Source organism: Microcoleus sp. PH2017_09_SFU_O_A (genome assembly GCF_020738625.1).
Taxonomy (GTDB): domain Bacteria; phylum Cyanobacteriota; class Cyanobacteriia; order Cyanobacteriales; family Microcoleaceae; genus Microcoleus.
Genome location: NZ_JAEQCF010000030.1, coordinates 1 through 45,469, shown reverse-complemented (window position 1 = coordinate 45,469; position 45,469 = coordinate 1). Strand labels below are relative to the sequence as shown.

Sequence of the window (45,469 nt, the reverse complement as noted above, 5' to 3'; positions counted from 1 at the left end):
GTCGCTATAAGGTTTTTCTATTACTGTATCATCAATACTCAGTATTCCTCCTTCTAAGGTGATAATATTCTGAGCTGTCTCGAATAAATCTTTCGGTTCCTTTCTCTTAATAAAAATCGATTGATAGAATCATGCGAAACATCTCCCAATATTTCTGCTAACCTATTATACCCCCCAAACTTTGGTTCTAAGAGCAAAAATAAAATATACTTTTCGGCGTTGCATTGTGCTGCCGAGGGTTTGGTAGTTTTTCTCATTGTCAAATACCTGGAAAGTAGACTACTCATATTGATCGATGCACTATTTTGTGATTTTGTCAATGCGTAAGTCCTAGATATTGATTAACAAAGGCACATAGAGATAGGGTATCGATCGATTGCCCCGGCAAACGTTCCGGATTCAATCCCTGTAAAAGCCCATCCGTCAATACGCTATAGGAACCACTTGCCAACTCGTAGGCCGGTTCGATCGCCTGGGATGCGGCCACAAAACAGCGACTAAGTAGGTCGGCACAAAAAAACATAACTATGTTAAGATAAGTAAAGAAAAAGAATATATCTACTGAGGTAATTCAATATATGGGTGCTAGATTAAGGGTATTCCTGACTCAACAGCAAGACAAAACTCTCTTAAAACTGAGAACTGCGGATGTACCACAAAAAGTCAAAGACAGAGCAGAAGTAATTAGATTAAATGCACATGGCTGGTACGTTGAAAAAATAGCTGCTCATTTTAACTGGACTCCACAAACAGTGAGAAAGGTTTTACATAAATGGTCGCATCTAGGCATGGAAGGGCTTTGGGAGTCACCTGGTCGAGGAGCCCTTCAAGTGTGGAAAGAGGAAGATATAGAGTTTTTAAAAGAATGCCTCAAAAACGAACCACGTACATATAACAGTCTTTAATTAGCCCAGAAATTAGAAAAAGAACGTTCTGTTAAACTAAGTGCTGCTCGATTAAGACGCATACTAAAAAAAAGGTTTATTTGGAAAAGAGCGAGAAAAAGTCACAAAGGAAAACAAGACCCCATAGTACAAGAAACGAAGCAATCCGACTTAGATATGTTGCAATTAGAGGCAGCGGCGGGAGGAATTGACTTAAAGTATTTAGATGAATCAGGGTTTTGTATGTGGAGTGAACCAGGTTATACTTATTACCCAATAGGTGAGCAAAAACGGTTAGAACAAACGAAACGGCGTGGTCGTAGACTAAGTATTGTCGGACTTCTTCAACCTGACATCAGTTTTGTCTACGGTTTGGTAATTGGAGGTGTCGATCGAAAAGCTTATATCAAAATTATGGAACTCCAAGCCCAGGAAGCTGCTGAGATTGGACGACCGAGAGTAATTGTACAAGACAACGGCCCAATACACCGATGCAAAGAAGTCCAAGAGTTATGGCCACATTGGGAAAAGCAAGGTTTATATATCTTCTTTTTACCCAAGTATTGTTCGGAAATGAACCCCATTGAATTGGAGTGGCAACACATTAAGAAAGATGAGTTGGCTGCGACATTTGTTTGATGATGAATTAGAACTCGCCTACGCCGTAATTCATGGAGTAGAAGCTAGAGGACAAAGGGGAAATTACACTACGCAACGTCTTAAGTTTAACTCCAATTAGGTAACTTAATGTTTTGTTACATAGAGTGGTTTTTTCCCGCCTACCTACTTAATGCTTTTGTTAAAACTCAGGAACTCGCCATGTCGAAAGGCTTCGATGACTTTGTTGCCAAACCGTTCCGAGAGGCAGTAATTTTCGAGAAGATGGCGCGACCTTTGGGAGTTCGCTATATCTATCAAGAGGAGTCGCCGAGGAAGTCCGAACAGGATGAGCCTGTTGTGCAACTGACTTCTGAGTCGCTGTCTGTGTTGCCGAGGGAGTCGATTGAGAAGCTTTATAAAGCAGCCGCTTGTGGAGACGAGCAAGCGGTAAGGCTGTTGATTGAGCGAGTTGCGCTGTCGCAGAAGCAAATTGCTGCGGCTCTAACTAAATTAGTTGACAATCAATACTTCGGACAGTTTTTTAACGGCTCTGTAAGCGTTACAGCGTAAGCCATGGCATTTTTAATGATTTTTTGAAACGAGCGGGCTAGAATTAAAGATTGAAAAAATAGTCATCTCTATAGCCATCAAGGGTTTGAGAGCCTCGATTAGATCTAAAACTGTCCGAAGTATTGGACAATATGAGCTTAGATATTATCAGCGATTTGACTCAGAAGTGCTTTTCGGCCGATTGTACGATCGCCCAATCCCAAGACAGTTCTCAAAGTTAACTCCCTGTTTAGAACCCGTACCTCATACCATTTTTCTAAAGATCCGATAGAGATCGAACACGACAAGACATTGTAATTTATACACTTTCCCTGTTTGCTAAAGTCTGTCATAACTTTAAAAAAATGGTATTAGCGCTCTTTCGTCACTTTCATGAGAGTAAATTCTCGAAGACACGACAGCAAAGGATCTCTTGCCAAATGCTCCCAACGCCAGCAAGGTGTTAGAAAATCGCTCCACAAAACCATACCAGATTAGCATTATCAAATTATGGTCAGATTTTTCCTTTCTTAGAGTGATGAAAGAGCGTTAGTCGGGTCAAGCAGCGATCGCGAGTGGGACTTGGGCGGTCAGCGCTTCATATTCGGGGAAAGAGTTTGTCTTTGGCGATCGGGAAGCTGCACCAACATCAGCATCAACACGATCGCTAGTACCGCCAACGCCCGAAGCTGTATTGCCAGCACCAACACCACCATCACCCGAAACACCCGCAGCAGAACCCCTCCCCGTTCAATTCACGGAAAGCAGCCTGACTCACTGACTTCAAGTACCCGATAAAGAAGCGACGGTCGGGTTTACCGTTGATATGTCCGTCAAAGAGCTTTCGCGGGACGCGAACTTTCCGCGATCGACGATCGCAGTCTGCTACTTACCCGAGCCAACAAGTATAAATTAATACCCTAAAATTTTTTAAAAAAGGATATGTGTAACAGGAAATAAAAATTAATAAATTTTTAAAGATCGAAAGTTTTTTTTTAGCGCAAATTCAAGTAATCTGTATCTTGAGGTTCAAAACCAGCCAGACCTAGCTATTTTTAGCTTAAATGGCCGATTTAACTCAAATTCCAGGAATTCAAAGCCTCTGGGAAAAAACGTCTGGTGATTCTCAAATTTGTGTAGCGGTACTTGACGGCTTAGTAGATCGGACTCATCCTTGTTTTGCCGGAGCTGACCTGAAACGGCTGCCGACATTAGTGCAGGAAGAAGTCTGCGTTACCGGTGCGATGTCTTTGCACGGTACTCACGTTGCCAGCATAATCTTCGGGCAGCACGGCTCGGAGATACCGGGAATTGCTCCTAGGTGTCGGGGATTGATAGTTCCGATCTTTTCCGATAACCGCTCTCGGGTGTCTCAGCTAGACATGGCTCGCGCGATCGAAACTGCTGTGAATGCCGGCGCTCACATCATCAACATCAGCGGCGGTCAACTTACCGAAATAGGTGAAGCCGAAGGCTGGCTGGAGAGTGTTGTGGAACTGTGCAGCGACAACAACGTATTAATTGTGGCTGCTGCTGGGAACGACGGCTGCAATTGCTTGCACGTCCCCGCAGCCCTTCCGGCAGTCTTGGCAGTGGGAGCAATGGACGATCTCGGTCGGCCTCTAAACTTCAGCAACTGGGGAGAAACCTACAGCAATCAGGGTATTCTCGCCCCAGGAGGAACTTAGATGTATTTTACGATCGCTCTCTAATTTTTGCGCTAAAAAAATTTATTTGACTATTAATAAAATTAATAGTTGATTTTTTCGCGAGCTATCTATACTATATATAAGTTAATATTTTCATTCACACTTTTAGAATAGCTAAAATTCGATGATGAAACAGCCCCGCCCTCTGAAATATGATTTTTATAAATTTTACTTGACAGATTTCAAATGTTACTGTACTGTTGTAAAGGTATAGAAATACCAGTCAAACGGTAAGGTACATCTCAAAAACTTGATAGTCAACTAGATGATCGGATCAAATAAACTTGTGACTAAGATTCTAAGAGTCCGTATATTTGATCGTAAAATCAGTTGTACCGGGTACAAATAAATCTAAAATCCTTATCCTGCTTAGGCTTATCTATTTTAGACTTATCTGTTATTTAGGGAGATGTCTATTAAGTTTGACTCTTGGTAATCCTGAAATATCAGGGCTTTGATAACGATGGATTAACCGTTTTACTTCGTAATTATCCTTGCCATGCAGAACTACTTGATTCTTTTAAAACGATATTCCGGGCTATTTTTAGATAGCCAAATGGCTTATTTTTTATAACTTTGAGCCACTACGAATAATTAAATCAATTTAATTTTCGTCCCTGACTTGTATTTGATTCAAGAGTTTTATACTTCTAGCCTTGTAAAACTTGTATTATGGTTCCCCTAACTGTTCCGAGTCTTGTTAAATGTTAGATACATTAAGCACCATATCCCAGGGAAATAATAGTATTTGTATTGCCGTTTTGGATGGCCCTGTCGATCGGAATCATCCTTGTTTCCAAGGTGCAGATTTAACTTATTTGCCCACCTTAGTTAGAGGGGAAGCTCAAACTAATGGCAATATGTCCATTCACGGAACTCACGTTGCCAGCATTATTTTTGGGCAACCGGGTAGTTCGGTGCAGGGAATAGCTCCCCGATGTAAGGGAATAATAGTGCCGATCTTTGCCGACGATCGCCGCAAGACATCCCAGCTAGATTTAGCTCGGGGAATCGAGCAAGCGGTCAATGCAGGAGCACACGTTATTAACCTCAGTGGGGGTCAACTGACCGACTTTGGCGAAGCTGATGGGTGGCTGGAAAATGCGGTTCGTCTGTGTCGAGAAAACAACGTCTTGCTCGTTGCAGCGGCTGGAAATAATGGTTGCGATTGCCTGCACGTACCCGCAGCGTTGCCCGCAGTGCTAGCAGTCGGGGCGATGGATGCAAATGGCAAACCCTTGGGATTTAGCAACTGGGGTGAAACCTATCAAAACCAAGGTATTCTTGCCCCCGGCGAGGATATTTTGGGGGCTAAACCCGGTGGTGGCACCGACCGTCTCAGCGGTACGAGCTTTGCCACTCCGATTGTCTCAGGTGTAGCAGCAGTGCTGCTGAGTCTTCAGCGGGAGCGGGGAGAAACCCCCGACCCCCAAAAAGTTCGTCAAATACTGTTGCAGAGTGCTTTACCCTGCGACCCTGACTTGCCAGAAGAAACCAGGCGGTGTCTGACAGGCAAACTGAACATCCCTGGAGCAATAACGTTACTAAAAGGAGGAAATATGGCAGAGAATTTCGCATCAGTGGGTGCATCAGAAGTAGAAGCTACAGGCTGTGGTTGTGATGGCAGCCTGAGCAATACGGGTGAAGCGATCGCCACCGCGCAAGGGCAATCGCCTCAAACCTCGGTTGCAACAGCAGCCACTGCGACTGCTGGGGCTGTCCCCAGCAACACCCCAAACTTGCAAGATTTGATTCAATCGTTTCCCACTGCTACAACCCAACAACCAATGATGCCAAATTTAACTGCTAATTCCGTCACCGCCAGCCAAGCCCCCAGCGAAATCGCTGACATGGGTCAGATTGTCTATGCCCTAGGAACCCTCGGTTACGACTTCGGAACCGAAGCTCGTCGGGACTCGTTCAAACAACTGATGCCCCCTTTTAACTTTGGGACAACGATGGTTCCGGCGAACCCCTACGATGCCCGTCAGATGGTGGACTACCTGGACGCCAATATTTCTGAGGCGCGATCGCTCATTTGGACGCTTAACATTGAACTGACTCCGGTCTATGCGATCGACCCCACTGGTCCCTTCGCAGCCGAATCCTACCGTGCTCTCCACGAACTCCTCGCGGGTCAAATTCAACCAGAAAACGATTCAGAATACGTCGAGCGCGTCAGCATACCAGGCATCTTGACCGGGCGCAAAGTCAAGCTATTTTCCGGTCAAGTTATTCCGGTAATTGAACCCCAAAGCACCCGTGGCATCTACGGCTGGAAAGTCAACAACTTGGTCACTGCCGCGATGGACGCGGTACAAGCTGAAGACGGCACTGCTGACGAAGACCGCATCCGCAAAACCTTAGATGGCTTCCTCAATCGCATCTACTACGACCTCCGCAACTTAGGAACCACATCCCAAGACCGCGCCCTCAATTTCTCTGTCACTAACGCTTTCCAAGCGGCCCAAACCTTCAGCGAAGCGGTTGCGGTCGGCATGGAACTCGACAGCGTTACTGTTGAAAAAAGTCCCTTCTGTCGCATGGATAGCGACTGCTGGGATGTGAAATTGAAATTCTTCGACCCTGAAAACAGCCGTCGTGCCAAGAAGATTTTCCGCTTCACCATTGATGTGAGCGATCTGATTCCTGTTACTTTGGGCGAAGTTCGTTCTTGGTCTTCACCGTACTAAAAGGCGACACAATTTGAGTGAGAGTGCAATCACAAAAAGCACTCTCGCCAAGATAGCTAAATTTGTTCACCCTATCAATACGGATAATCCTCAACCATGCGACTTCCTCTATTGTCTCCCCCAGTCAAACGCCCCCATTTCATCCAGCCTGCGCTGTGCGTAGATGTGGAAAATGGTAATCCCGATGATTTGGTGCATATTCGGATGGATCTGCTTCATGGTGCTAACTATAACGATCCTTCAGCCTATGCCAACCGCAGTTTCAACCAAGTGATGCACTCTAGTGCCAGCCAAAGTGCAGCCAGCCAGGGCTGGGGTGGCTTTGGGGGCATGGGACGATTCTATTAACGAGCCACTAGCCACTAATCACCATGCCTCAGCAAACTGAAATCCTATGGCAAATTGGTCAACCTGGTAAAGGAAGTCAGGAGTTTTCGCAGGTAGGTGGGTGGCACGCTGAATTTACCTATGTTGTTGGGTCAGATAAAGACCCCATTAACCAGCCACAGATGCCATCGCTGCTAGTGGTTCCAGCTTGCAAAACCAAACCGCAGAGGAAGGGAAAGCACCTTTTTTCCACCGACAAACTGAATATCCAATTCACCCTTGGCAAAAACTACAGCACAGGCGAACTTACACTCTTTTACAACTTTTTTGGTTCTCAAGTTGACACCCTTTTGGTTGATGGTGAGCCAGTGACCGAACTCGTCGGGGTCGGGTCAGGCAAGCCAACCAAAACCCAGATTCCTTTGCCAGCCCTCAGCGCCGGGAAACATATCTTGACCCTGACCACCGCTGTTGGTTTGGGAGATGGGGCACACCGGATCGACTACCTCAAGCTAGAGGGGATTGTGGCTTCCCAGCCACCGCAAACCCTCCAAACACCCAAAGAAACTAAGGAAACTAAGGAAACTATGGCTAATGAGAAAAAGGAAACGGCTAAGGAGAAAACAGAAGTAACACCCTCTGAAGTCTCCTCCACCCCAGAACCGAAAAAGTCTTACGTGCCCACTTCCCAGACCGGGCTGCAAGATTATTCCTACTGGTGCGACTACGCCAAGAAGCAAGCCAAGAAGTCAGAAAAACACCCTAAACCCTTCCGCCGGGGCCGCATCTGGGCCTAATCCCTAGCCTGTCTTGTTATCATCGTCCACTTAATGACTGACTGTTCGCTCTATGCAATCCACCACACTGCTCCAAATTAAGCCCCACTTTCATGTCGAGGCGATCGAGCCAAACCAAGTCTACCTCCTTGGCGAACAGAGCAACTACGCCCTCACCGGGCAACTCTACTGCCAAATCGTGCCTCTTTTGAATGGGCAACACACCCGGGAGCAGATTGTCGAAAAATTTGATGGGGCAGTCCCAGCGGAACACATTGACTATGTGCTCGATCGGCTCGCAGAGAAAGGCTACCTCACCGAGGTAGCCCCGGAACTATCCTCGGAAGTGGCAGCATTTTGGAGCGAGTTAGGGATTGCACCCCCCGTAGCAGCCGAGGGGCTACAGCAGCCGGTGACGCTGACAACGGTGGGCGATAACATCAGTGAAGTCACGGTTGCTGCCCTGGCAACTGCCCTGCGGGACATGGGCATTCCGGTGCAAAATTCCGCAGATGCAGATTCTTCAGTGGCGTTGAACATCGTCTTGACCGATGACTATTTGCAGCAGGAACTAGCCGCCATCAACAAGCAGGCTCTGGAGCGCCAGCAAACTTGGCTGCTCGTCAAGCCAGTAGGCAGTGTCCTGTGGTTGGGACCGGTGTTTGTTCCGGGAAAGACGGGGTGTTGGGGCTGTCTTGCCCATCGGCTGCGGGGCAACCGCGAAGTTGAGTCGTCGGTCTTGGTGCAAAAACAAGCCCAGCAGGAGCGCAATGGTCAGCATGGGTCTGTGGCGAGCTGCTTGCCTACGGCACGGGCGACGCTGCCTTCGACCTTGCAAACGGGGTTACAGTTCGCCGCCACCGAGATAGCCAAGTGGATTGTCAAGCAACACGTCAATGCCACTGCGCCGGGAACGGCACGCTTCCCAACCCTCGACGGCAAGGTGATCACCTTCAACCAGACAATTCTGGACTTGAAAAGCCATATCTTGATTAAGCGGCCGCAATGTCCGACCTGTGGTGACCCGGAAATTATGCAGCGACGAGCGTTTGAACCGCTGAAGCTAGAATCGCGCCGCAAGCAGTTCACCCATGATGGTGGTTACCGTACCACCAGCCCAGAACAGACCTTGCAGAAATACGAGCACTTGATCAGCCCTGTTACGGGAGTGGTAACGGAACTGGTGCGGCTCTCTGACCCGACTAATCCCTTGGTACATACCTACCGGGCGGGGCATAGCTTCGGCAGTGCCACCACCCTACGGGGGCTGCGTAATACCCTAAAATACAAGAGTTCTGGCAAAGGTAAGACCGATAGCCAATCCCGAGCTAGTGGTTTGGGCGAGGCGGTGGAACGCTATTCGGGCATCTTTCAGGGAGACGAACCCCGCAAACAGGCAACCCTGGCGCAACTAGGGGACTTGGCAATTCATCCAGAGCAGTGTTTGTACTTTAGCGATGAGCAGTATGCCAATCGGGAGAGCTTGAACGCTGAGGGTTCAGCGGCAGCCTATCGCTGGATTCCCCATTGGTTTGACGCCAGTAAAGCGATCGACTGGACACCAGTGTGGTCGTTGACTGAGCAAAAGCACAAATATGTACCTACTGGCTTTTGCTACTACAACTACCCCATGCCAGACGCTGAGCGCTTCTGTAAGGCGGATTCCAACGGTAATGCAGCAGGCAACACCCTGGAAGAAGCAATCTTGCAAGGGTTTATGGAACTGGTGGAGCGCGATTGTGTAGCTCTGTGGTGGTACAACCGCCTCAGCCGTCCGGGGGTGGACTTGACGAGCTTTGACGAGCCATACTTTGTCCAGTTACAGCAGTTCTACCGGGAACAGAACCGGGAATTATGGGTGCTGGATTTGACTGCTGACTTGGGAATTCCAGCCTTTGCAGGTCTATCTAATCGCACGGTGGGTTCAGAGCGAATAGCTATTGGTTTTGGGGCACATCTCGACCCGAAGATTGCCATTGTTCGTGCCCTCACTGAAGTGAGCCAAGTTGGGCTGGAGCTTGACAAAATTCCTGACGAGCGGATTAAGGGTGAGTCGAGAGACTGGTGGCTAGAAGTGACTCGAGCAAGTCATCCTTGTTTAGTCCCAGATGCATCGCAGCCGCTTAAGACTGCCAATGATTACCCGAACTCTTGGAGTGATGACATCTACACAGATGTGATGAATTGTGTGGAGAGGGCCCAAGCAGTAGGGCTAGAAACACTGGTGTTAGACCAGACGCGACCGGACATTGGCTTGAGCGTGGTCAAAGTGATTGTACCGGGAATGCGAACCTTTTGGTCGCGGTTGGGTCCAGGGCGGCTCTATGATGTGCCGGTGAAGTTGGGATGGCGAACCGTGCCCCTGCCTGAAGCAGAGATGAACCCTACAAATATACCGTTTTAAGTCTTTTTAAAGTTTGCAGGCGACGGCTTCGCTACGTGCCAAATGTCGTCCTAATAGGCTTCTTTCCAAAGAAGAAGAGGATTGACCCACCTCAACGGGTCAACAAACCAAACAACAAAATGAGGAAATTACTCATGGAAAAGAAGAACATTCTGCCCCAACAAGGCAAACCAGTGATGCGGAGCACCACTGGTAAACTCCCCACCTACTTGGCTGAACTCTCTGAGGAATCTCTCGGTGATGCTGGTGTGGGAGCATCTGCCACTACTTGTATGACTGCCTTCGATGGTGCGGAAGCATCTATCACTCATTGTATGACTGCCTTCGATGGTGCGGAAGCATCTATCACTCATTGTATGACTGCCTTCGATGGTGCGGAAGCGTCTGCCAGTACTTGTATTACTGCCTTCGATGGTGAGTAAGGATATGTAGCCTAGCTTACTTCAGTGGCACTACAGTTAACCTCCAGTTGCCATAGAAGTGATTTACTAGGCTGTGAGTTGTTGACGAGGTTAAAGATGTCGAGTTGCGAGCAAAACTTTACTTTATCCTGAGTTTTGTACACTTTCTTCATCTACCTCGTCTTCATCTTACACCTCCCAAAAGACAGGCGCTACAACGCTTCGGCGTTTAGCGGTGTGAAAAATGGGAAATTAATCGCCATCAGGTCAATCTCAGTGGCGATTAATTTCCACTAAATATTTTTTGCTAAAAAAGCAATCCGTACTTTGTTGTTAAACTTAGGCAATCCATTAAAATTAGCAACAAAAATTACTAAGATGATTACCCTAACTTCTATGCTTCAAAATAATCGTCTCAAAGACCGCCGTATTCAGTTTATCCGAGCCCATCAAGAGGCTTTTGATGTTGAGCCAACCTTCCCTCTCCCTCTTTTTGAAGAGGTAATTCTTGAGATTGAAGGTTCTTGTTTTGTTGAATCCTCTTGCCAAATTGAAGGTGGCCGAGTGCTAGCAGGGCGTCATGAGGTTTGTAAATATCCTGGAAAGTCTTGGCCGGAATCGCTAACTCATGCGTTTAAGTTATTAGATAAAATTGAGAATCAGTTGGGTATACGCATTAATCGTAACTCGTTTGAGCAGTTTGCAGCAGCACATATTGGCTCTCGTAAAATCACGAACAACAGTATTGGCATTCACTTGGGTTCAAAGCTGGAAGATTCCAGTGCAGTCTTCTATGTTTATATCGATGACGAGGAAGATCCTGAAGAATTAGCAAGGACAGCAATCGCTCTTGATGGCGGTCACTATTCAGATGAATTAACACAGGTTTTGATTAGAGATACTTGGGCAATTAGCTTTAAACTTTTCTTGGATGGTCGTAGTCGCGTCGAGCTATGTCCTTATGCTCCAGCACAGCCAGGATCATTAGGAATTAGAGGAAAGTATCTTACACCCTACATACAAAAACACTTTTCACCGAAGGTAAATTCTATTTTCAGGGGTTCTTATCTCCTTATGACACGCTTCTCTAAAGACTATGCAATGCCAGTCTTATGGTTTTACTTCACAAACATCAAAGACATACCAAAATATTTTCTATTTAATAGTTTAGGTGATAAGATATACGATTATTGTCAAAGTCAAAGTTGCATCACGGGTACTGGTGTGGCTGTTGCAGAGCCAGAGTTAGAGAAGACTCGATTAGAAAATTTTTGCTTTTACTACGATCAACGTGACGGATGTCAGCCACGTCCTGGTTTTGAATTTTCTTAAAAATGACCTAATATTTCGCAATTTCCCTTTACTAACATCCTCCAATAATCCCGTTCTGAAACTCTATGCTTCAAAATATTCAAAATAATCGTTTCAAAGACCGCCGTATTCAGTTTATCCGAGCTCATCAAGAAGCTTTTGATGTTGAGCCAACCTTTCCTCTCCCTCTTTTTGAAGAGATAATTATTGAAATAGAAGGTATATGTAGTGTTAAACCGTCTTGCAAAGTTGAAGGTAGTCAACTGCTAGCAGGACGTTATGAGACTGTTGTTCTCCCTATGAGAAAAACTTGGCCAAAATTGCTAACTCATACGTTTAAGTTCTTGGATAAAATCGAGAATCGGTTAGGTGTACGTCTCAATCGTAAATCGTTTGAGCAGTTTGTCGCAGCACATATTGGCTCCCGCAAAATTATGGATAACACGATTGGCATTCACTTAAGTTCAAAGCTGGAAGATTCCAGTGTGATGCTGTATATCCATCTCGACACGGAGGAAGATTGTGAAGAATTAGCAAGGACAGCGATCGCTCTTGATGGTGGTCACTACTCAGATGAATTAACACAGGTTCTGATTAGAGATATGGGCGTCATCGGTTTTGAACTTTTCTTCGATGGTCGTACTCACCTGACTCTATGTCCTGTTACTCCAGCACAGCCTGGATCATTAGGAAACAGAGGAAAGTATTTGACACCATACATACAAAAATACTTTTCAGAAAAAGTGAATTCCATTTTCAGGGAATCATCTATCTTCAAAATATGCTTCTCTAAAGCTTATGCAAGGCCAGTTTTAGGGTTTTACTTCAAAAACCTCAAAGACATACCAAAATATTTTAGGTTTAATAGCTTAGGTGATAGGATTTATGGCTTTTGTCAAAGTCAAACTTCTATCATTTTTTCTGGTGTGTATGTTACAGAGCAAGAGTTAGAAAACAGTCGATTAGAAAATTTTAATTTTTACTACATTCGATATGAAGAATATTAACTACATCCGTAATTTTGATTGTTTTTGAAAAAGATTCTGATGAGGAAATCAAAACTGAAGACTACTAGAGCAATTTCCACTCTGATGCGGTACACCACAAGGAACGCAAGTATTCTGCCCCTAAAGTTGGATTGACTTTACAGGTTTGGAAACCGCTATACATCCTGCACTCAGCACAATAAAATCCGAACAATAGGCAACGCCGCCAATCAGAACATCATGAATCTATCTTTCAAACAGCGCGTCAAACAGTCGTTCAACAGTCTGAAAAAAATGATAACCTTCTAACATTACACTGCTCCAATTGTTAACATCAAATAAGATTCCATTTATAATAATTTCATCGATCGCTATTGCCATTGACTCACTTTCCCAATCATCGTTTCCCATTATCTACGCCATGAGCAATCACCCTTTCGCGGTTTCCCTCAACCCTTTTGTCCAAGTCAAAAGCGCCGAAGACTACTACACCCTGCACTCGGCAGAATCCGATCCGACCGCTTTGCTAACCCTTGCCACAACGCCCGGAATCGGTATGGCTCTGGATCGTCTCAAGGAAGGCAACACCACCACCGCATCTCTCGTGCAAGGGTTAGCCGAACTCGATGGTCGGGCAGCCGGGGAACAGTTTGCAGTGACGCTACAACAATTGGATGAGCGGAGTTGGCTCAGTTACGCTGTGTTGCCGCTGGCAGTGGCGGTTCCGATGGTGGATTCTGCTGAGTTGAATTTGACCGAACTCTACTGGACACAAACCCGTCTGGGCCTGTCCCGCTTTGCCTACCAACATCCCTATGAAGGCACAATGGTGCTGGAGTCCCCGCTCTCGAAGTTTCGGGTCAAGCTCCTCGACTGGCGAGCAAGTGCGCTCCTGGCTCAACTCGCCCAGCCCCAAACCTTAGCAACACTGACGCCACCGCCCTACCTCGGACCAGAAACTGCCTATCAGTTCCTCAATTTGCTTTGGGCTGCGGGGTTTCTGACGGCTGACCCTGAACCCCCCTCGCTCCAGCTTTGGGAGTTTCACAACCTGCTGTTCCATAGCCGCAGCCGCTTGGGTCGTCATGACAATCCAACAGTAGATGAAAAGTTTGACCAGTGGTCGAATTTCCCGGTGGTGAAGCCGCCCATGAGCGACCGGATTGTACCGCTACAGCGTCCGCATTTGGGGACGTTGATGTGTAACGATGCCACGCTCACGCAAGCGATCGAAGCACGAAAATCCGTTCGAGATTATGATGAGAACCATCCAATGTCGGTCGAGCAACTGGGCGAACTACTGTATCGCACTGCCCGTGTTAAGGAATTAATTAACCAAGACCAGCTAATTAGTAAAGATTTGCAAAAAAAGTTAGGTACTGTTGCAGATTTTGACTATGGCGAGTTGAGCCGACGGGCTTATGCTGGTGGCGGGGGAATGTATGAATTAGAAATTTATCCGGTGGTACGGCATTGTCAAGGCTTGAATTCAGGGGTGTATCACTACGACCCTCTCAATCACCAGCTAGAGCAGCTACTAGAATGGGGGGATGATATTTTAGTTGCGTTAGGTTATGGCTTGGTCGAGAAATTCTGGGATCCACGTCCACAAGTGACGTTAGTAATTACAGCACGGTTCGGTCGCATATTTCGTCGCTATTACGCTATCGCTTATTCGACTGTGCTTAAGAATCTTGGACTGCTCTATCAAAACTTTTACTTGGCGGCAACCAATATGGGTCTGGCTCCCTGTGCAGTGGGGGCTGGGGATAGCGATGCTTTTGGTCGAGCGATAGGCCTAAACTATTTGGAAGAGTCGGCTGTCGGAGAATTTTTGCTCGGGTCGTTGCCCAACCGCAATGTTGAAGCAAGTGGACTGGAGTCGATTGAGGTTGATAGCTCAGAATATCAGACTGAGACTATGGTCTCGGCTAGGGAGACTGAATTGGGTGGAGTTGAGGCTAAGCCTGAGTCTGGTGAGACAGGAGTATTGAGAAATCAGCTTGAGCCAGTTGGGCTAGTGGCAGAAATTCCGCCGCCTGGGGTGTGGGACAGTTCTGACAATACCTCGGTAAAAGTTGAGGACATTGGGGCTGAGGCTGTTGACTTGGCTCCTTCAGATTTACTCTCCCAGACTCCAGATTCATCCAGTGTCGCTGAGGGTGAAAGATCGTCAGCGGCGGTTTCAGCTAGTAAAGTTGATAGCTCTGCAACCAAACTATCGCTGGCACTCCACCCCCATGACCTCGACGATCGCATTCCTGGACTGGCCCAACTCCACAACCAAACTCTCGGCGACCCCCGCATCACGATTGTAATTCTAGACGGCGACCCAGATTACACATTGTCCTGCTTTGCTGGAGCTGAAGTCTCCAAGGTGTTTCCCTACTGGCACGAACCAGCAGAACCAATCAGCCCACAAGATTACGCCACCTACCAAGCAATCCGCGACCAGGGGCTAAAGGGTAAAAAGAAGGAAGATGCATTCTACGCTGCCCTCCCAAAAAACAAGGAGCGGGTTGAACTCAATGACCATGCCTGCCACGTCACCAGTATCATTGTGGGGCAAGAACACAGTCCTGTTTTCGGTGTGGCTCCCAAGTGTCGGGTAATTAATATGCCCCATGATGCACTAGGAAACTATGCCGATATGCTGTCACCCCTCAACATAGCCCGTGCCTTCGACTTAGCCTTAGAGTTGGGAGCAAATATTATCCACTGCGCTTTTTGTCGCCCCACCCAAACGGGAGAAGGAGAAGAGATCCTTGTCCAAGCGATTAAGAAATGTCAAGACAACAATATTTTGATCGTCGCGCCGGTGGGGAACAATGTACACCAATACTCGTGTCTGCCCGCCATGCTGCCGGGAACTTTGGCAGTGGGAGCCGCAAAAGTCGATGGTACACCGTGTAAATTTAGCAACTGGGGCGGCAACAACACAGAAGAAGGCATCCTTGCTCCGGGTGAAGATATTCTAGGGGCGCAACCCTGCACCGAAAAACCTGTGCGTCAGACAGGAAGCAGCATGGCTGCTCCTGTCATCACGGGCATTTCTGCGCTGCTGATGAGTTTGCAACTGCGAGAAGGAAAACCCATCGATGCCGAAGCCATCCGAGCCGCCCTACTCAACACCGCGATTCCCTGCGACCCAAAGGTTGTAGAAGAACCGGAACAATGTCTGCGCGGCTTTGTCAATATCCCCGGCGCAATGAGAGTGCTGTTTGGGCAACCCTCCCTCACCATTTCCTTCGCGGGCGACAAAGTGACCCGCACCGAACGTGCTGGATATGCCATGCCTAGTGCTACGGTTGCCCCGGCTGGCATCACCGCCGCTATAACGGCTACTGATACCAGCCCAGCCGTGCAACCCGCCACTCTTGCTACACCCACAGAAGCATCCGTTACTGTTGCTGACTCCGCCACAGTGGAAGCCAGCACCGCCTATTCTGGCAACGTTTACGCCCTAGGGACTCTTGGCTACGACTTCGGGGATGAAAGCCGCCGCGACACTTTCAAGCAACTGATGGCCCCCTCCGAAATCAACGGTATCATGGTGCCCGCAGACCCCTACGATGCCCGCCAGATGATCGAATACCTCGATCGCAACCCCGATGAAAGCCGTTCGTTAATCTGGATATTGAACTTGGATGGAGACACGATCTATGCCCTAGATCCAACAGGGCCGTTTTCAACAGATATCTACGAGATATTTCTGCTCATGTTGGCGGGGCAACTAGAGCCAGAAACCAGCGATGAGTTTGTAGAGCGGATCAGCGTACCCGCCCGACGCACCAACCGCACGGTGGAACTCTTCTCCGGTGAAGTTGTGCCTGTGGTGAAGGTACATGACGTGCGGGGGATGTACGGCTGGAAAGTGAATGCTCTGGTGAACGCGGCAATGGTGCGAATCTCTCGTCAAGTAGACGAAGCCCAAGAACCGATCGTCCGACAAGCTCTGACCTCCTTCCTCAACCGAGTCTACAACGATCTCCGGAATTTGGGGCAGACTTCGCGCGATCGAGCGCTCAACTTCGCTGCCACTAACATATTCCAAGCCGCTGTGACCTTTGCTCGGGCGATCGCCCAGCGTCGTCAACTGGACACCATTACAGTGGAAAAAAGCCCTTTCTGTCGCCTCAACAGTGACTGTTGGGATGTCAAGCTAGAGTTCTTCGACCCGGAAAGCAGTAGTCGATCGCGCAAGGTTTTCCGCTTTACCCTTGATGTGGTGCAGCCGATGCCAGTCACTTTGGGTGAGGTGAGGAGCTGGTCAATCCCTGGTAAAGTGAGTTGAACGCACTGGTGACGGACTCACGTCACAAGAGTCGGTATGACATGAGCTTCTAGGCCATTCCAGAATTTCCTTGAACTGAGATCTTGCACCATTTTCAATTAGCCTTTCATGGGCGGGCGGGACGCCCACCCCACAAGAAAACTCACTCTTTGTGGAACAGGCCGGAAAGCCTGTTAAGCGAGAATGGTGCAAGATCTCAGTTCAAGGTACTCGTAATTTTAGGAATAATCCTAATACCTTTGCGCGACTTAAGTTAAAGAGTTTTTATGAACAGGCATCTTGTCTGTTCCACAATTTGTATTGCTAAGGCTCAAGAAGTAAAAACATGGGAATAGAATTTAACCATTTATATATTACTCTCGACACAGAAACACTAGAGTCAATAGCCAAATCAGAGTTCATTAGCCAAGAATTCTGCACAATATCCAGAGATACCGTAGAAACTGATACAGAGAGTTGGGCGGGTACTTATCTCAGAGGGAAACATAGCTATCTTGAGCTTTTTGCACCAGGGGGTGCTGAAGGGTTTAGGGAAGGTTTTTCGGGTATTGGTTTCAATAGTAAACAAGCAGGACAGATTGATATTGTAGATGAAAAACTAAAATCCTTAGTCGCCCAAGAAACGTTTTCTGATTTGCAAATTCGTCAAACCGAAGATGGAAAAGTACCCTGGTTTCATTATTGGGCGCTCAAATCAGAGAGAGAAGCCTTCAGTGCGTGGTTGATGGAATTTCATCAGGATTATTTAGACTATAAAAACATCAAGCTTACCAGTGCTGGTTGCTTTGACCGTGCTGCTTATCTAAAAAACCTTGCTACCTCCGAAACTTCTTTATTTGAAGACATTTCAGAAGTTCATCTTGAATTGACTTTAGCGGAACACGAGGAACTAGCATTACTACTTCGAGTCTTTGGCTATCACTCATCTTGCTCAGGAGATATTACTACCTATCGTTCTCATGGTTTTACTTTACAAGTATCTCAGAAAGTTGCTCCAAGTTATCGAATTCGCAAGGTTGTTTGCACGATGAAGGATCAAGTTCATCAGCAAAGAAAGTTCACTTTCGGTGATAATGCACAGTTAAATGTGGGTGGAGAGTTGGCAATTTGGCAGTTTGGATGACTGAAGCAATAAGTTTAAAAATAGCGGTATCCCTTTGTTTGGTAGTGCAACTGATAAATTTGGCAACCGCTTGCTACCCTATTTATCAGTTGCGTCATGTCCAATAATGTCAGCCCTCAAGCTTTATATTATATAGCAATCCTAAATCATTCATGCAGATATGTAGGGGCGGTGCCCCCGTGCCCGCCCTCCGGGCGATTTGGGCAACCACGGGGGGATTGCCCCTACAAGAATTATGCAAATGATTTAGGATCGCTATAGGACTTACGCAAAAACTCCGGGTTCTGACAAAAATCGTCGCTTTTTAGATGAATATTGACGCAGAACCCTGGTTTTGTGCCTCCCGTGCGTAAGTCCTGTATTACTCAAATATTGATGCTGAGAGGGATTTTTGAAGGCTGCAAAAATCGATAAGACACCAGCCTTTGGGCATCTGCTTCGAGAATTTTTGCTTCGATGTCATTCAGGTTTACCTTGAATTTCTCGAAAGCTCTTTTCAACTGCGGCTCGACAAAAGATGAACCGGGGTAATCGAGGAGGTTCGTATAGTAAACTGAACCCAACAAATAAAGCACTTCTATTTGGAGTAATGCTCGCTCTAGTGGCGGTAGCGAACCCATGAAATTTTGCTGCTGTGCGGAGTTGGTAGGTGCTGGAGAATAGCAACCCAAAGGAAATGCTGGTGCGTAGGTCATCAAGCCACTTTGCGGAAAGTTAACAGCAGCGTGTTGGGCGCTAGCTGCAAAGATAACCGTAGAGATGGCCTCTACTAAATAATCTAAGCTTGCAATCCGACCGTCAGCATTTTCGCCAATATAGCAGTGTCCTTTGGCAAACAATTCACCAGCCCAATTTTGCAGTTGTCGATCTGCCACTACGGACTTATCGCTAGAATAGTGCAGGCGCAGGTATTCGCCCACCCACTGATGGATCGCATCCCAAATTAGTTGTCCGTCATCTCGATAAGGATAAATCGGTAATTGCTGGGAATTATTGACACCCCGTTTTTCTAAAGTTCGGGGGAAGGCAACTTCATTAAAGTTAGCTAAGTGGCTCATCGCTTCTTTAATAGCGAGTTGGCCGTTACTGCCTATAGTGGCACTCAATAAGAAGTCTATAGGCCCTTCTGGTGCTAATAAATTCTTATGTGCGCCGTAATTAATCAAGATAGTACCTTGCAAGTGAGGTTTCAACAAAACCATTACAGGATGACTTTTATCGGTAAAGCAGCGATTAGTTGCCAGAACAAAAGGCTCAATAAATAAGTGAGTCTGAGCTAGGTGAGATATCAGCTCGTGGTAATTGCTATCTGCCATTTGCACGACGGTTTTAGCTGTCATCCAGTTGTCGCCATCTAGGGGCGTAAATACAGGATTGTTATCCCCCGGAACTTGTTGGCAGCGAATTGCTATTGGCCGTAAATTTCGATCTTGACACTGTTCGGGCGGTACTGCAAATAATGCGATTGGAGCATACATATACTTTGGCAACCCACCAATATCGCTATTGACTAAACTATCGAGCTTGGAATAATCTGCTAGATAAAGTCGCCCGGATTGCAGTGCTGCTTCTAGATTATCTTCATGCAGAATCTCTCCGTACTGTTCGCTGGTAATTAACAGGCGCTCGTCTAGTTCTTGGATTTGATTGAGCATTACAGGGTTTGGCCCTGCTACTTGCATATAAGCAAAAACTGCATCTTGTTGGAAATTTCCTACAGTTGCGGGTCTGATTGTTAACGGGTTGAGTAAGTTTTCGTAATCTTCGAGAGTCGGATTGACAGTACCGCGTACAAGTATTTCCGTAGAATCAGCTTCCTGGTTAATCAATTCTTCTCCCAAACATCTAGCAATTCCTTGAAGGTGCTTGTATAATTCTTTGTCAACTTCCTCAACTTCCTCAACTTCCTCGAATTGAGCGACTTCCTCAATTTCATCAACTCGGTCAACTTCATCGAGTTGCTCGCTTTTGAGATTTCGTGCAGATTTCACTTCTAAGTTTCCGCTGAGTTCAGCTTGTATTTCTCGATCTATTCGATCGAATACATTTTCAACTTCACTAAAATCCCCTGTCAAGGGAATGCTACTTTTAACCTTGGGGGATACTTTTCGCTCCAAGACTGATTCTAGTTTTAAAACAGCATTAGTTAATTCTGCTTGTCCCTGGGCTGCCCTTATTTCACGCTCGATAGACTCTAACGAATCAATTTCACGCTCGTTTGACAGCGAGCTTTTGAGAAGATTAGCCGACTTCTCAGCCTCGTTCAAAATACTCAGCGTACTCAACACTAAACTCACCCATTTCAGGCTGGGAAGTTCATCGGCTTTAGGCAGTCTAGGCAGGTTGGCGATCGGACTAGGCGATACCTCAGTCATAGCTAAAGGAGCTAAAACTGTATAGTCATATTCGTATTTACCAGATACAATCAACCTGCGAGCCAAAGGAACCGTAGCTAAAAAAGTGACTAAACGGTATACGGTTTCAATGATTTGTTGCCTGGAAAAAGACATATTTTGCTCCAAAGACAAATATTACTAGATTGGGTGAATCGAGAAGTTACTAGATTGGGTGAATCGAGATTAGATTCTTCAGTATTGGTTGGTAACAGTTTGACTCTTAATTTTGTATTAGTTGCATCAGTTGATATAGCAATCCTAAATCATTTGTGAATTTCTTACTCCCTCCTTTTGCTAAGGAGAGGGTTGGGGTGCCGGAAAAAATTTACGACTCCTGCAAGGATTGCTACAGATTTTTAGCTGCTTGCGACTGCTACCAATGAAGAACTGGCAAGTTGTCGGATCGGGATTAAAGTTGAAAGCCCAACCCAAAAATCCACTGTTTAACGAACTCAGCTAATATAGCATACCTGCTGAGCGACATCAGAATTCTCCTCACAGACCACCATCAGGAAGCTCGCAGGTGAAAGAAAGTCGATCGCGAGCGTTGTGGATTGATGCTTGCTTGCAAGAGGGCTTGCGCCAGAGAGCAATAGCGCCAGCAAAGGCTGGAAGCTAGTTCTCATCCTAGTTCTGTGCTTGAAGCCGTATAAATTAATACACCAAATAAATAAGAAAAAAGATGACTGCAAGCCGGAAACAAAAGTTAACAAAACTTTTTAGCTAAAAAGTTTTTTTAGGCGCAAATTCAAGTAATCTATCTTTTGAGGCGAACAACCAGTCAAATCTAACTATTTTTCCAGAAAACGGCTGATTTAATCCAAATCCTGGGTAATTAAAGCGAATCGGAAAAAACCGATGGCGATTTTCTTCCTTGTGTAGGGCCACCCACTCGACAAGCGGGTGGACTCAAAGCTTGAGACGGCCAAATATTTCTGATATTTTCCCTCTACAACTTATAACTGGCTTCAGTTCTTGCCGCTCCTGCACGGCTCCCCCAAACCTATTTACTTCATACCCAAAAATGGCAATTGAGGATCTTTTCGCCAAGTACAAAAAGCCCAACATCGTTATTATCATTACCGACCAACAGCGCGCCTTGCAGCACTATCCGCGGGACTTCATCTACAGGCTCCCCGCGCTGAAGCAGTTGATGAGCAACGGTTTGAGTTTCGAGCGGGCATTCACCGCCGCTTCCGCCTGCGCCCCCAGCCGCGCGACTTTCTTGACCAGCCAGTATCCGGCAAAGCACAAGACAACGGATACAGGTCAGCTACAACCGAAAGAGCCTCTGAACACGAAGCTGCCCAACCTCGCCCATGTCCTAGAGAAAGCCGGCTACAAAACGCGCGCGTGGCTGGGCAAATGGCACCTTGGAGAAATTGATACTAGCCCCATCGAGGCTGGATTCACGGAATGGGATGACCCGGACGCAGGCATCACAATCAGCGATTACAACACCCTAGGTGGTGGCGAGGCAGATAACGACAGTCGTTACCTCGCAGATATGCTGAAGTTCGTGGAACGGCAGGACGAGAAGGCTGAAGATCCGTTTTGCCTGGTTGCGTCCTTTGTCAATCCTCACGACGGGTTCGTAGCGTTCAGAGGGCTGGGTGGCTCTGGATACGAAAGTACAACTCTCACTAAAGTTGCTGTAGATTTGCCGCTTAACTACAAGCAGGATCTGGATAAAGAGAACAAACCCCGCGCCCAAGCCTCAGCGAGTTGGTGGACTTTCGCTAAACCTGGCTCTAAGATGCCTCCCAAGCACAGACCGCAGGATTATGTCAACTTCTACGCCTATCTCCAGATTTTGGTCGATCGACAAATCGAGCAACTCCTGGACGGTCTGGCGAAGCAGAATCTGATCGACAATACCCTGATTATCCGCTTCGCCGACCACGGTGAAATGGCTATGAGCCACGGTTTAGTTGAGAAATTCTTTAACGCTTACGAAGAAAGCATTCGCATACCCTTCGTGTTCTCCAATCCTGTAGCCTGGCCTACAGCGCAGACTACCCAATCCCTTGCCAGCAGCGTCGATTTGACTCCGACCATCGCCTCGTTGCTTGGTGTCGAGTGGCACAAACCGGAGGAAGCGATTCCAGCAACAGCCAACCCGACGATTTTTTACGGGCAAGATTTGTCGCCAATTCTCAACAATCCGACTTCCACTGTCCAGGAATCCATCCACTTTACATACGACGATAATCCAGCGGTTATACCTCCTCCAGAAGATAAACCGAAGCAGAGGATTTTGCACCCCAGTATCGTCCGAACGATTCGGACTTCCAAGTGGAAATATTCGGTCTACTTCAACGAACAAGACGAGGCGAAGGCTGAGGGTGCCGAAGGGGATTGGGAACTCTACGACCTAGAAGTAGATCCTTACGAGGACAAGAACCTAGCTGGTAATGGCGATCCCGAGATTAACAAGCAGCAGTGGGAATTGGAGCGGCAATTGCAAGATGCCATGAATCGCCTGGGAACTATGCCGACTGCCTTCAAATGGCCTCCCCAGAAGACCTTGTTAAGCCGAGGCGCACCCGCCACCAAACCCACCGATATCTAGAGCGCGAGCGCCGAAGTAAGGAGTCCCGCCAAACTAGGGAGAGGATGGTGTTTTCCCTCCTTTCTCTGATTTGGGCAATATTCGATCGATCAATTAGAAAAACTCAATTACCAGTTGGTTAACCTATGGAAGCAGTTTGGGATACGTTAAAGAATATCAATTACTCTGGCATACCGATTGCTAGAATCGCTATTGTGCTCGTTGTTCTAACCTTGACACAGACGTTAAGGCGATTTTTCGTAGCAGTCATTGTTAAAACTATTGAGAGTTTTACTAGCAAAACTAAAACAACACTTGATGATGAGTTGATTACAATTATCAAGCCTGCTTTAAGTTGGCTGATTCTGATAGGTGGATTTTGGCTGAGTAAAGAAATTCTGGCAGATAACTTAGGTTCTCAACTAAATCAAACAATCGGTAGCCTGCTCAACTATACAGTTATTTTCATAGTTGCCTATGTTATTTACCGATGCTCTTCTATTTTCGGTCAGATTATAGCCAACTTAGTGCTGCACACCGAAACAGAGCTCGATGAATTGCTCAGACCTTTAATGCCCAAGATTTTTCAATCAGCAGCAATTATTGTCTTTATCATCAAGATCAGCGAGGCATTTTTAGGACAATCTGCTGCTGCATTGGTGGGGCTATTGGGCGGTGCCGGTATCACTTTTGGTTTGCTGCTGAAGGATATTGTTTATGACTGGTTTTGTACGCTGATTATTTACTCCGACAATCTCTACCGAGAAGGTGACTGGGTGGGGATATCCGGGGTCGATGGTTTCGTGCAGATACTCAATATTGGATTCAGAACTACAACTCTACATATAACTAAGTGGGGTTCTATCATCAAAATGCCCAATTCCAAAATGATTTCTGGAATTGTCGAAAACTGGTCGCAAAATCCGGGTAAAGAATTAAAATGGGGCTTAGTCTTAACTCTCAAAATAGACGGCATTTCGGCGGGGCAAACGGCGCGGATTTGTGAAAAGCTTGAAGAATTGCCGAAGTACATTCAAGGCTTGTCTCCGTCGTGTACGGTGCGGTTCAAACAAATTGACAAAAATGCCCGGGTTATTGAAATTATGGCAGTTGTCAATGACGATAATTTCTACTTTGATGCTGAGAAAAACTTAAATCTAGCTATACTAGAATTACTCGAAAAAGAAGGAATAGATTTCCTACACGTGGAACTAAGAACGGAACCTGAAAAATACAAAAAGAGCCTGCAAGCAACCAACAATTGAGCATTCATGTTGGCTCGAAGTCAATTTAGAGTAACTGCTTGCTCGCATCGTGCGATAGCGGTTGAAAATCGGGTGAAGTACAGTTACAGTCCTAGCAGACATCTGTACTTGACTCCACTCATTAATGCTAAATTGCCTGCTTTTCTCTCGATAATTCAACCTCAAATATATCGGTCATCCAAGCATTTGAGGGAAAAATATCCCGCTCCGTTTAATAACAACGGGGATTCCTGCTAAATTTACCGCACTCGCACTCTCGGAAAGCCAAATGTCAACCGCCTCTTTAACAACTCTAATAACTATTCTGGATTGCCATTCTACTCTAAAAAATGATGGCGAAGATGTCATTCAAGGATTGACCAAAAGCCCAAAAACTTTACCCGCTAAATATTTTTACGACAGTCGCGGTTCTCAACTTTTTGAACAAATTTGCGAATTGCCCGAATATTATCCAACTCGCACAGAAGCCTCGATTTTGCGCCAATATGCTGGTGAAATCGCACGGATAACAGGTGATTGCGAACTCGTAGAATTAGGCAGTGGCAGTTCCACAAAAACTCGCCTTTTGCTAAATGCTTATCAATCTCGAAATTACTCCTGTAAGTACGTGCCTGTTGATGTAAGCGCCAGCATTCTCAAAGAGAGCGCCCTTCAATTGCAAGTAGAATATCCGGCTTTGCACGTTCAAGGGTTGATAGGAACTTACGAACAAGCCCTCGCTCAATTAACGCCTGCATCTTTGCCTGCGCGGATGATTTTCTTCTTGGGCAGTTCTCTGGGTAATTTCACGCCGCAGGAATGCGATGTTTTATTGAACCAAATTAAAGATGTACTCGCTCCGGGAGATTACTTTTTACTCGGCATTGACTTGCAAAAATCCCAGCAAATTTTAGAAGCAGCTTATAACGATTCTCAAGGTATAACTGCCGCTTTTAATTTAAATATGCTCGACCATTTAAACTGGCGTTTTCAGGGTGATTTTGATACTAATTTATTCACCCATCAAGCTATTTACAATCAACAAGAGAACCAAATTGAAATGTACTTGCATTGCCAAACAAGTCATGTAGTGAATTTAGAAAAGCTTGGATTGAATGTTACCTGGAAAACTGGCGAAAGTATCCTTACGGAAATTTCTCGTAAATTTGATTTAGACACTGTGGAAAAAGAACTAGACTCCAAAGGACTGAAAACCATAAAAAGCTTTACAGATCCCCAAAAGTGGTTTGGTTTAATTCTGTGTCAAGCCACTAAATGAATCACCCCGAGCCTTCGGTATTGTTTGGTTCCCAACTCTCCAAACAATACAAATTAATCTAGAAAATACGCAACCGCAGACGGCAGCACGTACTAGAACTATATTTAAAAATGTGCGTTCTCAATCGCGAGGTAGATGATGTGCTTTTCTTGTTTCAAGACTTGCTGTCAAAGTATTTGGATCGAGAAAGCGATCGGTACAAATTTCCCCAAAACGGTTGATTTGTAGTAAGCTTTAACACACCGACTTCTCAGAGCTTGAATAACCGCATTTTTTAGTAGGTTTCGGGTATAGTACGAGCCGCACTTTCGCTTGTCAAGAGTGCGTAACTCTGGTCTGATTCAAGTTAATTATTTCCTCGCCTCTATTGCTATAAAAGTAATATTTGGTGTATACTTATTTAAGCGGTTACAGCAGTGGGAGAACCAACAAAACTCTGTAACAGCCAATACCTTCTATGGAGCTATCTGAATCATGTGTACGAGAATTCTATACGTTGATGGAAAATCATTAAAATCGGCAACTGCAGCTGGTAACGTTGTGACCGGTCGCAACATGGACTGGGCAGCCCCGCTTGAAAGCGAGATTTGGGCATTTCCAGCAAATATGGAGCGCCAGGGGGGAACATACAATAATAATGGTGATAGTTCCTTTACGTGGACATCTAAGTACGGCAGCGTAATTACCTCCGCCTTAGACGCTTGCACTACCGACGGTATCAACACTCAGGGTTTGGTTGCCAATTTGCTGTTCCTGGTAGAATCGGACTACGAACGAGGGGACGGGGAAGAACAATTGCCAAAAATGTCAACTGCGGCATGGGCGCAGTACTTCCTCGATAGTTTTGCCACGGTCAAAGAGGCGGTTGTAGCGATGGAACCAGACAATTTGTTCGAGGTGGACGCGCCCGTCATACCGGACGGCAGCAATAAGAAAAGTACAGTTCACCTGTCAATTTCCGACGCAACTGGCGATTCCGCAATTTTCGAGTACGTAGGCGGCAAGCTACAAATCCACCACGGTAAAGATTATATCGTGATGACCAATTCTCCGACCTACGACAAACAACTGGCAATCAACGAATACTGGAAAAATAAGAATGGCATGATCGTGCTGCCCGGTACTAACAACGCCTCCGATCGATTTGCCCGTTGCTCGTTTTACCTATCGGCAGTCCCGCGCGATCATATCAACGATGTACGCACAGCTATTGCAACCACCTTTAGCATAATTCGCAATGCCGCCGTGCCGATCGGGATCGCAGACCCCGAAAAGCCCAATCTTGCCTCCACACTTTGGAGCACCGTTTCCGACCACAAGAATCTGGTTTATTACTACGCAAACAGCCGCAGTGCGAGTGTCTGTTGGATCGATCTCAAGGAATTAAATCTTGCCGATGGTTCGGGAGTGCGGAAGATCGATATGCTCGAAGAGGTCAACGGTTCCTCAGGACCGGAACTAATCGAAAAGTGGGAGCTCGGTGGCGACCTCACCGACCACTTTGTACCGACCGCTCCGTTTGAATTCTTGCCTCACGCTTAAGTGCCAACGCTTCCGGGTCAGGTATAGCCTTTCTGGGATAGATGAGGTATGCCAGATTCTAGGTACATCAAGGTTTTCAACCTTTGATACCTCATCTTCGAGAGCGATCGCCGAGCCAAAGCTTCTGGATCGGCTTTGGCTTGGCGATCGCCGTACCAGCAAGGGTCGAGGTTCAATTCCCGCCATCAATGCCCTTATAGGACGGCTTGAGGAGGCTCTTTTCCAGAGCAGCCGCAGGGAACATAATTCCAGGCTTCTTAGTAGGATGGTTCAGCGTATTGAATATCCGATCCCAAAATCCTTGAATGCCGTAGTTTCCCTTAAAGCGAGAGTGGTGGAGATCGTGAAAATCTGAGTCAATGAAAAATATTGACAGAGAGCTGTGACCTTCTAAATTGTAAGCATTGCCGATCGCAGTCCAGGCGCACAATTGAGTAATATCGTATCCGAATACAAAAACAGGCAAAACGTCCGCAATGGTGACAATGGCATATTCAAGCAGGCTTTTATGACCGGCTACAAAACTGGATGAATCCAAGAATTCGTGATGTTTGAGATGTATTTCCTGCAAGAACTTTTTGTGAAAGAGCCTATGGGTAACATAAAAGCAGAAATCCGCCGCCATTATTCTCGCGAAGAATCATCCAAAATTTAAGAGCCAGCTATTTCCCCGATGAACTTCGGGAGCTAGGTACAGAATAATCGCTGCTGCTACTAAACTTTTAATTTCTCCGACCAGAATTCCTTGAGCAGTAAATTCAGGGAACGGTTGTTCTTTCACTTTCTTGACTCGGACATTGAATCTTTGCCGCCAAGTCTCGTTGTTCTCAATAACTTTTTCAATAACAATACCGAGGCTGTAGAATGAAAGTGACCCTACCAGCCAGTACAGCAAAACCTCGGCGGTAAAGCCGAGATGGAATTTATTTGAGAGCCAATAAATTAACTGCTGGACTAGGGTACAAGCAACAGCTACTTTGATAAAAAACTCTATTTAAAAAAATAAATTAAATAGTTTGACTGTTAGTTTATCCTGAGAAATTACAGTTTTTTCAGGGCAATTATTGAGTAGGTTCGGGGGCTGAGAACCTGGACTGAGCATTGTTTTGTTTTTTCACGTTCCGTTATCGGGGTACGAGGAAATACAGCGGTTATCGGTTTGGTGAAGTACGCCGCGATCTCAAGAAATTCAGCAAAGAGAAGCAATCACTCCTTGATAAAGTTATATCGAGCGAGCGATTGCTTATGTAATCTCTTAGATTAGCTAATAATGATGAACTAATTGTATTTTAAAACATCCTAACTACCTTATGCTCATTAAGATCCTGATTAACAAGCTTGCCTTGCCCTTCTAACTTTGCGTCAAGCACTTTGTTCTCTGCACGACCATTATCAAATTCACGCGCTGTTTCTAACAATTCAGTCTTGATAAATACACTTCGGGCTGATACCCCTTTATAAATACCTGTTACAGGATAGGAAAATATCGCTCCATTCTGCATTATGACCTCTAATCTGCCCTCGTATCGCGTGTCTATTTTATCTTGGTATGTTGTAGCAGTGTGTTTCACTTTCTGTCCCGGCGGGACTCTAAGTATGATATCTACTGACCTTGTTACTTCTTCGGTAGTACTTCTGTTATAAGTGTACACATTTCCGACTGTGACTGTAGTGCCAACCTCTACGTCTGCTACCATTGGAATACCAGCTTGAACAGTCGATGAGATCGCTACTTCAATGGCTGTTGAATTGCTCCACTCTGTGTGTGCCGTCAATTTTTGTGATCCACTGAGCGTAATCTGAACTACCTCTGCACCCTGTAGGTTATCTGTTAATACTTGGTCAAGCATGAAAGGTGTAGTTGCTACTAAGTCGGCATCTAGGTCTGGATATTTTACTTCCTTCAGGACGCTGCCTTTATATGGCAATAGAAATGCAAATCCAAGTGCATCAATGTCAAGGCTTGCTCTTCCGAAAATACCGGATAGGAGACCGGAACCAACATCCATAACATACTCTGTTTTTAAACCCCAACTATACATTTTGGGAAAAAAAGTTTGACCTTTGCTCGTTACCATTTTAAAAGCCCCGCAACGAGTACCAGCACCATTACCCCAAATTGATAGATTATTAATGCGTTCTCCCGGAGCAAACTCTATACTCCCGGCATTTCTATCTTCTAGTTTTCCAAATATCTGCGACTGGCCATTGGTGAGCGTTACCTTAATTCCTCTTATTTGCGATGGACCAACCCATACTTCAAGTTTTTTAATCAGATTGCCATTTGTACCATGTATCCAACTAAATGCTGTACCACCTGGGCCTCCAATTGTATGAAATGGGACAAAATAATTGGGATTGTAGGAGATTGCCATGTTTGTACCTCTTGTAATTGAGTTAGTTAATGTCACAAATTTTTTGCCACAGGAGAACGATTATGTTTAGTTCACATTCATCGTCTTACCTACAAATTAGGTAAGTTATTTTTTATTCCCCACCTTTTTAACGTTTTTCCACACGCATTTCGGAATTTTTCGAGTTACGGGCAAATTTTCTCCCAAAAAAACCACCCTCAACCCCCAGAACCCTTTCTTCCCTTACCTTTCAACCGCCGCAAAATCTTCTCAACTTCCCCACGAGCCGGATACAGCAACTGCTGCCTCAAAGCACTTTCATAAGCCTGTATCGCCCCCAACCTATCCCCCAACCCCACCAAGGCTCTCCCCAGCCAGTAATCAGCCATAGTCGGATTAAACTCCCTCAATTCCTGACATCCCTCACAAGCCGCTTCCCACGATCGCAAACTCGCCCCAACATCCCCCAGCACTCGGTAACTCTCCCCCAGCCAAACCGCAGCAGGTACTGATTGCAGATAACTTCCTGCTGGTAAAAACTCCCATCCTTTCTCCAACGCCTCCACCGCTTCCTGATGTTTAAGAGCCAAAGCCAACACCCTTCCATGACAAAACCAAGCATCAGCTAACTGAGGCTGTAGTTGCGTCCCCTTTTCCGAAACCTGACACCCCCTTTCAACCTCTTTAAAGCATTCCACCAACACCCGCCCCGCGATCGCCCAAACACTCCAGCGTTGAGGAAAACGCTCAAGCATTTCTTCCACTATGGAAGCAAGGGTTATGTTATTCCCCTCTTTTGTTTGGAGAGTACCCTCTACCCCCTTTTTTAAGGGGAAAGTTAGAGGAAGAGAGGTCATTTTCGCAACAGGCAAAATCTCACACAAAGCCCGATAAATTTCACACTCATCGGGATACAGATGATAAGCTTTTAGCATCATGGACGCCGCCCTCTGATATTCCCCCGTCTCAAACAAGCAGCGCCCATAGTAATACCAACCATGAGGATGATTCGGGTGTTGTGCGGTAAACTCTGCTAACACCTCCAAACCTTCCTTCCAATCTCCTCGAAAGATGTGATAATATGCCAGAGATTTGTGAGCCTCAGCCCCATGAGGATACTGTCGCAGAGCAGAGGTAATTATCTTTTTCGTCTCCTTCCCCTCCTTCCCAGATATCAATCTCATCGCGCAACGCTCATTCAACTGTCGTTGAAGTACCCGGAAATCATCAGCAGCTAAGACGATTAATTTATGCAACCGTCGCTGTGCTTCCTGAAGATTCCCCACCGCCATTAGCGCATCATAGCTATGAATTAAGGCGACAATATCATCGGGGTTGAGTGACAAAATCATCTCAAAGGCTGATAAAGCCCCAACAGGATTCTCTCTCCCCATCTGCAATTGTCCCAAAACCAGCCAGTTAGCTGCGTTATCTGGTTGTAGGTTAGCCGCAGTTTCCAACGCAGTGATGGCTTTTTTACTGTCACCTCGACAAATTGCGATCGCGCCGTTGATATATTGTCCTATCCCTTCATTGTCGCATAATGGTAAGGCACTCTGATAAACTGCGATCGCCTCAGCTTCCCTTCCCATTAGCTGCAAGAGTTTCCCCAATTTTAACAACACATCTATTAATTGAGGTTGCCGCTCAATGACTTGGCGATACTCCTCAACCGCCCGCTCCCAGTTACCCATTACTGACAAGAGATTAGCTAATTCCAAGCGTTTCTTCCAGCCATAGGGATACTGCTCCACATACTGACTTAATGTGTTCAGCTTCTGCTCTTGTCTCGTTAGCTTTTTTTCTAAGACTAGATGAACATTCAACTCCACCCCAGAGCAGTGGGTGACTGGTACCAAGCAGGAAAAATTGTTTCCAGACATATTGCGCTTACTTGATAATTAAGAGAACAATCAAAGCGCCCCTTTTGTTGGGGGAATGGAGCTATTTTTTGGTAAATCGTGATTATTTCATCTGAGTGAAAGCTTTCCACCCCGGGAGAGCCCTTTTTGTCCGGTGACTCGGAGGAATTTAACAGAGAATTGTCCAACCCTGACAAATACTTTGTCAAACGCTTTTGCAGAATTTTTCGCGCTTGTGAAATACGTTTGCGAAGGTTTTCGTAGGATACACCTAGCTTTTGTACTATTTCCAGATAGGATTTTTCCGCAATGAAGTGTAGGATAAAAGGTTCGCGCAGTTTGGGCGGCAAATCCTCAATAGCGCGTTGGATTATCATTGCTAATTCGCAGTGTAAAGCGACAGTTTCAGGACTATGGGAGAGAGAAACCAGTCCCTCTTCCCCTTTTTCAATTATTACTTCCAAACTCTCAACCCGATCGCCCAACCTCTTATTTTCTCGATGTATATCCATACAAAGGTTATAAGTCAGTCGGGTCAACCAAGCTTTAAAATTAGTGATGACACCAGTAGAATCTTGACTCTTCTCAAAGGCTTTGAGCATCGCTCGACTGAGTACCTCTTCGGCATTAGTCGCGTTTCCGTCCATCCACTTCAAACAGCAACGGTAAAGATAATCTCGGTGCTGGTTCCATTGTTGCCAAAAATTTGTGCTTGTATCTGACGAGCGATCCGACTGCTTTGAAATGCTAGATAATTGAGAACCTAATTTCATTTCTAATGCCTAAACTCTGGCTGTAAGTTTCAAGTAATCTTGGAGGTTGTGGTTGACAGTCACACCGCGATCGTTCTATCAAAGCTGCTGAACACCAGGGTCTAGGAAAATACCCTACCTAAATATTAGTAATACTTACCCAAATTTTACACTCAAATTGACTGGTAAATAGGCGTGAGTCAACCGTATTGTGCAACCAAATGTAAAATCATACAAACTCTTGCTGTTGCTTTTTTTAATGAATTTTGCCTGCAAGCCATACCTGTAGAACCCATCCAATATGTAGTTTGCTAGTAACTCAAGTACGAATGCCGATGCGAATTGCATCTCCATCTTGGCATTTCGTACTTGATTTACCTGCTGCCAGCTACGGCTCTCTGCCCTGATTCAACAATCCGTACTCTGGATTGGTGAGAAATCAAGAAAAAGAACAAACCGCCCAGGCTTTTAATCCTAATGCGCGCGCATCTGTGAAGCGCTGGACTGCATTACATTTTCGACTCGGAAATCACCGGCATTATATTTTCGACTTGGAAATCACCGGGATTTTCGTTGATAACCTGGTTAACTGTATCGCGCAATATTTTTTCTAGCACGTCAATAAATGAACCAGTTGCAGTTTCTGTGACCCAGGGGTCCATCACTACAGAACGCAAAACGGTGATGGGCATGTCTGATGAGCCATCTACTTCCAACAAACGTTTTTTGTAGGTTTCGATGAATTCTATCCCGTAGGACTTTTCGTAGAAATCCGTCGTGCTCACAATCAGATCGTAATCAGAGATATCAGTCTCCGGTTTGATGCTCAGCTTCTCGTAAATTTTTTGGTTGAGTTTGTTTGCCTTCTCTAAATTGTTGTTGACTTTGCCCGATGGAGTCTTGAAGTTGAAAGCATAGACCAAGATATTTTGGTCGGGTCCAATTTCTTTCAGGAGGGCCATTGCGTCTGGGTTATTTTGGATCTCCTCATTAGTTTTGCCATCAATCAAATCCCCAACTTGTTGTTCGGTAACATCGTCTGGGAGAGCGGATAGAGGAACTACGATAAAACGATCTTCGGGCTTGTTCATGCACATTAGCCGCGCGTAAAGCTTGTCACAACTGTACAAAGCCTGACCCAAGAGTTTGCCGTAGCCGCTTTTTGTGGGTCGAATTACTCGATGGCTCAAGTATACTGAAGCACAAGCAGCCCCCGGTTTAGAACCCTCTATACCGTAAATACCTGTTGTTGGTTCAGCATCGCCGTGAAATATATAAGGCGCAGCAAAGGTAACTAGAGAGCGCATGGCTGAATTGCGGTAGCAAAGTGCTCCTGCCGGATACGGGATGTAACCTGCTTTATGAGGATCGACGGTGATAGAATCAGTCTCGCCGAGCGCTTCAAATTGGGTGGTTACGTAGGCACTTAACGGTGAAATTGGTGGGGGAGCGGAGCGAAAGAGTAGGGGTTCGATTTCAAAGTCATCGCGCAATATAGATGCAAAATAGCCTCCCCAAGCTGCATCAGCATGAACTGTAAATTCTAAACCTTGTTTGCGATATTCGTCCCGCAGATTGAGAATCTCCCGCAGCGGGTCAACTGCACCTTCTTCAGTGCTTCCCATCACCGCAACTACTGTGTACACCGGTCTTTTTTCTACCAAGCATTTATCGAGGTGAGCGCGCAGAACATCTATCTTCATTCGACCGTTCGCATCCACATCAACGTCTTGCATGTGGGACGCTCCCATGCCTAGCAGTGCTGCTGCTTTGGGGAAAGAGTAGTGCTTGCTGCCCGGTACAAAAAACAAAGGTTCTGGCACATCGCTCAGGAAATTTTTGGCAAACTTTTGTATTCCCAAATCTTGCAGCGAATATTTTGACACAGCATCTGAGAGGACAGTCGAATCGATACCATACTCCGATTTGAGACGGGCGGGCAATCCTAGAATGTCATCGGCTTTGAGGTTGAGCAGTTGCCAAACGGTTAGTTCAATTAAAGGCTTCACCACCGAAATACCGCCGTCGTAAAAAGAAACCTCGATATTTTTTGCTTTTTCCAAGTCGTTGTCGTTGATTACAGCTTGTTGCAAAGCAATGGGATAGAACTTGAGATTTCTAGCTGACCATAGAGCCTCTATATTGGCAACTGTACCCCCACAAGTTATGTGTCCCCAGGGAGCAATCTCTTCCTCATTTTCCGGGATTTTGTATCCCAGCATGAGGCACAAATCGTTACCGACGATAATTTCCAGGTATGTCGTTGCTGTTGATGCTTCAAATGCTACGTTATTGGGGTTGTAGAGCATCGCCGCGAAGTAACCAACCACGCTCGGCAGTGTCAAATCCCAGTCCATGTGCCCTTGATAGCGCATGCTGAAGAAAGGAACTGAATTTTTAAGAAACTCCAGCAATGAGTGATAGCCCTCATTGAAATTCTCCATTGCCTGTAAATATTCTGGAGACTGCTTAATTTCGTCTGTAATGTGCTTGGGATCTTCTGGATGATAATTGTTTCTCCACTCAGCCTGGTCGCGAATTGCTTCTACAATTAAAGTCTCCAGCACGTCAGCATTTTCTCCCTTTGGCCCCATAAACCAGGCTTCAAGGGAGCGCGTTCCTGACGTGCTGTCCAGTTTGGGAAGGTTGGAAGAACGGGAAAGTTCTTGCAGGTTGCGGCGGGCTTTTTCAAAGCCTTGACTTTGAGTGTCTCTTGGAGTATTCATCAAACAATAATTCCTGTGTTGTTAGGTTCGCGCCATAAATCATGCTGTTGTTTCTCTATTGGTACAGTACCGATAGAGAGTTTTGAACGAGAGCGGCTGTTAACACCAATAGTTGCGCTCATTCAAGCCTGTCACTGAGGCAAAATCTTTGCTAGTTGCATTTCATTTGGTTTTAATCGCATTTAGTCCCGACGGAAGTTTAACTTCAGTCGATACATTTTCCTGCGTGTCAATAGAGCCGCAAAAACCAAAGGTTCGGTAGTTTGCTCGGTCTGACTTGTTTTATCCGCTTGTACGGTATTAAAATACCTGTATAGCAGTATAAGTAATAAATTTTACGTTTGTCAAGTTAAAATTTCGCTGCGGATATCATATGTAGCCAATACAAATGATTTATGCAAGTTTTGCAGCAACTCTCATTTGCAGGAACCTTGGAATCGATTAGGTAAAGGCTCTTAACACTTCTGCGCTACCAACAGGCTTCAATTTTTATGTGCAACTGATATATTGCCTTTCGCGCGCCTGCATCATCTCGAATGCAGTTGAGGGGAGTAGCGCTTCGGGGCGGGTTTTGAGGTCTTAAATGTTACACGCGTACAAAAATCTCGAAATTTTGACAGTGTATGTTTCCCAATTTTGTGGGCTTTCTGGTTTTTATAGCTCTCCATTGCCCTCACTTTCCTTCCACTTCCACCTGCAACTGATACACACTCAAACTGGGATGTTCGCCAAGTAGCCGCCAGCAATATCCCTCAGCAGTTGGGGTGGGTCGCGTTCCTTGGCTATAGAGGAATATTGGCTCGTTTCTCATCAATGCGGTGAATATCTGCCGCTCCCTGTCTTTGCCATCATCCCAAATCAGGTGAGCTTTGCCGAAGTACCCAACACCCATCAAACTGGCGAACAGCCATTCCATGAGAGCTAGCTGCTGTTCCTGAGTTAACGCGGGTTGACCGCAAGTATCGATTTCGGGTGGCTGGGATTTGGGTTTGAGGGAGGCGATGAGGGCGGTGGCGAGGTTGAGGTACTTTTTCATTTCTTAGTTGGCGTAGGTTTTCACCTGAATCGGTACGACAAGGGGTGTTTTGTTAGCGCCATCAATTCGATACGTTATTCCAGCCATTTCACTTCCCGAACGGCTGTCCCCACCACTGCCAACACTCTTTATTGAAGGGCGACTTCCACTTATAAATCAGCTCTGACTCCAATTGCAACCGCTGTTTGCGATTACCGGGCGCTCCGTACCAAAATGCAATACCCACAGCCGCATCCAAAGAATAACTCCGGTGCAATCCGATGTAATTTTCAATGTATTTATGACAATCGTGGCTCATCCACCGCTGTTTTGGAGTGCGCTGCGTTTCTCCGACGTACAGCAGCAGCGGGAGCGCGTTATCGATAACGAAGTAGAGGCAAGTGCGATCGCCCGAATCGGGTCGATCGCAAAATGAAAGGTTTTGATACTCCCCAGGGCTAAAGCCACGGGGATTCTTGAATGAATCGGAAAACTCTCAAAGGCGTTATCAAATCACCTCTATTCGCTCAAAACAACTACCCGTACAAAAGGTATTGCAATTGCGCTTACTTTAAATTGTGTTTGCTTGTCAGTATCCATCACATTTGCCAGATAGGTACGCAACACACATTCTGCCATTACTTGTCAGTTATACAGGCTTATTACATGAATGGTAGTGGTGGCTCACTGCGCCGGGATTTCTCCGATACTAGACAAGTTTCAACACGTAGATGGGTTTTTTATTAGAGAGTCGATGGCAGGGTGTCCCCCACCACCTCTCCTACAAAACCGTGCTTGCGACTTTCACCGCACACGGCTCCTGAGTGATGTAATCCTGGGTATGGATATAGTACGAACGCATCAGAAATGATTCATACCACTTGATAGTTTTCCTTTTACCCCTACATCCCACCATCAGATTTTTCTGTGGTATTAGGCTTTTAAAGGGTTACTCAGTCTCCATCTTTTACACCACCCGGCGCTGTCAGCATATCTCTACTATTACGGTAGAGCTTTGGCTTCTGCAACCATCTCTCACACTCACAGCTTACGGCTAGCAACCTACTTAATTATTTAAGGGCTGTGAGTGCTTTACTTCGTTCCAAATACACATTGTTTGAGTTTTTAGTGCGATGCTATCCACCGGGTTTATGGGCGGTGCTTATAGGTCGAGTAAACAATCGCCTATGCCCTATCCTTGCCTTTTGGCTTGGTCTTAATCAGTCTTTACCGTGTTTTGCGACGGGTTTATTCTGATTGAGCCGTTAGACCATCTTAGATAACGATGGTTCAGACACATCTTTGCTTTCGCTGCACATGAACTCTTGCTTGACAGTTACCAGTTTCGGCTACCAGTAGTCTGTCTTTTATCCCCGCTTTACCCTGTTAGTTGCTACCTGACAAGATAGGGGATATGCTTTAACCGCTGCACTTGCGGACTGGGATTAAGAATGACCCGCACCCAGATGTGTATCCAGTTATTATGACTTTATAGTCATCCTAGTCATCCCCCAAGTATTGTTACTCAGTTTCGGCTAAACGAATCGCACACTTACAATCTAATTATAACAAATCTTTAGATCCATTATGTAAATAAATATTAAAGGCGGTTGAAACCGCTGCCGACTTCCTCCTCATGTCTAAAGCCAGAGGCACGCCGGGCTCGTTTTTCGGTGAAGTTGCAGGGTAAAAGGGTCGAGGGTATTGGAGTAGCAAGGATTGGGAGTTAACTCGAATAAAGTTCCCTGCTGCGGTTGCTCGGTACTAGCAAATTGCTGACACTCGAAAATTCGGTTTTTCCAAGAATGTAGGGCATCAGCGCTCATCGCCAATTTAGATGCCCGACTCGGATAGTTGGAGTTGAATTTGGGGAAAAGTTCGAGTTGTTTCACAAGTTTGGAAAGATTCGGATTACATTAACTTTTCCATTTCAACAGCAGCCAAACGAGCTTGAAGTACCAACAAGTTTATCGGATCTATGGCGATACGAAAAGTCATTACTTTCAAGTTTTGGGGGACGTATTTACTCAACCGACTCTCTACTTGACTCGAACACACTATCAAATCAAATTGATCCAGGTCGCATTTATTATTTTGAACGGTTTCGAGGGTAACTGCTTCTGACTCTACGTGATGCACGTTGTACTCGATTATCTCCTTCATCGCTTCGCTGCTAATTTGTTCTTTACATACGAATAACAGCTTGGCATTGCGGGGCAGCGGTGAAATACAGCTTAGCAATTGCATATCCGGTTGCACGTCAATTCCGATTACTTCTTTGTTGGGATCTGCCAGCTTCGCTACATCCCACAAGTTTTTAATAGTTGTTACCACCAAATCTGCCGCCAACAACTGTTGAACTGATTCTGCTTCCTTATTTTTTAACGTGTTCCAATCAATTGATACTAAAGCTAACCCGGTTGCAGATTGAATGCTGCTGCCAATATCGATACTATCTGGGAAAAAATTCACAAATGCTACGTTGATTTGATGGCGATCGACAAGGACTGCTTGAGCGTAAGCTGCTGCTGAAAACTCCGACACGCTCAGCCCACTTTGAGATGCAGAGCGAAAAGCTTGACCGAGCAAGTCGTAGAAACTTTTCCGGGCTATTATTTGTTTCACAGACTGGGAATCGGCGATAAAAGTTCCTTTGCCCCGCAGACCTATCAAATATCCTGAATTAATCAGTTCGTTGTACACCAAGGCTACAGTATTGTGGTTGACTCCTAAATGCTTTGCTAAATGAACGCCCGGTGGTAGTGGCTGGTTCGGCTTGAGACTGCCCCGCACGATCAATAGCTTAATCTGCTCGGTAATTTGAGCGGCAATTGTTAGAGGCGCTCCAGTATCCACAACAATAGGGAGTAAAACCGGGTCTTTCATGTAAGCTGGCATATTTGTGACTATTTTAGTAATTAATCTTTTTGACATTCAAGCAATTTCTAAAATTCAGTACGAAAAGCGCCCTCTCTCTTAAAATGTATGTTTGCACTCCGCTTTTTGTGGGTACTTTTCTATCCATTAATTAAGTTTACATATCCACAGACGCCCGGCGTATTCCCCATCAGCCCACAACGGTTTAGAATAGCGTTCGATTGTGCGGCCGTCCCTCAGTTGAACTTTTTCGTGACATTCTAGCTGAGTCTGCTTGTAAATTTCTGTTATGTTCTTGAGAAAAACTTGGGGATTGTCGAATTGTTCGGCAACAAACTGCAACGCTAGGCGATCGGATAGCGACCTGATAATAAATTCGGGTAGGTTCCAGATTTTTAAGAAACTGGGAGTCAGCCCTGAAATTTGTCTCTGGCTGTTTACTAACAAAATTCCAGAGTTTGCATCTTGATTTTTTAACTGGTCTGAAATTGGCAACATTAAAAAGTGATTGGGGTTCGGGGTTACTTTTTATTAAGAAAAATAAATATTTAGTTTGTTTCTCCAATATTTAATTTTCTTATCACACTTTTAAAACTGTAGAAGGACAGTTTTACCTACTTACAATACATCCTACCACAACTGAAACACGAAAGTTCCCAGATAACACTGGTTGACTGGTACTACGGGTCGCTCCTGGCTATCCGGTGATTGATATAGCTTATGTGTCTCAGGGTAAGGATTTCAGCGATTTCATCGCCAAATCTTTGTGCTTTTCGATACAGTAGACCTCTCCCATAATTCCAATCCCTTCCCCCGCTTGGTTTTGGGAACCCGGCCCCCTAAAGGGCCCAGGGCTGTTTCATTCTCTTGTAGGGGCGGTGCCAAGAGTGCCCGCCCGATGTCTGAAACACCTACAAAATCGTGGAGGGGGAGGGTAGGCACGGGGGCACTACCCCTACAAAACGATGATTCGTCTGAGAATGAAACAGCCCTGCTCAAGGGCCTGGCTGCCAAAACCAACGCTTCAATAAGGGTTTCAACGGTCGAGCGATAAAAACTGCCCGGTTTCATGATCTAAATTTTACTGTTTTTTTTCAGCTTGTAGGGACTTTTATTGACACATAACGATCGCACCTATTCGCCATCTTACTAATCCACATACCACCAAAATTTTTCGATTTTCAGCGAAATCTTTCCGATGCTACTCTCCAGATTTTTAGTAATCTAATTAGATGTTCGACAAAGATTCTTTTTTGAGCCTTTGATTTATTGGCTCTTTTTGACGAGCATACAGATTTTCGGCATTTGTAATTAGTTGTATTAATTGGTCGTAGTCTATGCCCAACATTCTTTGAGTCTCGGATGGATGCTTTTCAAGATATTCTCGAAGCTGGCTCATGTTGAGAGGGGGTAAAATTTAATTATACTTTAAGAGCGATCGATCAACTATTTCTTTTTGGGAGAGGTCTTTTGAAGACCCAGTTTTTTCAAGACAATTATTGAGTGGGTTCGGGGGCTGAAAATTTGGTTCAAGCATTAGAATAACTTAGTATTTTTTGAGGTAAGCGAGCTAGATAATTTTTGTATTCAGTATTTCATCCTCCTATTCGCGTCATTCTATTTTATTTGCTGTACGACTAGCACTCATCAAACTGGCGAACAACCATTCCATCAAAGCTTGCTCCTCGGGGGCGGCGAGTGCGGGTTGGCAGTAGCTGTCGATTTCGGGTAATTGGGATTTGTGTTTGAGAGAAGCGATGAAGGCGGTGGCGAGGTTGAGGTACTTTTTCACGGTGGCGGAGATGCGTCTGTTTGTGAACGTGCGATCGCACAGCGACTCAGAAATGCAGCATAATTGCAGTTGCCCTCAATCACCTTTTTTGGGGTCAGTATTGCAGGAACAAAGCAATTGATTGCGGGCTGGTATCGCAGCTTTGCTGCTTCTGTTCCAAAAAGCGATCGCCCCTAACAACGGCAAATTGCAGGAAGCGACCGCTCTCTGAAATTTAGTAGAGGTGCGGCCGTTGACTTTAGAAGCATTTTCCCAGAAACTGCGGTATCGGACTCGCTTAAGAAAATACCGCTTAGCACGCGCTTGCAGATTGAGTCAATGAAAAGTCAGACCAGCACGCACACAACTCAACTTCTCAGCTTACGTTATTTAAACCAGGCATAGGTCATTTTCAGTAACGTACTCAGAACGCTCTTGAGATTTCATCACGTGCGTTAAGTATTCATACTGGGATGGCAAAGTAGCACTCAGGTGACGTGCTTTTTGCTCGATCGCGTTGAACCGGGCTAATGCTTTCTCGTCATCAATATGATCTAAAAGCGGCAAACTGCCTTCAGGTTTATGATTGAGTCCGAGCAGCATTACGGAGTAAGAGTAAGTTTCAAACCCGTGAAAATTTGGATTGATATTCTTTTTATTGGGCAGCCTTTTTTTCCACAAGTTAAACCTCTCACGCAGTTCCTCTGATACCTTAATTTCGTGCTTTGTTGCTTGCCAAAACGGCGTGTCTGCTCGATCGCTAGCGTAATAATGAAGTGTCAAAAAGTCGCGAACGCCATCAATACAATTAGCAATAGCTCTATTGTAGTTTCGGATCAGCTCGTCGCTAAATGACTTGCCTGGAAAGTGGTTGACTAGCTCTTCAATTCCATGCTGGATAAAAAATATCCCGGTAGACTCTAACGGTTCGACAAACCCACTGGACAAACCGATGGCTACACAGTTCTTCACCCATGAATTCCTGTTGCGCCCGATTCTCATTTTGATGTGCGATGCTTTGCAGTTATTAGAAGCTTCTCCCAAATGCTGGCGGAACTCTTGCTCTGCTTCCTCTTTGGAGATAAACGCACTCGAATAAACGTACCCCGTACCTGTTCTTCCGTAAAGAGGTATGTTCCAAATCCAGCCAGAACTCTGTGCGGTTGCGGTTGTATAAGGAGCGATCCCATTTTTCTTGATATCAGTCGGTACTTGCATGGCAATTGCGCTGTCGCAAAGCAGCGATTCTGAAAAAGAAATAAACGGTTCATCAAGAGCTTTATTGATTAGCAAGCCGCGAAAACCCGTACAATCTACGAACAAGTCTCCGCTGAGACTGCCATGTTTTTCGGTATGGATGCAATCTATGCTTCCGTCCTCTGTTAACTTTACATCTACCACATCATCAACAATCTGCCGGACACCCCTTTGTGTAGAATAATCTTTCAAAAACCTAGCAATTAAATTCGCATCAAAATGATAAGCGTAGGGATACTGTCCTTCTGCATCGGCAAGCGTTACAAGTCTCTTTTGAGATAAATGATCGTCTGAAAATAAATGTTGCACTCTTTCGTCAAAGACTTTGCCATCTAAGTATCTGGGAGACTTTTGGGCATCGCACAGCGTAGGTGTCATGAAACAAGAATAGTCAAATGGTACGCTGGAACTTTTTAGTTTAAGCCACCATTCAGAGATACTGAACCCATCTATGAAATCAAATTTTTCAAAAGTGTGGTAGAAATGCCTTCTGTCTGAATTCCAATCAACAAATTTAATTGCCATTTTATAAGTGGCATTACACTTTGGCATCCATTCATACTCTTGCAAGCCCAGAAAATCGAAAAATGATTTGATGCTGCTAAAAGTTGCCTCACCTACTCCTACTGTTGTGATGTTAGAAGATTCTACTAGGGTAATCCGAACATTTTTATCCAGAGCTTTGCTCAAATAAGCGGCTGTCATCCAACCTGCTGATCCACCACCAACAATTACAACATTTACTGTATTTGATGACATTAGATAGTACCTCCTAAAGAATATGGTCAATATGAATTGCCGTCATTAAACTGAACTAAAAAGGCACACATTTTTTTGCCTGCCTTTTGCGATTAGATAGCTCGCAAGAAAACAGTAATGCTTTTACCAAAGGTACAAGAAAGTGGCATTGTTTTAATAGAGCTATTAAACGTGAGTTCGGGTTAAGCAGAACAAAGCAAGTTCTTATCCATGGCGATTCCTGGCTTTTTGGGTTGATGGCAATAAGCAATCAACCCACAGAGAATATTGATAAAATGGATGCTTTTCAAGATATTCTCGAAGTTAGCTCATGTTGAGAGGGGGTAAAATTTCATTATAATTTAAGAGCGATCGGTCAACCATTTATTTTTGGAATATGTCTAAAAAAGGGCAAATATAAACTATTGATTTTGGCTCATCAAATATGAATTTGTCAGGTTCGCGACTTTTCCAGACTCTCCCTACATATTGTTCTTCAAACCATTGCGACTGAGAAGATATCTCTAACAGCCGACCGCATTTAAATTTAATAATTGCATAAATATTCAATTCCGGCTTTTGGTATACTTCTGTTATTTGTTTAACAAATTTTTGAGGTTCTTCTAAATAGTGAGAAACTAACTCTAAACCTTGGGACTCGTTCTGTGAGTCTATAACGTATTTTGGGACACTCCACAACTCTACAAAATTTTGATTTATACTCACTATTCTTCTGTTATTATCGACTACAAGAATTCCCGTATTAGATTGACTTTTCCCTTGATATAATTTGCTCATAATTGTGATGTTTGGGTATTTTTGATGAAGCATACCTAAAGCAAGTCTAACAGAGTTGGGAAGCAACTTGCTCTGGTTGCACGATCAGCCCATAAAATAGGTAGGTCGGTACGAATAAACTTCGCTGTGTCAGGACAGACGCAGAACTGACACTTTCACAAAGGCCTGGGATCGGTTTTCCGATCGGTACGTCTCTAATCGCCAATTAATTGGACAAACGTGGACTCAGCATACAAAATAAAACCAAGACGCCTCAAAAGCGGTCATTCTTTTTGGCATACCTGCTGGCATTACAGGACAGAGGCTATTGATACTGTTCGATGAAGACCCGCCTCAATGGGGCGTTTCTTAGGGATAAATCCCCCTCGGATTTCTCCGGTAATGTTTTCCTCGTCAATGTTAGTGGGGCTTGTCGTGCCGGAGACACTTCCTTAGCTAAATAGAGATGTTTAATCTCCGGCGACATAGCTATGGGCTGGAAAGCACCCATAGGTGTCGTGACCTTACTAACGTAGCCTGGTTAGAGACTTAGACTGGCTATCTTGTCCACTTTTGTCCAGTGTTTAGCGGATAGCAACGCTTACGTGTCTGGCAATGAGAGAAAAAAGAATAGAACACGGTAGGGCCACTCAAGGGGCATTAGTCTACTTGACTGGTTTTAGTATACTGCTTTATTATTATAATATACTGGCGCTTAACAAATTTCGCCCCCTAAAGGCACCAAATCTAGTCAAAGTAAAATTATACGGCAGGAGTGGATCTATGCAGTGGCTGTTAAGTTTGGCAGAAGAATATCGGAATCTCCTCCGAAATGGACATTTTTACGAAACCTTGGCAGTGACTTCAACGCCAGAGGAGATTAGAGGTTGGATTCGCCAGTTATATCACCTATCCCGCGATTTTACCTCGGCGCTATCTCTGCGCCATGCCATGTGCCACGACCCTTATTACCAAGGGTGCTTTGCCCGACATGCGATGGAGGAAGTCGATCACTGCGAACGGCTAATTGAGTGGATGCACACATATGATTTTCTGGAACCCGATGAGAGTCCAACTAACGTGCCGGCAACCCTTGAAACCATATCAGTAAACGCATATTGCTTTCGTTCAGTCCTGCGCGAATCAAACGCACACCAAATCATTACACTGAATTTAATCTCAGAAGGGGCGTCCTATGACTTCTTCTGTGCAGCGAGTCCGAAGCTTGCAAAGCTGGGGCTGCAAGCGGGTCGCTACTGGCAAATCCATAATCAGATTGACCAACAGCACCTAGCAATGGGACTTGACCTGATTCCTCAATGCGAGAAAGACTCATCTTTGGGTAAGGTCTACGCTCGGATTGCTTGGGAAATGACTTGTTTGTACGGTCAGATGCTGGACTCTTGGAGCCTTCTCGGTAACAAAACTACCGGGGACAGACACGAGCTTTCAAAAGTTGCAGCTTTGACAAGGTAATTGCGATCGCCCGCATTGATAGCAGCAAAAATAGTGGTGGCGCCCAGTGGTGGTGGTGTTTTCGATTAGCTTTTTGCTGCTATTCCACGCCTTGAGGTGAATGTTGCCATACCCGAGCCTTTCAGCCTTCAACCAACTTTGCGCTGCGATTCTCTCAAATGGCGTGCTACCAACAGCATTACTTGATTTTCCTCAGTCTCGTCCTTGAGCTCAGATAAGGCTCGTTCGATCCTCAAGAGCGGATGTTCTTCTCTCATCCTTCTTGTTTCAAAGTCATTCTCTTGGGAAACGATGCGAACTACGCTAGCGCACTCGCTACGCGGACGCAACCGGGCAATCACTTCCATGCACCGCCATTGATTGGGTAGAAGCTTTGCGGGAAGCAGCTTCGAGGGTGGGAGCAGCGCTGCCCGAACGCGAACACAGCCCTAGGGAAATAGAAATAGCAGCGAAGTGGGAGATGCGCCGGGGGATACTGGCTGCGGTGTACGCCCAGTGCCGGGATTGGCTGTGGGGCGAAGTAGGAAGTGGCGCCCTCAACCACTTGATTGCCGAGAGGAGCATGAGTCGAGAGGCGATCGCCGAGTTGGGATTGGCTACTACCACAGCAAGGATGAAGTTGCAGCAGCGCTCAAAGAGCAGAACCACAACTTAGAGATTGCCGAAGCAGTGGGAGTGTTGACCCGCAAGTGGGAAGGGTTAGGAACTGTAACTTAATTTATGGACAAAGCTACCCATCCTTGACTATTTGGGTAGCTTTTTGAGCAAATTGTGGCCGCACGAGACTATTTGCCC

Annotated in this window: 36 protein-coding genes and 3 pseudogenes; 18 read left to right on the top strand and 21 right to left on the bottom strand. The window is 45.5% G+C overall.

Annotation, left to right across the window (positions count from 1 at the left end; genetic code table 11):
• Both JGK16_RS13170 and JGK16_RS13165 read right to left on the bottom strand, forming a co-directional pair.
• Window positions 1-197, bottom strand: a pseudogene (locus JGK16_RS13170) (IS701 family transposase); the annotation flags it as partial.
• 119 nt (window positions 198-316) lie between these two features.
• Window positions 317-523: a hypothetical protein gene (locus JGK16_RS13165; RefSeq protein ID WP_293203151.1), complete on the bottom strand. Its 207-nt coding sequence runs from the start codon at window positions 521-523 to the stop codon at window positions 317-319.
• Window positions 524-578: 55 nt separating this feature from the next.
• Here JGK16_RS13165 and JGK16_RS13160 point away from each other — a divergent pair.
• Together JGK16_RS13160 and JGK16_RS13155 are read left to right on the top strand one after the other, a co-directional pair.
• Window positions 579-1,523 (top strand): annotated as a pseudogene (locus JGK16_RS13160) (IS630 family transposase).
• 180 nt (window positions 1,524-1,703) lie between these two features.
• A complete protein-coding gene (locus JGK16_RS13155) occupies window positions 1,704-2,054 on the top strand; it encodes a hypothetical protein (RefSeq protein ID WP_293203149.1) in 351 nt (116 codons plus the stop codon).
• A gap of 569 nt (window positions 2,055-2,623) precedes the next feature.
• Here the strand turns inward: JGK16_RS13155 and JGK16_RS13150 are convergent.
• On the bottom strand, window positions 2,624-2,761 hold the full coding sequence (locus tag JGK16_RS13150) for a hypothetical protein (protein ID WP_293184582.1): 138 nt from the start codon (window positions 2,759-2,761) through the stop codon (window positions 2,624-2,626).
• Between the two features lie 336 nt (window positions 2,762-3,097).
• On the opposite strand from JGK16_RS13150, the pseudogene JGK16_RS13145 reads away from it, so the two are divergent.
• The 10 genes and pseudogenes from JGK16_RS13145 to JGK16_RS13100 all read left to right on the top strand — a co-directional run.
• Window positions 3,098-3,712: pseudogene (locus JGK16_RS13145) on the top strand (S8 family serine peptidase); the annotation flags it as partial.
• 734 nt (window positions 3,713-4,446) lie between these two features.
• Window positions 4,447-6,435, top strand: a complete 1,989-nt coding sequence (locus JGK16_RS13140) for a PatA/PatG family cyanobactin maturation protease (RefSeq protein WP_293190747.1) — start codon at window positions 4,447-4,449, stop codon at window positions 6,433-6,435.
• A gap of 96 nt (window positions 6,436-6,531) precedes the next feature.
• Window positions 6,532-6,783 carry a cyanobactin biosynthesis system PatB/AcyB/McaB family protein gene (locus JGK16_RS13135; RefSeq protein WP_293190745.1) on the top strand — a complete coding sequence of 84 codons (252 nt, stop codon included), beginning with the start codon at window positions 6,532-6,534 and terminating at the stop codon, window positions 6,781-6,783.
• Between the two features lie 23 nt (window positions 6,784-6,806).
• Complete coding sequence (locus tag JGK16_RS13130) at window positions 6,807-7,559, top strand: cyanobactin biosynthesis PatC/TenC/TruC family protein (protein ID WP_293190743.1); 753 nt, start codon at window positions 6,807-6,809, stop codon at window positions 7,557-7,559.
• A 52-nt stretch (window positions 7,560-7,611) separates the two neighbouring features.
• Window positions 7,612-9,942: a TOMM precursor leader peptide-binding protein gene (locus JGK16_RS13125; protein WP_293190741.1), complete on the top strand. Its 2,331-nt coding sequence runs from the start codon at window positions 7,612-7,614 to the stop codon at window positions 9,940-9,942.
• Window positions 9,943-10,061: 119 nt separating this feature from the next.
• Window positions 10,062-10,364, top strand: coding sequence for a DUF5837 family cyanobactin class RiPP (locus JGK16_RS13120; protein WP_366517161.1), 303 nt, complete (start codon window positions 10,062-10,064; stop codon window positions 10,362-10,364).
• Window positions 10,365-10,721: 357 nt separating this feature from the next.
• Complete coding sequence (locus tag JGK16_RS13115) at window positions 10,722-11,675, top strand: LynF/TruF/PatF family peptide O-prenyltransferase (RefSeq protein ID WP_293203147.1); 954 nt, start codon at window positions 10,722-10,724, stop codon at window positions 11,673-11,675.
• A gap of 65 nt (window positions 11,676-11,740) precedes the next feature.
• Complete coding sequence (locus tag JGK16_RS13110) at window positions 11,741-12,661, top strand: LynF/TruF/PatF family peptide O-prenyltransferase (protein ID WP_293190733.1); 921 nt, start codon at window positions 11,741-11,743, stop codon at window positions 12,659-12,661.
• A 400-nt stretch (window positions 12,662-13,061) separates the two neighbouring features.
• Entirely contained in the window at window positions 13,062-16,934 is a 3,873-nt protein-coding gene (locus JGK16_RS13105; protein ID WP_293190731.1) for a PatA/PatG family cyanobactin maturation protease, read from the top strand.
• Window positions 16,935-17,259: 325 nt separating this feature from the next.
• Window positions 17,260-18,057, top strand: a complete 798-nt coding sequence (locus JGK16_RS13100) for a DUF5829 family protein (protein WP_293190728.1) — start codon at window positions 17,260-17,262, stop codon at window positions 18,055-18,057.
• 365 nt (window positions 18,058-18,422) lie between these two features.
• Here JGK16_RS13100 and JGK16_RS13095 read toward each other — a convergent pair whose 3' ends face one another.
• Complete coding sequence (locus tag JGK16_RS13095) at window positions 18,423-20,567, bottom strand: lipoxygenase family protein (RefSeq protein ID WP_293190726.1); 2,145 nt, start codon at window positions 20,565-20,567, stop codon at window positions 18,423-18,425.
• Window positions 20,568-21,477: 910 nt separating this feature from the next.
• Here JGK16_RS13095 and JGK16_RS13090 point away from each other — a divergent pair.
• The 4 genes from JGK16_RS13090 to JGK16_RS13075 all read left to right on the top strand — a co-directional run bounded on the left by JGK16_RS13090 (window position 21,478) and on the right by JGK16_RS13075 (window position 27,069).
• Complete coding sequence (locus tag JGK16_RS13090; RefSeq protein WP_293190724.1) at window positions 21,478-23,025, top strand: sulfatase-like hydrolase/transferase; 1,548 nt, start codon at window positions 21,478-21,480, stop codon at window positions 23,023-23,025.
• Window positions 23,026-23,150: 125 nt separating this feature from the next.
• A complete protein-coding gene (locus JGK16_RS13085) occupies window positions 23,151-24,269 on the top strand; it encodes a mechanosensitive ion channel domain-containing protein (RefSeq protein WP_293190723.1) in 1,119 nt (372 codons plus the stop codon).
• Between the two features lie 268 nt (window positions 24,270-24,537).
• Entirely contained in the window at window positions 24,538-25,527 is a 990-nt protein-coding gene (gene egtD, locus JGK16_RS13080; protein WP_293190722.1) for an L-histidine N(alpha)-methyltransferase, read from the top strand.
• 474 nt (window positions 25,528-26,001) lie between these two features.
• Window positions 26,002-27,069, top strand: a complete 1,068-nt coding sequence (locus JGK16_RS13075; RefSeq protein ID WP_293190721.1) for a linear amide C-N hydrolase — start codon at window positions 26,002-26,004, stop codon at window positions 27,067-27,069.
• A 17-nt stretch (window positions 27,070-27,086) separates the two neighbouring features.
• Here the strand turns inward: JGK16_RS13075 and JGK16_RS13070 are convergent, their stop codons facing one another.
• The 16 genes from JGK16_RS13070 to JGK16_RS12995 all read right to left on the bottom strand — a co-directional run bounded on the left by JGK16_RS13070 (window position 27,087) and on the right by JGK16_RS12995 (window position 43,285).
• Window positions 27,087-27,245 (bottom strand): hypothetical protein, encoded by a 159-nt coding sequence (locus JGK16_RS13070; RefSeq protein WP_293190720.1) that lies wholly within the window; start codon window positions 27,243-27,245, stop codon window positions 27,087-27,089.
• Window positions 27,242-27,694, bottom strand: a complete 453-nt coding sequence (locus JGK16_RS13065) for a sterol desaturase family protein (RefSeq protein ID WP_293184608.1) — start codon at window positions 27,692-27,694, stop codon at window positions 27,242-27,244. The genes JGK16_RS13070 and JGK16_RS13065 overlap by 4 nt, the downstream gene beginning before the upstream one ends.
• Window positions 27,695-27,709: 15 nt before the next feature.
• A complete protein-coding gene (locus tag JGK16_RS13060; RefSeq protein WP_293184610.1) occupies window positions 27,710-27,850 on the bottom strand; it encodes a hypothetical protein in 141 nt (46 codons plus the stop codon).
• 508 nt (window positions 27,851-28,358) lie between these two features.
• Window positions 28,359-29,480: a hypothetical protein gene (locus JGK16_RS13055; protein WP_293184612.1), complete on the bottom strand. Its 1,122-nt coding sequence runs from the start codon at window positions 29,478-29,480 to the stop codon at window positions 28,359-28,361.
• Between the two features lie 161 nt (window positions 29,481-29,641).
• The gene (locus JGK16_RS13050; protein WP_293184614.1) at window positions 29,642-31,306 is read right to left on the bottom strand and encodes a tetratricopeptide repeat protein; all 1,665 of its coding nucleotides are present in this window, start codon (window positions 31,304-31,306) and stop codon (window positions 29,642-29,644) included.
• Entirely contained in the window at window positions 31,246-32,058 is an 813-nt protein-coding gene (locus JGK16_RS13045; protein ID WP_293184616.1) for an RNA polymerase sigma factor, read from the bottom strand. The genes JGK16_RS13050 and JGK16_RS13045 overlap by 61 nt, the downstream gene beginning before the upstream one ends.
• A gap of 488 nt (window positions 32,059-32,546) precedes the next feature.
• Window positions 32,547-34,763, bottom strand: coding sequence for a pyridoxal-dependent decarboxylase (locus JGK16_RS13040; RefSeq protein WP_293190719.1), 2,217 nt, complete (start codon window positions 34,761-34,763; stop codon window positions 32,547-32,549).
• A 673-nt stretch (window positions 34,764-35,436) separates the two neighbouring features.
• The gene (locus JGK16_RS13035) at window positions 35,437-35,799 is read right to left on the bottom strand and encodes a hypothetical protein (protein WP_293190718.1); all 363 of its coding nucleotides are present in this window, start codon (window positions 35,797-35,799) and stop codon (window positions 35,437-35,439) included.
• An 88-nt stretch (window positions 35,800-35,887) separates the two neighbouring features.
• On the bottom strand, window positions 35,888-36,139 hold the full coding sequence (locus JGK16_RS32730) for a hypothetical protein (RefSeq protein ID WP_363319082.1): 252 nt from the start codon (window positions 36,137-36,139) through the stop codon (window positions 35,888-35,890).
• A gap of 1,279 nt (window positions 36,140-37,418) precedes the next feature.
• Window positions 37,419-37,670, bottom strand: a complete 252-nt coding sequence (locus JGK16_RS13025) for a hypothetical protein (protein ID WP_293190717.1) — start codon at window positions 37,668-37,670, stop codon at window positions 37,419-37,421.
• 19 nt (window positions 37,671-37,689) lie between these two features.
• On the bottom strand, window positions 37,690-38,712 hold the full coding sequence (locus JGK16_RS13020) for a GntR family transcriptional regulator (protein ID WP_293190716.1): 1,023 nt from the start codon (window positions 38,710-38,712) through the stop codon (window positions 37,690-37,692).
• A 90-nt stretch (window positions 38,713-38,802) separates the two neighbouring features.
• Window positions 38,803-39,153, bottom strand: coding sequence for a hypothetical protein (locus JGK16_RS13015; protein WP_293190715.1), 351 nt, complete (start codon window positions 39,151-39,153; stop codon window positions 38,803-38,805).
• A gap of 730 nt (window positions 39,154-39,883) precedes the next feature.
• Complete coding sequence (locus JGK16_RS13010) at window positions 39,884-40,054, bottom strand: hypothetical protein (protein WP_293203145.1); 171 nt, start codon at window positions 40,052-40,054, stop codon at window positions 39,884-39,886.
• Window positions 40,055-40,267: 213 nt separating this feature from the next.
• Window positions 40,268-40,447 carry a hypothetical protein gene (locus tag JGK16_RS13005; protein ID WP_293190713.1) on the bottom strand — a complete coding sequence of 60 codons (180 nt, stop codon included), beginning with the start codon at window positions 40,445-40,447 and terminating at the stop codon, window positions 40,268-40,270.
• Between the two features lie 369 nt (window positions 40,448-40,816).
• Window positions 40,817-42,442 carry a tryptophan halogenase family protein gene (locus JGK16_RS13000; RefSeq protein WP_293190711.1) on the bottom strand — a complete coding sequence of 542 codons (1,626 nt, stop codon included), beginning with the start codon at window positions 42,440-42,442 and terminating at the stop codon, window positions 40,817-40,819.
• Window positions 42,443-42,805: 363 nt separating this feature from the next.
• Window positions 42,806-43,285 (bottom strand): hypothetical protein, encoded by a 480-nt coding sequence (locus tag JGK16_RS12995; protein ID WP_293190709.1) that lies wholly within the window; start codon window positions 43,283-43,285, stop codon window positions 42,806-42,808.
• Window positions 43,286-43,981: 696 nt separating this feature from the next.
• Here JGK16_RS12995 and JGK16_RS12990 point away from each other — a divergent pair.
• Complete coding sequence (locus tag JGK16_RS12990; RefSeq protein ID WP_293190707.1) at window positions 43,982-44,674, top strand: iron-containing redox enzyme family protein; 693 nt, start codon at window positions 43,982-43,984, stop codon at window positions 44,672-44,674.
• A gap of 128 nt (window positions 44,675-44,802) precedes the next feature.
• Here the strand turns inward: JGK16_RS12990 and JGK16_RS12985 are convergent, their stop codons facing one another.
• Window positions 44,803-45,021 (bottom strand): hypothetical protein, encoded by a 219-nt coding sequence (locus JGK16_RS12985; protein ID WP_293184639.1) that lies wholly within the window; start codon window positions 45,019-45,021, stop codon window positions 44,803-44,805.
• A 26-nt stretch (window positions 45,022-45,047) separates the two neighbouring features.
• On the opposite strand from JGK16_RS12985, the gene JGK16_RS12980 reads away from it, so the two are divergent.
• Complete coding sequence (locus tag JGK16_RS12980; protein ID WP_293203143.1) at window positions 45,048-45,329, top strand: hypothetical protein; 282 nt, start codon at window positions 45,048-45,050, stop codon at window positions 45,327-45,329.
• Window positions 45,330-45,469: the final 140 nt, after the last annotated feature.

What these genes read in the sequence shown, in the direction of transcription:
- JGK16_RS13165 (WP_293203151.1), bottom strand. Translation starts at nt 523, where the DNA reads ATGTTTTTTTGTGCCGACCTACTTAGTCGCTGTTTTGTGGCCGCATCC.
- JGK16_RS13155 (WP_293203149.1), top strand. Translation starts at nt 1,704, where the DNA reads ATGTCGAAAGGCTTCGATGACTTTGTTGCCAAACCGTTCCGAGAGGCA.
- JGK16_RS13140 (WP_293190747.1), top strand. Translation starts at nt 4,447, where the DNA reads ATGTTAGATACATTAAGCACCATATCCCAGGGAAATAATAGTATTTGT.
- JGK16_RS13135 (WP_293190745.1), top strand. Translation starts at nt 6,532, where the DNA reads ATGCGACTTCCTCTATTGTCTCCCCCAGTCAAACGCCCCCATTTCATC.
- JGK16_RS13130 (WP_293190743.1), top strand. Translation starts at nt 6,807, where the DNA reads ATGCCTCAGCAAACTGAAATCCTATGGCAAATTGGTCAACCTGGTAAA.
- JGK16_RS13125 (WP_293190741.1), top strand. Translation starts at nt 7,612, where the DNA reads ATGCAATCCACCACACTGCTCCAAATTAAGCCCCACTTTCATGTCGAG.
- JGK16_RS13120 (WP_366517161.1), top strand. Translation starts at nt 10,062, where the DNA reads ATGAGGAAATTACTCATGGAAAAGAAGAACATTCTGCCCCAACAAGGC.
- JGK16_RS13115 (WP_293203147.1), top strand. Translation starts at nt 10,722, where the DNA reads ATGATTACCCTAACTTCTATGCTTCAAAATAATCGTCTCAAAGACCGC.
- JGK16_RS13110 (WP_293190733.1), top strand. Translation starts at nt 11,741, where the DNA reads ATGCTTCAAAATATTCAAAATAATCGTTTCAAAGACCGCCGTATTCAG.
- JGK16_RS13105 (WP_293190731.1), top strand. Translation starts at nt 13,062, where the DNA reads ATGAGCAATCACCCTTTCGCGGTTTCCCTCAACCCTTTTGTCCAAGTC.
- JGK16_RS13100 (WP_293190728.1), top strand. Translation starts at nt 17,260, where the DNA reads ATGGGAATAGAATTTAACCATTTATATATTACTCTCGACACAGAAACA.
- JGK16_RS13095 (WP_293190726.1), bottom strand. Translation starts at nt 20,567, where the DNA reads ATGTCTTTTTCCAGGCAACAAATCATTGAAACCGTATACCGTTTAGTC.
- JGK16_RS13090 (WP_293190724.1), top strand. Translation starts at nt 21,478, where the DNA reads ATGGCAATTGAGGATCTTTTCGCCAAGTACAAAAAGCCCAACATCGTT.
- JGK16_RS13085 (WP_293190723.1), top strand. Translation starts at nt 23,151, where the DNA reads ATGGAAGCAGTTTGGGATACGTTAAAGAATATCAATTACTCTGGCATA.
- egtD (WP_293190722.1), top strand. Translation starts at nt 24,538, where the DNA reads ATGTCAACCGCCTCTTTAACAACTCTAATAACTATTCTGGATTGCCAT.
- JGK16_RS13075 (WP_293190721.1), top strand. Translation starts at nt 26,002, where the DNA reads ATGTGTACGAGAATTCTATACGTTGATGGAAAATCATTAAAATCGGCA.
- JGK16_RS13065 (WP_293184608.1), bottom strand. Translation starts at nt 27,694, where the DNA reads ATGGCGGCGGATTTCTGCTTTTATGTTACCCATAGGCTCTTTCACAAA.
- JGK16_RS13050 (WP_293184614.1), bottom strand. Translation starts at nt 31,306, where the DNA reads ATGTCTGGAAACAATTTTTCCTGCTTGGTACCAGTCACCCACTGCTCT.
- JGK16_RS13045 (WP_293184616.1), bottom strand. Translation starts at nt 32,058, where the DNA reads ATGAAATTAGGTTCTCAATTATCTAGCATTTCAAAGCAGTCGGATCGC.
- JGK16_RS13040 (WP_293190719.1), bottom strand. Translation starts at nt 34,763, where the DNA reads ATGAATACTCCAAGAGACACTCAAAGTCAAGGCTTTGAAAAAGCCCGC.
- JGK16_RS13035 (WP_293190718.1), bottom strand. Translation starts at nt 35,799, where the DNA reads ATGAAAAAGTACCTCAACCTCGCCACCGCCCTCATCGCCTCCCTCAAA.
- JGK16_RS13020 (WP_293190716.1), bottom strand. Translation starts at nt 38,712, where the DNA reads ATGTCAAAAAGATTAATTACTAAAATAGTCACAAATATGCCAGCTTAC.
- JGK16_RS13015 (WP_293190715.1), bottom strand. Translation starts at nt 39,153, where the DNA reads ATGTTGCCAATTTCAGACCAGTTAAAAAATCAAGATGCAAACTCTGGA.
- JGK16_RS13010 (WP_293203145.1), bottom strand. Translation starts at nt 40,054, where the DNA reads ATGAGCCAGCTTCGAGAATATCTTGAAAAGCATCCATCCGAGACTCAA.
- JGK16_RS13000 (WP_293190711.1), bottom strand. Translation starts at nt 42,442, where the DNA reads ATGTCATCAAATACAGTAAATGTTGTAATTGTTGGTGGTGGATCAGCA.
- JGK16_RS12990 (WP_293190707.1), top strand. Translation starts at nt 43,982, where the DNA reads ATGCAGTGGCTGTTAAGTTTGGCAGAAGAATATCGGAATCTCCTCCGA.
- JGK16_RS12985 (WP_293184639.1), bottom strand. Translation starts at nt 45,021, where the DNA reads ATGGAAGTGATTGCCCGGTTGCGTCCGCGTAGCGAGTGCGCTAGCGTA.